Genomic DNA, 56720 nt, shown 5'->3' with positions numbered 1-56720 from the left:
CGGAAGTCGTCGACGATCTTCGCGATGTCGTCGGCGGTTGCCTCGCGCGGCGTTGCGTAGTCACCGAAGGCGATCGCGCTGGGGCCGACGGTCTCCCAGCTCCGAGGGTCCTCGGCCGGCAAGGATTTTCCACCGCGCCAGGGAGCAGCGGTCGATGCCTTGCGCCCCGCGTGAGCCAGCTGGATGCCCGGGATCGTTCCGAAGGAGGAGATTTCGGCGACGATCGTGGCCAATGCGTCGGCCTGGGTGTCGTTCCAGATCCCGAGGTCAGACGGACTGATGCGGCCCTCCGGACTGACCGCAGTGGCTTCGGTGATGATGAGACCGGCTCCGCCGATCGCACGGCTCACCAGGTGCGTGCGGTGCCAGTCGCGCGCGACGCCGACATCGTCGCCCGCCTCGTCGGCCGAGTACTGGCACATCGGGGCCATCCATACCCGGTTCGGGAAGGTGACGTTGCGCAGGGTCAGGGGCTCGAACAGCGCACTCACAAGTGGTTCCTCCGGTTCTGGCGGCAGCGCCGACGTTCCGTCGGCGATCTTCACGCTGTGCTGCAACGACGCGGCAATGCAGCTTCATTCCCGGTCCCTATTAGTGTGTAGTTCATGACAGCTTCCGTCTCCGCCGAACCGGTGACCACGACTGCCGACGAGCGAGAGAACGTGCACGCCGCCGCGCGCCGAGCGCGCACCGCATCACGCGCGCTGGCTCTGCTGACGACCGCAGAGAAGGACGATCTGCTGCATGCCGCGGCAGACGCCGTCGTCGCTGCGGCGGAGTCGGTACTCGCCGCGAATGCAGTCGACATCGAGACTGCTCGCGCTGCCGGTACCGACGAGGGCCTGCTGGACCGTCTGCGGCTGACCGAGTCGCGCATCGACGGCATTGCGGCGGGGCTTCGGCAGGTGGCCGGGTTGCCCGATCCGATCGGCGAGGTCGTCCGCGGTTCGACGCTCCCCAACGGGCTCGAGATTCGTCAGCTACGGGTTCCACTCGGCGTGGTGGGCATGGTCTACGAGGCACGCCCCAACGTCACCGTCGACGCGTTCGGACTTGCGTTCAAGTCCGGCAATGCGGTTCTGCTGCGAGGGTCCTCGTCTGCCGCACAATCCAATGCTGCCCTCGTCGATGCCCTGCAGGCGGCGTTGCGCAGCCGTGGCCTGCCCGAATCCGCAGTGCAGCTGCTCGGTAGTAAAGACCGTGCGACGGTCACCCACCTGATCCAGGCGCGCGGTCTGGTGGATGTGGTGATCCCCCGGGGCGGCGCGGGATTGATCGCTGCCGTCGTTCGCGATGCCACGGTCCCGACCATCGAGACCGGCGTCGGGAACTGTCACGTGTACATCCACTCCTCGGCCGATCCGGGCTCGGCCGAGAAGATCGTGCTCAACGCCAAGACCCGTCGCGTCAGTGTCTGCAACGCCGCCGAAACCGTGTTGGTCGACGCGGCGATCGCCGAGACCATGGTTCCGCGTCTGCTGCAGGCCTTTCGGACCCACAGTGTGACGGTCCACGGTGACCTGCCTGGGCTGGTTCCGGCTCACGACGGGGACTGGTCGCAGGAGTACCTCTCGCTCGATATCGCTCTGAAGGTCGTGGGCGGTCTCGACGAGGCAATCGAGCACATCGACCGGTACGGAACCGGGCACACCGAGGCGATCGTCGCGTCCGATATCGGTGCCGCGCGCGCGTTCACCCAACGGGTCGACGCGGCCGCCGTGATGGTCAATGCCTCCACCGCGTTCACCGACGGCGAGCAGTTCGGCTTCGGCGCCGAGATCGGCATCTCCACCCAGAAGCTGCACGCCCGCGGACCCATGGGGTTGCCCGAACTGACCTCGACCAAGTGGACCGTCTGGGGCGACGGGCACGTACGAGATGCGTGACGCCCATCCCGAACCGGCCAGACCAGATCATCAGGAGTTGTGACGTGGATCGTGCCCTACCGACGACACCCCCGCTGTTCGCCAGTGTGAACGACGTCCTCGAGCGTCTGGCAGCGACCGGCTATCTGGCCGACAAGGCCACGGCCACCTCGGTCTTTCTCGCCGACCGCCTCGGTAAGCCGCTACTCATCGAGGGACCGGCGGGCGTGGGCAAGACCGAACTCGCGCGAGCCGTGGCTCAGACGACGGGTGCCGAGCTGGTGCGGCTGCAGTGCTACGAGGGCGTCGACGAGGCCCGCGCGTTGTACGAGTGGAATCACGCCAAACAGATTCTGCGCATCCAGTCGGGAACCAGTGCCGATTGGGATTCGACCAAGCTGGACGTCTTCTCCGAGGAGTTCCTGCTGGCACGGCCCCTGCTGCAGGCCATTCGGCGTACCGACCCCACCGTGCTGCTCATCGACGAGACCGACAAGGCCGACGTCGAGATCGAGGGTTTGCTGCTCGAGGTACTCAGCGATTTCGCGATCACCATCCCCGAGCTCGGCACGATCACCGCGGAGCGCACCCCGTTCGTGGTGCTGACCTCCAACGCCACTCGCGAACTCTCGGAGGCCCTCAAGCGTCGGTGCCTCTTCCTGCATCTCGATTTCCCCGATGCGGACCTCGAGCGCCGGATTCTCGCCAGCCGGGTTCCCGAACTACCCGAAGCAATTGCCGAGCAGATGATCAAGACCGTCCGCGTGCTTCGGGCTATGCAGCTCAAGAAGCTGCCCTCTGTCGCAGAGACCATCGACTGGGGGCGCACGCTGTTGGCGCTGGGCATGGACACCCTCGACGACGACGCGGTCCGGTCGACGCTGGGAGTGGTACTCAAGCATCAGTCCGATCAGGTGCGCGCGGCCGCCGAACTGCGGCTGAACTGACATGCTGGCCCCGCACGGAGTTCCCGGCCACCTCGTCGGTTTCGTCGACGCGCTGCGTCGTCGCGGAATTTCGGTGGGGCCCTCGGAGACCGTCGATGCCGGTCGCGTCCTGTCGGCCCTGGATCTACTCGACCGAGAAGCAGTGCGGGAGGGACTGGCCTGCTCGTTGTTGCGTCGACCGACGCACCGAGGGGTGTTCGATGCCTTGTTCGATCTGTGGTTTCCGGTGGCGTCGGGTACGAGGGACTCGGGGCAGATCGACACTGCGCTGCCGCGCACCGAGTCCGGAGACGTCGACATCGATGCGCTGCGGGAGTTGTTGGTCGATCTGCTCTCGGACGATTCGGCCGAGGCCGCGGAGTTGACCCAGATGCTGGCGGCGCAGATGGTCGAGGAACTCGGCCAGTACAAGTCCTCCAACGGGCCGTCGTTCTCGGCATATCAGGCCCTGCGCGACGTTGCGCCCGACACGTTGCTACGCAAGATCCTCGACGGATTACTCGGCCGCGCCGACGACGCGCCGGACCGTCCTACCGACGACTACGAATCCGAAGTCGCCAAACGCACCGCAGCGCAACGCATCGCAGATCTACGCAAGATGGTCGAGAGCGAGACGAGGCGACGGTCGGCGGAAAAACTGGGCCGCGAACGGGTTGCGAGCTACGGGGTGCCCAAGCTCGCCGAGGAGGTGGACTTCCTGCGGGCCTCCGATACGGAGATGGCGGCGCTGCGACGCAACGTCACGCCGCTGGCTCGGCTGCTCGCCTCACGACTTGCAGTGCGTCGCAGCAGAAGCAGGCACGGTTCGATCGATCTACGGCGCACCCTGCGCAAGTCGATGTCCACCGGCGGCATTCCGATAGATCTGGTGGAGCGCAAGCCGCGTCGAGCACGCCCCGAATTGGTTGTGCTGTGCGATGTTTCGGGCTCGGTCGCAGGCTTCAGTAACTTTACCTTGCTGCTGGTACACGCTTTGCGTGAGCAGTTCTCGCGGGTTCGGATCTTCGCTTTCATCGACTCCACCGACGAGGTGACGAGATTCTTCGACTCCGGATCCGACCTCGGTGCCGCGATGAGCCGGATCATCCGGGAGTCCGATCTGGTGACGTACGACGGGCACTCGGACTACGGGCACGCGCTGACGACCTTCGACGAGAAGTACGCCCACGCGGTCACCAGTCGCAGTTCGGTGCTGATTCTCGGTGACGCCCGCACCAATTACCGGGAGCCGAAGCTGCCGGCATTGGCGCACATCGTCTCGGTGGCCAAACACGCGTACTGGCTCAATCCCGAACCGAAATCGCAATGGGGCTCCGGTGACTCGGCAGCAAAGGTGTACGCCGACGTGATCGCCATGCACGAATGCCGATCCGCCCAGCAGCTGGCCACCGTGGTCTCGCGTCTGCTACCGGTGTGAGGGCTGTGACGCCCGGCAGTGCCGCGGCCGTAGAATTACCGCTCGTGCAGCATGAATCCGACCCCGGTGACGACACAGGGAAGCAGTCCGTTCGCCGTTTGGGCGTGATGGGCGGCACCTTCGACCCGATACACCACGGGCACCTGGTCGCTGCCAGCGAAGTGGCGAACAAGTTCGGGCTGGACGAGGTCATCTTCGTTCCCACCGGGACTCCGTGGCAGAAGGAGGGTAGGTCGGTCAGCCCGGCCGAGGACCGCTACCTGATGACGGTCGTCGCGACGGCGTCCAATCCTCGATTCTCCGTCAGCCGCGTGGACGTCGATCGGGAGAAGTCGACGTACACCGTCGACACCCTGCGCGATCTGCGGGCGCAACACCCCAACGCCGAGCTGTTCTTCATCACCGGAGCAGACGCCCTCGAGTCGATCCTGACGTGGCAGAACTGGGAGGAGCTGTTCGAGCTCGCCAAGTTCGTCGGGGTCACCCGTCCCGGGTTCGAGCTGGGCGTCGAACATCTGGCCAACCACCTCCGGTCGTTGCCGGCCGACACCCTCACATTGATGGAAATCCCGGCACTCGCGATATCGTCGACGGACTGCCGACTTCGGGCCGGTGAGAATCGGCCGGTGTGGTACCTCGTGCCGGACGGCGTCGTGCAATACATCTCGAAGAGAAATCTCTACAGACCACGAGGCGCTCAGCGCCTCGACGGATCCGTCACCATGTCGGAGCCGGCACCCCAGAAGAAGCAACCGGAAGGGCCGGTCACCAGCGCAATGACCGCGAACCCGAACCATACGAGTGGGAGTACACCCAAGTGACTGCAACAGCCGAAGCCGCCGAGATGGCGCGTATCGCCGCGCTCGCAGCCGATGACAAACTGGCCGGCGATGTCGTGATTCTCGACGTCTCCGATCAGCTGTACATCACGGATTGCTTCGTGATCGCCTCTGCGCCCAACGAGCGTCAGGTCAACTCGATCGTGGACAACATCGAGGACCGACTTCGTGAGGCCGGACACAAGCCGGTCCGTCGCGAAGGCACCAAGGAAGGTCGTTGGGCGCTGTTGGACTACTCCGACATCGTCGTCCACGTCCAGCACAACGAAGAGCGCAACTTCTATGCCCTCGAGCGGTTGTGGAAGGACTGCCCGACCATCGAGGTCCCCGGTCTCGGCGAGCACCCGGCTCCGGAATCGGAGCAATGATCCGACGGCTCATCCTGCTTCGGCACGGTCAGACGGAATACAACGCCACCGACCGCATGCAGGGTCAGCTCGACACCGACCTGTCCGAGCTCGGCCGTACCCAGGCGAAGACGGCCGCTGCCGAGCTGGCGACGCGAGCTCCTCTTCGAATTGTCTCGTCCGACCTGCGGCGAGCCCTCGACACTGCCGTTGCATTGGGGGACGCCGCCGGCGTCTCGGTGACGCAGGACGAGCGCCTACGCGAAACCCATCTCGGTGAGTGGCAGGGTCTCACTCACACCGATGTCGACGACATCGCACCCGGTGCCCGGCCGGAGTGGCGAGCCGATGCCACGATCGCCCCACCCGGCGGGGAGAGTCGTATCGACGTCGCCCGCCGCAGTGTGCCCCTGGTCCGTGAACTTCTGAGCAGCGTCGACGAATGGGGAGCCGACGGCGACGATCGCCCATTGGTTCTGGTGGCGCACGGGGGCCTGATCGCTGCACTGACCGCGGCGTTGCTCGATCTGCCGACCGACCGTTGGCCGGTGCTCGGCGGACTGGCCAACACCAGCTGGGTGCAGCTCGCCGCACACGGGTCGGGCGTCGATCCGGCCTGGCGTCTGGACGTGTGGAACGCTTCGGCGCGAGTGGCCAGTGACGTCCTCTGACGAGGCGACGGTACGCCCCGCGCTGGTCGTGCTCGCGGACTCCCTGAGCTACTACGGCCCAGAGGGAGGCCTGCCGGTCGACGATCCGCGGCTCTGGCCCAATCTCGTTGCCGCCGAACTCGGTTGGACCGTAGAGCTGGTTGCGCGCATCGGCTGGACCAGTCGTGATGCCTGGTGGGCGTTGACTCAGGATCCGCGCGTGTGGGCAGCGATTCCCCGTGCCGGTGCTGTCGTGCTCGCCATCGGCGGGATGGATTCCCTCCCGTCGCCTCTGCCGACCGCGCTGCGGGAACAGATCCGGTACATCAGACCCCCGGCTCTCCGTCGGGTTGTTCGCGCGGGATATCAAGCGGTGCAACCGGTTCTGTCGCATCTGGGTTGGCCCGTCGCTTTGCCGCCCCGGCTCAGCGTCGACTACTTGGAACAGACACGCGCCGCCCTGGCCTACGTGCGTCCCGAACTGCCCGTCATCGGCACCTATCCGTCCGTGCATCGCTGTGATGCCTACGGCCGGGTGCATGCGGGCCGCGAGCCCGCCGTGCGGGCATTACGCGCGTGGAGTTCGGAGAAGAGCGTCCCGATGGTCGACCTGGCGGATGCGGTACGTCCGAACATCGAATCGGAGAATGCCAACCCCGACGGGATTCACTGGGGGTGGGACGCGCACGTTGCGGTGGCAGCGGCGATGCTCGAGGCACTGCGACCGGTGGTTGCCTCGGCGTCGACGGCAAAACGCGCACCGAAACCGACACCATGACCGTTGCTGTCGTCACCGACTCCTCGTCGTGTCTGCCTGTCGCGCTCGCACTCGAGCGCAACATCTCGGTGGTGCCGTTGCATGTGATGGTGGACGGAATCGACCACCGCGAGGGTGTGGACGAGATCCCCGAGCACGTGTCGTCGGGAACGTCGGTGACCACCGCCGGAGCGTCACCGGGTGAATTGATCGAGGTGTACGCCGCGGCCCTCGAACGCAGTCGAGGGGACGGCGTGGTGGCCCTGCACATCTCCCGAGGACTGTCGAGCACCTGGGAAGCAGCACGCCAGGCGGCCGACGAGGTGGGCCCTTCCGTTCGAGTGGTCGATTCCGGTTCTGCCGGAATGGGATTGGGCTTTGCCGTCCTGTCGGCCGCCGATTCGGCGGACGGCGGAGCGGACCTGGACGCGGTGTACCGCCAGGCCGTCGCAGCGTCGACGACCTCGAAGTGCTTCATCGTCGTCGATCGCCTCGACCATCTGCGACGCGGAGGGCGAATCGGCACCGCAGCTGCCCTGCTCGGCACGGCCCTGGCCATGAAGCCGGTGTTGCACATCAGCGGCGGCGCACTCGTGTTGCGGGAGAAGACGCGGACCTCGTCGAAGGCGCTGAACAAGCTGGTCGACGCGGCAGTCGTCGCCACATCCGAGGTCGGTGACGATTCGGGTGTTGCGCTCGCGGTGCACCACATGCAGTGTCCCGAGCGGGGCGACAACGTAGCGGCAATGCTGACCTCCAGGATTGCCGGCTTCACCAGCATCGACGTGTATCCCTTCGGTGCCGTGCTCGGTGCGCATGTCGGCCCCGGCGCTGTCGGCGTCGTCGTGGCACCGGGCCGCGGATGATGGCGGGTATTGCACCGCTCATCCACAGGTTTCGAGTTGTGCACAGGGCAAACGGTGACCAGCGTTCGCTTGCTCAGCGATCCGGCTGGGAGCACTAGCGTCCTGGTGCATGGGCGGTGACGACGATCGGGCGCACACGGTGGCGCGACTCGAGGCTGTGCGCCGACAACCCGATTCTGTACGCCCGGAACCGATATCCGACCGTGAAGGCACAGTGGAGGCACCCCGTTCCGAGGTGACCGCGCGAGAACCGGATTGGCTTGTGTCGGTTTCGCCGCGACTCGGATCTCCGTGGTCGTCCGTGCTTCCACACCGATGGCGCTCGGCTCGGGTGGACCCGGGAAGACAGGGTGCGATCGCGATGGCGGGTGCCGGAGTGTTCGTCTTGCTAGTCGCCGCTTTCGCGGTGTTTCGGGATGCGCCGACGCCGGCACCTGCTCCGCCGCTGGCTGTGGTTGCTCCCGGAGCCATGGATTCCGACGCTGCGTCGCCACCGGAACCGGTGGTCGAGGACGAGCTGGTGGTGAGCGTCGTCGGTCTGGTGACGCAGCCCGGACTCGTTCGGTTGCAACCGGGTTCGCGTATTGCCGACGCGGTGGCCGCGGCGGGAGGGTCCGTCGAGGGCGGCGATCTGTTGGCGCTCAACATGGCCGCGCGAGTGGCCGACGGTGATCAGATCGTCGTCGGTGTGGTGCCGCCGCAACCTGCCCCGCTGCTCAGTGGTACTTCGTCGACGCAGACCACGACACCGGACAGTGCGGTGTCGTCCGGTTCTGGATATCCCGGGAGTACTGGAGGTACGGGAGCTGCAGCGGCCGGCGGCACCGTGGACCTCAACGCTGCAACCGTTGCGGAGTTGGACGCGTTGCCCGGGGTCGGGCCGGTGACCGCGACATCGATCGTGAGCTGGCGAGAGATCAACGGCCCCTTCATCTCTGTCGATCAGCTCGCCGAGGTGGACGGCATCGGGCCGGGCCGGCTAACGAAGATTCGCGACCTGGTGCACATCGGGTGAGCACCGTTGCCGCATCGGCCGGCATCGCGAATGCCGAAGAGCCGCTGCCCTTCGACGTTCGCCTGGTGCCTGCTGTGGTGGTGTGTTGGTCGATCACCGCGGTCGGCATTCATGGTGGCCCCGCTGCGGCCCTCGCCGCCACTGCATCGACCGTGGCAGCAGTGGTGCTCGGTGCGATGGTGCTGCGGCGGGTGGCGAGACGTCGATCTGCAGCCGCACCCAGCGGGGCGGGAGTGGCCGCGGTGATCGCGCTCGCACTGTGCTTCGGCGGAGCGATCTGTCTTCAGATGTATGCCTTGGCGGACCATCCCGTCGCGGCCGCCGCGGAAAACCGGGCGTGGATCACCGCGTCGGTGCAGTTGGAGGAGGATCCACGCAGACTGTCGTCCGCGGGGCCACCGATGGTGATGGCGAAAGCAGAGATGACTCGCGTGGACGTCGGAGGCGACGCGCTGTATGTAGGCGGACGGGTGTCGATAATCGCGCCGGAGTCGAGCTGGTCGGCGCTGCTGCCGGGGCAGGAGGTCACCGTCCGGGGCCGGCTCGGTGTGCCGATTCGACCGGACATGACCGTGGCGGTGATCCGCGCAACGGGGCCACCCGTCACCGTCGTTGCGCCTGGGACGATCTCCACCGGTGCCGGAAATGTGAGATCGAATCTCACTGCGGTAGCGCAGAATTCGATGCCGCCCGATCGCGCCGGTCTGCTGCCGGGGCTTGTGGTCGGCGATGTCTCGCATCTGGACGAGACTGTGGCCGAAAATTTTCGGGCAGCGGGCCTGACACATCTGACGGCAGTGTCGGGTGCCAACTTCTCCATCGTGATCGGAGCCGTCCTGCTGGTGTTGCGCGGCATCGGAATCGGTCCGCGCACGACGGTCACACTGGCTTTCGTCGTACTCGTGGCGTTCGTGATCGTGGCACGCCCGTCGCCGAGCGTGCTGCGAGCCGCGGTGATGGGATCGATCGGTTTGCTCGCCCTCGTCACCGGCAGGCGGCGGCAGGCCGTCCCGGCGCTGTGCGGCGCAGTGCTCGGACTGCTCGCATGGTGGCCGAGGCTCGCGGTGGACATCGGATTCGTCCTGTCGGTGTTCGCCACCGCCGGGCTCGTGCTTCTCGCACCGGTCTGGGTCGACTGGCTCCGGGCCCACGGCTGGCCCAGGGCTGCTGCGGAGGTGGTGGCCGTCGCTGCAGCGGCGCACACGGTGACAGCACCGGTGGTCGCGGCCATGGCGGGAACGTTCAGTGTGGTCGGTGTCGTCGCGAACGTGTTGGTGGCACCGGTCGTCGCCCCGATCACCGTGGTGGGCATCGTGACAGCGGTGATCGCCACCGTGAGCACTACTGTTGCCGAGCTGACGGCTCAGCTGGCGTCGGCACCGCTGTGGTGGTTGATCACGGTGGCAGAGAGAGCCTCGTCGGTGCCGGGCGCGGGCATCGTCGTCCCCGACGGTGTTCCCGGCGCGATACTCGCAGCGTTCGCAACGGCCGTGCTGCTGGCGGCCTTGCGATTTCGACCGATGCGGTGGTTGGCGACGGCTGGGGTGACAGCGGCACTCGCCATGTGGACGGCGCATGTGCTGTGGTGACTGCCGGTGATGTGGCGAGCGCTGGTGCTGTGGTGGGTCCTCGACAGAAGCGGATGCCCGCAGTGTCGCCGGCACATGGCACGATCACGGGTGTGACTTCGAGTGTGGCTCCTCTGCATCTGGTTCTCGGCGACGAGGAACTTCTGATGGATCGCGCCGTGGCCGCGATCGTGGCGCAGGTACGGGCGAATGCTGCGACCGCGGGGGAGGATCTGCCGGTCACGCGGTTGCGCACCGGCGACGCCAGCGCCCCGGAACTGGCCGAACTGCTCAGCCCGTCGCTGTTCGCAGAGGATCGCGTCGTCGTCCTCGAGGCTGCGGCCGAGGCGGGCAAGGATGCCGTCGCCTTGGTACTCGATGCCGCCACCGATCCGCCCGAGGGCGCCGTGGTGGTGGTCATGCATTCCGGCGGCGGTCGAGCCAAGGCGATGGTCGGTGCTCTGCAGAAGTGCGGAGCGCAGCTGCACGAGTGCGCCAAGCTCACCAAGCCGGCCGAACGCATCGACTTCGTCCGCGGTGAGTTCCGAGCGGCAGACATTCGGGTGAGCGGTGAGGTGATCGAAGCCGTCGTCGAATCGGTCGGAAACGAGCTCCGCGAATTGGCCTCGGCCTGTTCGCAGTTGGTGTCCGACACCGGGGGCAAAGTAGATCTGGCTGCGGTGCGTCGCTACTACTCGGGCAAGGCCGAGGTCTCCGGATTCGACGTTGCCGACAAAGCCGTGATCGGAGACAGAGCGGGTGCGCTCGAGGCGGTCCGCTGGGCGATGCATCGGGGAGTGGCCCACGTGTTGCTCGCCGACGCCTTGGCCGATGCCGTACGCACCATTGCGCTGGTGGGTTCGGCCGGCCGCGGCGACCCGTTCCGCATGGCGGGCGAGTTGGGGATGCCGCCGTGGAAAATAAAGAAGGCGCAGGGCCAGGCTCGCGGCTGGAACGGCCGATCCATCGCACAGGCGCTGAACATAGTGGCTCAACTGAACGCCGACGTCAAAGGTCAGGCAGCGGATGCGGACTACGCGGTGGAGAAGGCGGTCTCCGAGGTCGCTGGGCTGGGCCGGTAACACCCACGGCCGATCACAGCCCTGATCCACCACGAAGACCGGCCCACGACAAAGCCCGGCCCAAAACAAAGCCCGCTGCATCCGAATCGGATGCAGCGGGCTTTGTCAGCTCAGATGGGTATCAGAGCTTGTTGACTGCGAGAGCCAGTGCCGACTTCTTGTTGGCAGCCTGGTTCTTGTGGATGACGCCCTTGCTGGCGGCCTTGTCGAGCTTGCGGCCTGCGTCGATGAGAATCTCGGAAGCCTTGTCCTTGTCGCCCGCAGCCTGCGCCTCGCGGAACGAGCGGATGACGGTACGAAGGGAGGACTTCACCGACTGGTTGCGCATACGTGCACGCTCGTTGGTGAGAATCCGCTTCTTCTGGGACTTGATATTGGCCACGCGTAAAATCCTTCTTGTCTTCGTCGGTATTCCGGTCAGGGCGATCCATGCTGGAATGCCCGAAGTCTGCTGCAGGGCGTCGAAGCCCTGCGCCGAAGATCGAGAATACCAGCACGGCGGGGCAGAACCCAATTGGGTAGCCCTGTGACGATGCGTTTCAAGAAATTAACGCTTCCACCGTGCCTAACTCCAGTCTCTGTAGCAACATGACCAGGATGAGTCCGCGATCGGCAACGCATGCCGCCACCAAGGCCAAAGCGACCAGAACCAAGTCAGCGGATCGTGTCGAACCCGAGGTAGACGGGGTTTTCGGGGGTTACACCGACGTCGGAAAATACAGTCTCGCTTTCGACGAGATGTTCGACTCGGACGGTCGAACGAGGACCCCCTACAAGGGTATTCACACAGCCCTCGCCCCGGCGAACGCGTCCGATCTGGACGCGAGATCCGATGCGCTCGGGCGTGCGTTCGTCGATCAGGGCATCACGTTCTCCCTGTCCGGCCAGGAGCGGCCGTTCCCACTCGACCAGGTTCCCCGCGTCATCGCTGCAGGGGAGTGGTCACGGCTCGAGCGCGGCATCAAACAGCGCGTCAAAGCGCTCGAGATGTTCCTCGCCGACATCTACGGCGATCAGGAAATTCTCCGCGACGGCGTCGTGCCGAAGCGTTTGATCACCTCCTGTGAGCACTTCCACCGCGAGGCCGTCGGCATCACACCGCCGAACGGCGTGAGAATCCACGTCGCCGGAATCGATCTGGTGCGCGACGCGCAGGGCACGTTCCGTGTGCTCGAGGACAACCTGCGTTCCCCCTCGGGTGTGTCGTACGTCATGGAGAACCGTCGCACCATGGCTCGGGTGTTCCCGGACCTGTTCGCCAGTCACCGCGTGCGTGCCGTCGGCGATTATGCCTCGCATCTGTTGCGCGCCTTGCGCTCCGCCGCCGCGCTCAACGAGGCCGACCCCACCGTCGTGGTGCTGACCCCCGGTGTGGCCAACTCCGCGTACTTCGAGCACTCGTTGCTCGCGCGGTTGATGGGCGTCGAACTGGTCGAAGGACGCGATCTGTTCTGCCGGGACAACATCGTCTACATGCGGACCACCGAGGGTGAGCGCCAGGTCGACGTCATCTATCGCCGCATCGACGACGACTACCTCGACCCCATGCAGTTCCGGCCGGATTCGGTCCTGGGCGTGGCAGGTCTCGTCAACGCCGCCCGCGCAGGCAACGTGGTGATCTCCAGCGCCGTCGGAAACGGCGTCGGCGACGACAAGCTGGTGTACACCTACGTGCCCACGATCATCGACTACTACATGGGCGAGAAGCCGCTGCTGGCCAACGTCGACACGTTCCGGTGCTGGCTGGACGACGAGTGCGAGGAAGTGCTCGACCGTATCGACGAGCTGGTCATCAAGCCGGTGGAAGGCTCGGGCGGCTACGGCATCGTGTTCGGCCCCGACGCCTCGCCGAAGGAACTCGCCACCATCAGCAAGAAGGTCCGCGCAGATCCGCGTGGCTGGATCGCACAGCCCGTCGTGCAGCTCTCGACCGTGCCGACCAAGATCGGCGATCGGTTGGTACCTCGGCACGTGGACCTGCGGCCGTTCGCGGTCAACGACGGAGACGACGTCTGGGTGTTGCCCGGCGGCTTGACCCGCGTTGCGCTGCCCGAGGGTTCTTTGGTGGTCAACTCGAGCCAGGGCGGCGGCAGCAAGGACACCTGGGTTCTCGCCACTCGAACCTCTCAGGAGGAGCAGGAGCTAGCGGGCGAGGAGATCGTCAGCGTTCCGCCGGAGTCGCCCATGGTCGAACAGGGCCCGGAGCTGACGATGGACCAGCAGCAGCAGCAGCAGCAGCAGCAAGTAGTGAACTCGGACTCGAACGGCGGTGGACAGTAAATGCTCGCGCGCAACGCAGAGTCGCTCTACTGGATCGGGCGGTATGTCGAGAGGGCCGACGACACGGCCCGCATTCTCGACGTCACTGTCCACCAGCTTCTCGAAGATGCCACGGTCGATCCCGACCACATCTCGCGAGTGTTGTTGCGAGTACTCGGGTTCAAGCACGAGCCGGACGTCTCGCTCGACGTGTGGTCACTCACCGAGTTGGTGGCCTTCAGCCGTGACGGGCTCGGCTCCATCGTGGACTCGCTCTCCAGTGCACGCGAAAACGCTCGCGGCGCTCGCGAAGTGACGTCCAGTGAGATGTGGGAGTGCCTCAACACCACGTACAACGGGCTGAACGAGCGAATCAGAGCATCCAAGCGCACCGGCCCGGCCGAGTTCTTCAGCTACATCGAGGAACGTGCCGCGATGTTCGCCGGCCTGGCGGATTCCACCCTCAGTCACGACGACGGGTATCGGTTCCTGTTGCTCGGCCGCTCGGTGGAGCGAATCGACATGATCGTTCGCCTGTTGCTCTCGCGCGCGGGCGATCGACCGTCGTCGCCGGCGTGGGTCACCGTGCTGCGATCGGCAGGTGCTCACGACACCTACCTGCGTACCTACCGCGGTGCGCTCGACGCCCAGCGCGTTCTGGAATTCATGTTGTTGGACAGGCTCTTTCCGCGTTCGGTGTTCTACGCACTCAACGAGGCGGAACGTTCGCTCGACCAGCTCGACCATCAACCCAACAGTCGGGTCGGTGCGCGCGCCGAAGCGCAGCGGCTACTGGGTCGCGCTCGCAGCGAACTCGAATTCCTGCGTCCCGGTGAGATTCTCGACGATCTGCAGGAACGTCTGCTGGCACTGCAGGAAACCTGCCGCGAACTGGGAGAGGCCATCTCCAAGCAGTACTTCCACGCCGCACCCTGGGTGGCGTGGACGGATGCCGGATCCGGTACATACGAAGACCAATTGGAAGGTGAACTGTGAGCTGGCGTATGCGTGTCGTACACACCACGGGCTATCAGTACGACGCGCCGGTGACCTCCTCCTACAACGAGGCTCGGCTGACGCCGCGAAGTGACAACCGGCAGAACGTCATTCTGAACCGAGTCGAGACCAACCCGGTGACACGGTCCTACCGATACACCGACTACTGGGGAACGGCGGTGACGGCGTTCGACCTGCACGCACCGCACACCGAGCTCGAAGTCTCCGGGTCGTCGGTGGTCGAGACCGATCCCTTCGTGTATCCGGACGAGAACGCGTCGTGGGAGGAACTGGCCAGCGAGCAGGTGACCGACCGCTTCAACGAGGTGCTGGACAACACGATCTACGTGCCCAAGAACCGTCAGCTCGCCGCGGTGGCGAAGAAACTGTCGAAGGGACTACCGCCGCAGGAATCGGTGGTCGAGATCTCCGATTGGGTCAATCAGGAGATGTCGTACGTGCCGGGAACCACCGGGGTGCACACCTCGGCCGTCGAAGCATGGTCGGAGAAGAAGGGCGTCTGTCAGGACTACGCCCACCTGACCTTGTTGATGCTGCGCAGCGTCGGAATTCCGAGCCGGTACGTCTCGGGCTACCTGCACCCGAAGAAGCAGGCGGCGATCGGTGCCACCGTCGAGGGCCAGAGTCACGCGTGGATCGAGGCGTGGACCGGTGCCTGGTGGGGCTACGACCCGACCAACGCCATCGCCGTCAACGAGCAGCACGTCTCGGTGGGACTGGGTCGTGATTACGCCGACGTGCCGCCCCTCAAGGGCATCTTCTCCGGCGGTGGCTCGACGGCTCTCGACGTCGTCGTGGAGATCACCCGCCTGGCCTGACATCGTGCGCGTTGTGCGTAGCTGTGGGTACGCACAACGCGCACGACGTCAGTTCCAGCCGAAGTCTCGACGCAATCGCGCTGCGACGGAGTCGAATTGAGGCTTGCTCAGAATCGCACCCTCGCGGCGGATGCCGGCTTCTGGTACGTCGAGGACGCGGTCCAAACGAATCCAGCTCGGTCGACCTTCGGCGTCCCAGGAACCGGATCCTATGGATTGCCAGTCACGGTCGCCGTCACGGCTGCTCTGACTCGACAACATCAGACCGAGTAGATCGTTGCCCTCTCGTCCAATCACCAACACCGGCCGATCCTTGCCCTGACTGGCGTCTTCTTCGTAGGTCACCCAGGTCCAGACGATCTCGCCCGGATCGGCCTTGCCGTCCAGATCGGGGGAGTACTCGATGGTGCGGGCGCGCTGGGCCCTCGGCCTGGTCTGGGAGGCCACCGGACGGCCGGGACGCGGGGCCTCCACGGACGTGTTCGTGGTCTTTCCCCCGACCGCGTCCATACCCTTCTGCAGGGCACCGGACTTCTGCAGTTGGCGAAACAGCCGCGGGCCCTCACGCAGTGCGATCTTGCCCAGTTCCTTGCCGAATCTGCTCCAATTGCCAGCCATGCGGCGAGTGTAGCGATTACGACGTCGCTGCTCACGGACCGGACCGAGGCACCATGGACGCCGGAGTCGGACAGCCGGGGACGGCGCATCGTTCCCGGCGTGGGACGATGGACACACCCGTTCGCTCATTTTCGAACACGCCAGCCGAAGGATACGAGTGCCCAGCTTCGCCGACACGACGTTCACCGATCCGTCCAGGATCAGGAACTTCTGCATCATTGCCCACATCGACCACGGTAAGTCGACGTTGGCAGACCGCGTGTTGCAGCTGACAGGCGTCGTCGACGACCGGTCGATGCGCGCGCAGTACCTGGACCGGATGGATATCGAGCGTGAGCGCGGCATCACCATCAAGGCGCAGAACGTACGGCTGCCGTGGGTGGTCGACGGTGAAGAGTTCGTGCTGCACCTCATCGACACTCCCGGCCACGTCGACTTCACCTACGAGGTCTCCCGCGCCCTGGAAGCCTGCGAAGGGGCCGTGCTGCTCGTCGACGCCGCGCAGGGCATCGAGGCGCAGACGCTGGCCAACCTGTACCTGGCTCTCGACAAAGAGCTCACCATCATTCCGGTGCTCAACAAGATCGACCTGCCCGCCGCCGACCCGGATCGCTACGCGGCCGAGATCGCGCACATCATCGGCTGCGAGGCCGACGACGTGCTGCGCGTATCGGGTAAGACCGGCGTCGGTGTCGAAGAGCTTCTGAACGAGGTCGTCAAGCTGGTGCCGGCTCCGGTGGGCAATCCCGACGGCCCGGCCCGCGCGATGATCTTCGACTCGGTGTACGACACCTACCGCGGCGTCGTCACTTACGTCCGAGTGGTCGACGGCGCACTCAACCCGCGCGAGAAGGTCACGATGATGTCGACCGGCTCGACGCACGAGTTGCTCGAGGTGGGCATCGTCTCGCCCGATCCCAAGGCCACCAAGGGGCTCGGCGTGGGCGAGGTCGGCTACCTCATCACCGGCGTCAAGGATGTTCGTCAGTCGAAGGTCGGCGATACCGTCACCACGTTCCGCAAGGGCGCGACCGAGCCGCTGACCGGGTATCGCGAGCCCCGGCCGATGGTGTACTCGGGCCTGTATCCACTCGATGGCTCGGACTATCCGGACCTGCGTGACGCCCTCGAGAAACTGCAACTGAACGACGCGGCTCTGACGTACGAGCCGGAAACGTCAGTGGCTCTCGGCTTCGGCTTCCGCTGCGGCTTCCTCGGGCTGCTCCACATGGAGATCACCCGCGAACGGCTGGAGCGCGAATTCAACCTGGACCTGATCTCGACCTCGCCGAACGTGGTGTACCGCGTGGAGATGGAAGACGGTGCCGAGCACATCGTCACCAACCCGTCGTACTGGCCCGACGGCAAGGCACGCGAGGTGTTCGAGCCGATGGTCAAGTGCACCATCATCTCGCCCAGCGAGTTCATCGGTTCCATCATGGAACTGTGCCAGGGACGCCGCGGCGAGCTCGGCGGTATGGACTACCTGTCCGAGACCCGCGTCGAGCTGCGTTACACGATTCCGATGGCCGAAATCATCTTCGACTTCTTCGACATCCTGAAATCCCGTACTCGTGGCTACGCCAGCCTCGATTACGAGGAGATCGGCGAGCAGAGCGGTGCGCTGGTCAAGGTCGACATCCTGCTGCAGGGTGAGGCCGTCGATGCGTTCAGCGCGATCGTGCACAAGGACGCCGCGGCGGCGTATGGAAACAAGATGACGACCAAGCTCAAGGAACTGATCCCGCGTCAGCAGTTCGAGGTGCCGATTCAGGCTGCCATCGGATCTCGCATCATCGCTCGCGAGAACATCCGCGCGATCCGTAAGGACGTGTTGGCGAAGTGCTACGGCGGCGACATCAGCCGTAAGCGCAAACTGCTCGAGAAGCAGAAGGAAGGCAAGAAGCGGATGAAGACCATCGGACGGGTCGAGGTTCCGCAGGAAGCCTTCGTGGCGGCACTGTCCTCGGAGTCTTCCTCGGACAAGCCGAAGAAGTAACCTCACACCCTTTTACCGACCGCGCGCCCCCGCTCACGTCAGAGCAGGGGCGCGCAGTCGTCGACAGGGTTGCTCAGTGCCCACCGAACTTTGGTGCGGACGGCGGGCGAGTAGATTTCGAACCTGTGACTACGCCGATCCTGAAGCAGCTGCGTGTTCCCGTTGTCGGTGCGCCCATGGCTGGTGGACCCAGCACTCCCGAACTTGCCCGTGCGGTCTCGGAGGCCGGTGGTCTGGGGATGATTGCGGGAGCGTTGTTGACACCCGATGCCTTTGCCGCGCAAGTGGATTCGATGCGTGGCCAGGTGTTCGGCGTCAATCTGTTTCTACCCGAGGAGTCGTCGGGCGCGGACGTGGACGCCTATGCCGAGCATCTGGGACCCTGGTTCGAGCGATTCGGCGCGGAGCCCGGCGTGCTGGAACGTCGTGACGACTTCTACCCGGAGAAATTCGCCTGGCTGCTGGCCCATCCGGTGCCCGTGGTGTCGAGTACGTTCGCCACGTTCGATGCGGACGAGGTCGCGCAACTGCACGCGGTGGGGACCGAGGTGTGGGCCACCGTCGCCACCGCGTCCGACGCGTCCGTGGCCACCGCGTACGGTGTCGACGCGCTCGTGGTGCAGGGCCCCGAAGCGGGTGGCCACCGGGGAACGTTCGACGGATCGGCACCGGAGGAGCCTCTGGTGGAATTACTGACCGCGGTGCGTGCGATCTCCGAATTACCTCGCATCGCCGCGGGTGGGCTGATGGACGGCCATGACATCGCCCCACTGTTGGATTCGGGTGCAGCGCATGCCGCGCAGCTCGGGACGGCTTTGCTGAACACTCCGGAGGCCGGCACCAAACCAGTGCACCGCGAGCAGCTGACGGTGGCACCGAACACCGCAGTGACGAGGGCATTCTCCGGCCGTCCTGCGCGAGGTCTCGTCAACGAGTTCATGCACGCGAATTCCGACGCCGCTCCGCTCGCGTATCCCGATCTGCACTACCTGACCGCGCCGATGCGCGCGAAGGCCGCCGCGGCCGGCGACCCGTCGGGACTGTCGATGTGGGCCGGCACCGGTCATCGTCGTACGCAGGCGAGGCCCGCGGCCGAGCTGATCGCCGAATGGGCGAGGCAACTCGGCCGCTGAGACCTACCCGATCAAGGGTTGGTGTGGGCGGGCTGGAAGTGTCCGGTCGCCTGAGCTTCCTCGGCCCGAATGACGTGCACCACTGCGTTGATCAGGGCGAGGTGGGTGAACGCTTGCGGGAAGTTGCCGAGGTGGCGGCCGGTGCGGTGGTCGATCTCCTCGGCGTAGAGCTTGAGCGGGCTCGCGTAGCCGAGCAGGCGTTCGCACAGGTGCTTGGCGCGGGGGAGTTCGCCGATTTCCACCAGCGCGGACACGAGCCAGAACGAGCAGATCGTGAACGTCCCTTCCTCACCGGCCAAACCGTCGTCGGTGGTGTCGGTTCGATAGCGCAGAACCAACCCGTCCTCGGTCAACTCGTCCGCGATGGCGAGCACTGTTGCACGGATGCGCTCGTCGTCCGCCGGCAAGAACCGCAGCAGGGGTGCCAGCAGCAGTGACGCGTCGAGCGACGGGTCACCGTAACGCTGGGTGAGCACCCCCCGTGAGTCGGTGCCGTTCTCGAGGATGTCCGCCTTGATCTCGTCGGCGATCTCGTTCCACTTGCGCGAGTAGTCCTTCTCGCCGTGGATGTCGGCGAGCTTCGCGCCGCGATCGAGCGCCACCCAACACATGAGCTTGGAGGACGTGAAGTGCTGTGGCTCGCCCCGAACCTCCCAGATTCCGCGGTCGGGTTTGCGCCAGTTCGCGATCGCCTCTTCCACCTGACGTTTGAGCAGAGGCCACAGAAACTCCGGGACGTGCTCACGCGACTTCACGTGCAGATACACCGAGTCGAGCATGGTGCCCCAGATGTCGTGCTGCTCCTGGTCGTAGGCACCGTTGCCGATGCGGACCGGACGGGCACCGTCGTACCCGGACAGGTGCGGTAGCTCGCTTTCGTCGAGAGTCTTCTCGCCGCCGATGCCGTACATGACCTGCAGCGGGTTGACCTCGCCGTTCGCGGTCGTGGCCACGTCGGACATGAAGGCGAAGAAGTCGTTGGCCTCGCGGTCGAGGCCGAGTGTGTAGAGACCCCACAGTGCGAACGTCGAATCACGCACCCAGGTGTAGCGGTAATCCCAGTTGCGCTCGCCACCGGGGGTTTCCGGCAGAGACGTGGTCGAGGCAGCGAGCAGGGCTCCTGTGGGTGCGTAGGTCAACCCCTTGAGTGTGAGCGCGCTGCGCTGGAGGTAGCCGCGCCACGGGTGGTCGGGGAACCGTCCGATCGTGATCCACTGACGCCAGCACTCCGAGGTCTCCCACATCTTGCTGGACGCTTCCTCGAACGTCTGGGGTGCAGGAAGGTCGGACCACGAGAGCGCAACGAAGACGTTGTCGCCCTCCGTCATCCGAGTTCGGGCTCGTGCTTCGCGCCCCTCGATGCCGATCCGGAGATTGGTGGTCAATTTCAGCGTGGGCTGATCGCCGTCCGCGCTCGCCTCGCAGGTGGCGGTCGTCTCCTCGTACACCTTGCCGGTGTACTCCCAGTTGGCGGGCGCTCGGTGGTAGTCGAAGGCGGGCTCGCAGCTCATCTCCAGTTCCACTGTGCCGCTGACACATTTGATGGTGCGGAGGAGGATGTGCTCGGCATCCCAGTCGCTGGGTGCGCGCTTGTGCGTGCGCGAACGTTGATCGGTGTTGTGCCACGGACCCATCACCAATGCGTCGCGCACGATGAGCCACCCGGTCTCGGTCTGCCACGTGGTCTCGACGATCAGACCGCCGGGCAGATATCGCCTCGCCGCGGGCACCGACTGACCGTAGGGGCCGACGCGAAAGTGGCCGGCACTGCGGTCGAGGATCGCGCCGAAGATGCTGGGGGAGTCCGGCCGGGGCACACACATCCATTCGACGGAACCGTTGCGCGCGATCAGACAGGTCGTTTCGCAGTCCGAGAGGAACGCGTAGTCGTCGATCGGTGGAAAGGCGCTGCGATAGGACGTCAGGCTGGACACCGGTGCGTCGGTACTGCCGAGTGCGCCCTGAACTTCGATGCCGCCCAATCCTGGATGGCCCGATCCCATCGCGGGAGCGTCGGCCACGGGAGGCACGGGCGAAACATCTTCGAATGCCGTCATGGCGTAATCATCGACTTCTCGACGGCAGTCGTCCACTGCAGGTCGTCGATCGGCGTGGCGTGGCCGTCGAACGCACTGGTTTAAGCTGCGAGGGTGGAACCGGTTGCGCGATGGTGGGACGGCGTCGAACTGTGGGTGACGGGCTTGCCCTTCGTACCGCAGGCGATCGTCGTGTTGCTGGTTCTCGTGCCCACGGCGTTCCTGCTGGCACGGGTGTTCGATCGCCTGCTGGCGGTGGTCCTACGCCTGCTCGGTCGTGATGCTCGCGCTGCTCGCGAGGCAGAGTCGACGGCCGGTGCCCCCACCACGACGAAGGATGGACAGTAATGCCACGGTCTCGGGTCACACTGGCGCTGATCGCGCTGCTGGTGCTGGTTGTCATCGCCTGGTTGCTCACTCGGTAGCGGCGCGCCCGGCGGTCGTGTTCTCCGAGATTAGAGTACGTCCGTAACCTCTGCTAGATTCCTGACCGTGTCTTCTGCCGCCGAGTACCGCGTCCGCCATCAGTTGGCGTTGATCGCTGTCGGCATGCTGGCAGTTGCCGATATCGACTGTTGTTGATTCCTTCCCAGGTCGAATCGGTTCTGTCGATCCGCTGCATCGTGCGTCCGTTCGGCGCGTGGTGAGCCGCGATCTTCCTGCTGCGCCCACGGTGTTCTCGCACCGATGTGCCGTTGAGCCCGCGTCGACTCGGGAGTGATCACGTCTGCCCGGTTCGTTCTCGACACACCATTTCCGAAAGGCCATCTTTCGATGAGTCATAGCTCTCGTTACCTGCTGACAACGTTCGCCGCCGTGGGAGCGCTCGTTCTCGCGGCCTGCAACGGTGGTTCGAGTGACGTCGTCGGCGGGGAGCCGGACACCGCCAGCGGCCCAGCTCTGACCCTCGTGGGCTACGCGGTTCCCAAGAACGGTTGGGACGCAATCGGTCCGGCTTTCGCCGCAACCGAGGACGGTGACGGAACGGCGATCAACGCCGACTACGGCCCATCGGGCAACCAGTCGCGCAAGGTGGCGGACGGAGCCCCCGCAGACATCGTCAACTTCTCGGTGGAGCCCGACATCACCCGTCTGGTACAGGCAGGCAAGGTCGACGAGGACTGGAACCGGAACGCCTACGCCGGAGTGCCGTTCGGCTCCGTCGTGACCATCGTGGTGCGCGAGGGCAACCCCAAGAACATCCGTACCTGGGACGACTTGATCGAGCCCGGCGTTCAGGTCATCAGTCCGAGTCCACTCAGTTCGGGTTCGGCCAAGTGGAACTTGCTCGCCCCCTACGCGGCGAAGAGCAACGGCGGTGAGGACCAGCAGGCCGGCCTCGACTTCGTTCGCACCCTCGTTGCCGATCACTTCCCGGTCCAGCCCGAATCCGGGCGCGCCGCAACCGAAGCGTTCCTGCAGGGCCAGGGTGACGCGTTGCTCAGCTACGAGAACGAAGCGCTTCTGATCGAGGAGCAGGGACAGCAGGTCGAGCACGTCGACGTTCCCGTCACGTTCCGCATCGACAATCCCGTGGCAGTGATCAACGACAGTGCCAACCTCGACCGCGCCAATGCTCTCAACGACTTCATCTACACCGACGAGGGCCAGAAGATATGGGCGGAGGCCGGGTTCCGGCCCACCAACCCCGATATCGCCTCGGAATACTCCGACACGTTCTTCACCCCCGAAAAGTTGTACACGATCGATGATCTCGGTGGCTGGACTCAGGTGGATGCAGATCTCTTCGGCGACAACGGCGCGATCGCGACGATCTATCAGGAAAGTACTCGGTAGACATCGATGTCATCTTCGACCACCGACACCGCGACTGCGGGCGTGACTGTCACGCCCGGTCCGAGACCTCGATTCAAGGCCGGAAGAGAAGGCCGCAAGTTCAGGGGCCCGGGGTCGGTGGGCCCGATCGGGCTCGGGGTCGCCGTCCTGTGGCTCAGTATCATCGTGCTGCTTCCGTTGGCAGCGTTGACGGTTCAGTCTTTCGACGACGGCCTTGCCGGTTTCTGGGGCGCGATTTCCGAACCCCGCGCAGTGGCCACGTTCAAGGTCACGCTCATCGTCTCTGTCGCAGCCGCGGTGATCAATCTGTTTCTGGGAACACTCATTGCGTGGGTACTGGTGCGGGACGAGTTCCCCGGCAAGAGATTCGTCAATGCACTGATCGACCTACCCTTCGCGCTGCCCACCATCGTCGCCAGTTTGGTGCTGCTGTCCCTCTACGGCCCGGCGAGTCCGATCGGCTTGGTGTTCAACGCGACCAAGCCCGCAGTGATCGTTGCGTTGCTGTTCGTCACGTTGCCGTTCGTGGTGCGCGCGGTGCAACCGGTGCTGATCGAACTCGACAAGGACGTCGAAGAAGCAGCAGCCTCGCTCGGCGCGAACAACTGGACCATCTTCCGGCGCATCGTTCTGCCCGTGCTGCTTCCCGCAGTGCTGTCGGGCGGCGGCCTGGCGTTCGCTCGCGCCATCGGCGAGTTCGGCTCCGTGGTGCTCATCGGTGGCAATATTCCCGACGACACACAGGTTGCGTCGCAGTACATTCGCGAGCTGATCGAATACGACCGGCCGGTCGACGCCGCGGCGATCTCGGTCGTGCTGTTGGCCATCGCCTTCGCGGTGCTGTTCGTACTGCGCATCATCGGAAACCGACTGGCCAAGCGTGAGGAGCAGATCTCGTGAAGATCAGTCTTCCGGTCAAGCTGTCCTTGCGGACCATTGCGCTGGTCTATCTCGCTGTGCTCGTGCTCTTTCCGCTCGCCGCCATCCTGTACCGAACGTTCGAGGACGGCGTCGTGTCGTTCTTCGAGCAGGTCACCACTCCTGCAGCACAATCGGCGTTGCAACTGTCGCTGTTGATCGTCGCCATCGTGGTGCCGATCAATGTGATCTTCGGCGTGGTGACCGCGCTTGCGTTGGTGCGAGGGCGATTTCGGGGCAAAGGCGTACTGGAAGCCATCGTCGACCTACCGTTCGCGGTATCGCCCATCATCACCGGAGTCGCGCTGATTCTGCTCTGGGGTGCCAACGGGTGGTTCGGCGGCGTCGAAAGTCTCGGCTTCAGAGTGATCTTCGCGCTCCCAGGCATGGTCATAGCCACTATTTTCGTGACGCTGCCCTTCGTGGTACGCGAAGTCGAACCCGTCCTGTACGAGATCGGCGAAGAGCAGGAAGAAGCGGCGTCGACCCTGGGTGCAAGCTCCTGGCAGACGTTCTGGCGCATCACCCTGCCGGCCATCCGATGGGGTCTGACCTACGGCGTCGTACTCACCGTCGCGCGTTCGCTCGGCGAGTTCGGTGCCGTGATCATGGTCTCGACCAACCTGCCAGGCATCTCGCAAACACTGACGTTGCTGGTCAATTCACGGTACGAGGACTTCAATCAACAGGGCGCGTACGCCGCGTCCACGCTGCTCATGGCGATCGCCGTCATCGTGCTGTTGCTGATGACGGTTCTCGACAAGAAGAGGACGAAGTAATGACCGAAAAATCCTCCGAGATCGAGATATCCGTCGTCGGTGCCAACAAGCACTACGGCGACTTCGCTGCTCTCGACGACGTCAGCATCGACATCCCCAAAGGATCGTTGACGGCATTGCTCGGCCCCAGCGGCTCGGGCAAGTCCACTCTGCTGCGCTCCATCGCCGGCCTCGAGCAGCTCGACTCGGGTCGGGTGGTGCTCGCGGGTCAGGACGTGACGTGGGTCAGCCCGCAGCGACGCGAAATTGGGTTCGTCTTTCAACACTATGCGGCGTTCAAGCACCTCACCGTGCGAGACAACGTCGCGTTCGGTCTGCAGATTCGCAAGCGTCCCAAGGCCGAGATCGCGAAGAAGGTCGACGAGCTGCTCGAGATCGTCGGGTTGGCCGGCTTTCAGAATCGCTATCCAGCCCAGCTCTCCGGCGGACAGCGTCAGCGCATGGCGTTGGCTCGCGCACTCGCGGTCGACCCGCAGGTGCTTCTACTGGACGAACCTTTCGGGGCGCTCGACGCCAAGGTGCGCGCTGATCTGCGGACGTGGCTGCGTCGCCTGCACGACGAGGTGCACGTCACCACCGTGCTGGTGACCCACGATCAGGAAGAAGCGCTCGACGTCGCCGATCGAATCGCCGTGCTGAACAAGGGCCGCATCGAGCAGGTCGGCACCCCGGAAGATCTCTACGACCGGCCCGCCAACAACTTCGTCATGTCGTTCCTCGGCCAAGTGGCCAAGCTCAACGGGCTTCTGGTGCGTCCGCACGACATTCGCGTCGGGCGCGACCCGTCGTTGGCGCAGGCACAGGCCAGCGGTACCGCTGAATCCGCCGGTGTGACGCGGGCCGTCGTCGAACGCGTCGTGCATCTCGGCTTCGAGGTCAAGGTCGAACTGCAGAACGCAGCCACCGGTGAGCTGTTCGCCGCTCAGATCACCCGAGGCGACAGTGAGGCACTCGGACTCCGCGAGGGCGAGACCGTCTACGTGCGCGCGACTCGAGTGCCGACCATCGCCGACGCCACCGACGCGCCGCGTGCCGCAGCCGAGTCGTAACGCTGCGATACCAGCTCGGCCAGAGCGGGATGAGCCCCGATCACGTCGGCGTACGTTGCGTCCGGCTCGGAGGACAACGACGCTTCGATGCGGTCGGTGAGCAGTCCCGGAGCCAGGAACCACGGTGCCACGACGATTCGACCGGCACCGGCCGCGCGTAGTTCCGCGACGGCGTCGACGGGGGACGGGGAGACCGAGGTGGCGAAGCAGGTGACCGCGGCGGCCCAGCTCGTCCCGGCGAGCAGCTTGCGGGCGACCAGCTGGGTACGTCGATTCGCCGGTGCCGAGGAGGAACCGACCGCAGCCAGGGCGATGCCGACGGTCGGATCATCCACTTCTGCACCGGTTTCGAGAATTCGATCGCGGACTGCCTCGATCAGGAGGCCGTCGTCGCCCAGCACGTCGGTCTGCACGATCGACACGTGTCGATGTCGGGACTGCCCCGCGGCCAGCAGCTCGGGTAGGTCGACCTTGGCGTGAAATGCTTTGCCCAGCAACAAGGGAACGGCGACGATGCGGGTGTGGCCGGAGTGCACCATGGCGTCGACGACGTGGTCGACGCCGGGCTCGCTGAGGTCGAGAAACGCGACGCGCACGTCCAGATCCGGTCGCCGTCGACGCAGAACGTCGACGGCGCGGTGAATCGTGGCGCTCGAACGAGGGTCGCGGCTGCCGTGGGCGACCGCGATCAGTGCGCTCACGCCGGAACTGCCGACCCCAGCTCGACTGCAGCCAGAGCGTTGCCCACGAGGCCGGCCGCCAGCGTGTTTCCGCCGGCCGGATCGATCAACAAGAAGCTACCGGTGTGCCGGTTGACGGCGTAGTCGTCCGCCACGATCGGTTCGGCGACGCGCACCGAGATTCGCCCGATCTCGTTGAGCTCCAACGACTCCGGACCTTCGTGCGCAGTGAGATCCTGCTCGTCGAATCGCTCGACCAGAGTCCCGACGATGGCCTGCGTGGTGCGAGTTCCGTGCTTGAGCAGCAGACGAGCGCCCGGACGAAGCGGCTTCTCCGCGAGCCAACACACCGTGGCCTCGAACTCTGCGATGGGCTCGGGAGCATCCTGCGGGGAGGCGATGGTGTCGCCGCGAGAGACATCGACGTCGTCGGCCAGGACGAGAGTGACACTGCGGCCTGCATGTGCGGTACGCAGCTCGCCGTCCGCGGTGTCGATGCGCTCGATGGTCGTTCTGGTGCCCGAAGGCAGGATGACGACTTCGTCGCCGACGTCGACGGAGCCCGCCGCAACCTGACCGGCATAGCCGCGGTAATCGGGGAATTCTGCTGTGCGAGGGCGGATGACGTATTGGACGGGAAAGCGCAGACCGACGCGGTGCGGTTCGGCGTCGACAGGCACCGACTCGAGGTGTTCGATGAGAGTCGGGCCGTCGTAGTACGGGGTCTTGTCGGACTTGACTGCCACGTTGTCGCCGTGCAGTGCGGACACCGGAATCTCGATGACGTCCTCGCTGGACCACCCGAGCGAGGAGGTCAACGAGTTGAACTCCGCCGAGATCTCGGCGAACACGGTTGCGGGGTCCTCGACCAGATCGATCTTGTTGACGGCGAGCACCAGGCGTGGAACGCCGAGTAGTGCCAGAACGGCTGCGTGCCTACGGGTTTGGGTGATCACGCCCTTGCGGGCATCGACGAGCAGGATGACCAACTGAGCCGTCGACGCGCCCGAGACCGTGTTGCGGGTGTACTGCACATGGCCGGGGGTGTCGGCCAGGACGAAGGAGCGATTCGGCGTCGCGAAGTAACGGTAGGCAACGTCGATGGTGATGCCCTGTTCGCGTTCGGCACGCAGGCCGTCGACGAGCAACGACAAGTCGGGGGTGGACAATCCTTTGTCCACCGAAGCCCGCGTGACGGCATCGATCTGGTCTGCGAGAACGGATTTGGTGTCGTACAACAGCCGCCCGACGAGAGTGGACTTGCCGTCGTCGACGCTGCCCGCGGTGGCGAGGCGAAGGAGCTGAGTTCCTGTGCTGCTCATCAGAAGTATCCTTCTCGTTTGCGATCTTCCATGGCAGCCTCGGAGACGCGGTCGTCGCCGCGGGTGGCTCCGCGTTCGGTCAACCTGGACGCGGCGACCTCGGCGAGGATCGCCTGGTTGTCGGCGGCCTCGGACAGGACGGCACCGGTGGTGGAACCGTCGCCGACCGTGCGGTAGCGCACCGAGAGTGTCTGCAACTCTTCGTTCTCGGCCGGTCCGCCCCACACTCCGGGCGTCATCCACATGCCGTCGCGCTGGTAGACGGGGCGCTGGTGCGCGTAGTAGATACTCGCCAGTTCCACGTCGTCGCGGGCGATGTACCGCCAGATGTCCAGCTCGGTGAAGTTGCTGAGTGGGAACACCCGAACCTGCTCGCCGGGGGAGTGCTTGCCGTTGTACAGGTTCCACAGCTCGGGGCGTTGCTTCTTGGGCTCCCACTGGCCGAATGCGTTGCGTAGCGAGAAAATTCGCTCCTTGGCACGCGCGCGTTCCTCGTCGCGTCGGGCACCTCCGAAGACGGCGTCGAACCGGTTCTCGGAGATCGAGTCGAGGAGGGGCACGGTCTGCAGCGGGTTGCGAATACCGTCGGGACGCTCGGTGAGGCGCCCGTCGGCGAGGTACTCCTCGACGCTGGCCACATGCAACCGCAGGTTGTACTTGGCGACCACGTGATCGCGGAAGTCCAGCACCTCCTGCAGGTTGTGGCCGGTGTCGACGTGCAGTAGCGCGAACGGCAGGGGGGCTGGCCAGAAGGCCTTGATCGCCAGGTGCAGCAGAACGGTCGAGTCCTTGCCGCCCGAGAACAGGATGACCGGGCGCTCGAACTCGCCGGCCACCTCGCGGAAGATGTGAATGGCTTCGGATTCGAGCGCGTCGAGGGTGTCGAACCGATCCGCGTCGAGATGGGTTCGACCGACGGTGGCCGAGGTGAGGTCGAGTGTCATGAGGCGTGCAACCCACATTCGGTCTTGGCCTTGCCGGCCCAACGACCGCTACGCGGATCGGCACCGGGGGCAGGTTTGACGGTGCACGGTGCGCACCCGATGGATGGATAGCCCTCGTCGACGAGGGGATTGACCAGAATCGAATGTTCGTCGATGTAGGCCTGCATCTGCTCGTCCGACCAGGGTGCGATCGGGTTGATCTTCACCAGGCCGAAGGCGTCGTCGAAGGAGATGAGAGGGGCGTTGGCCCGGGTGGGGGCCTCGACCCGGCGGATGCCGGTGACCCACGCACTGTAGTTCGCCAACTCCTTCTTCAGAGGGGCGACCTTGCGCATCGCGCAGCACCGGTTCGGTTCGCGGGCGAACAGATCTTTGCCCTCGATCGAATCCTGTTCTGCAACAGTTTTTTCGGCGCGTGCGTTGACGACTCGAACTCCGTAGACCGACTCGACGGCGTCGCGCGTTCCGATGGTCTCGGCGAAGTGGTAGCCGGTGTCGAGGAACAACACGTCCACTCCGGGATGAACCTGGGCGGCGAGGTGCACAAGTACCCCGTCCTGCATGTTCGAGGCGACGATGAAGTCGTCTCCGAAGTTCTCCTCGGTCCACTGCAACAGCTCCAGTGGGCTCGCACCGTCGAGTTCGCGGGCACCGCGCTCGGCGATGCCCTTCAATTCCTCGACGGTCAAATTCAGCCTGGTACTCATCGCAAATCCGCCTCGTCTGCTCGCACGGCCCATTGAGCGAACCGTTCGCCGTCCTCGCGGTGCTTGTCGAAATTGCGCACCACTCTGTCGATGTAATCTCCCAGCTCGGAGCTGTTCACCTTGTGCTGGCGTAGCTTTCGGCCGAATGCACTGTCGAATCCGAGGCTGCCTCCGAGGTGAACCTGGAAACCCTCGATCTGATTCCCGGCCCCGTCGTCGACCAGAAGGCCCTTGAACCCGATGTCGGCGATCTGCGACCGCGCGCACGAGTTGGGGCAGCCGTTGATGTTGATCGTGATCGGAACGTCGAGTCGACTGTTGATGTCGGACAGGCGCTCTTCGAGCTCCGGTACGAGAACCTGTGACCGCTTACGGGTTTCGGCGAACGAGAGCTTGCAGAACTCGATACCGCTGCACGCCATCAGGTTCTTGCGCCAGTGCGATGGCCGCGCCGGTAGGCCCAACGCATCGAGGTCGGAGATCAGCTGCTCGAGCGTCTCGTCCGGAACGTCGAGGACGATCAACTTCTGGTACGGCGTGAACCGAACCCGATCCGACCCGGCCTTCTCGGCAGCGTCGGCGACGGCAGCGAGGATGGTGCCGGAGACGCGGCCGGCGATAGGTGCCACACCGACGGCATTGAGGCCGTTCTTGAGTTTCTGGATCCCGACGTGGTCGCGAGGCCGTGTGGGCTTCTCGGGAGCCGGGCCGTCGATGAGCTTGCGGTGCAGGTATTCGTCTTCGAGGACCTGGCGGAACTTCTCGATGCCCCAGTCCTTGATGAGGAACTTCAGGCGCGCCTTGGTGCGAAGCCGGCGGTAGCCGTAGTCGCGGAAGATCGAGACGACGCCCTCCCACACGTCGGGAACGTCCGCGAGCGGAATCCAGACGCCGACGCGTTGCGCGAGCATCGGGTTGGTGGACAGCCCGCCGCCGACCCACAGGTCCAGACCCGGTCCGTGTTCGGGATGTACGACGCCGACGAAGGCGCAGTCGTTGACCTCGTGCACCACGTCTTGCAGACCGGAGATCGCGGTCTTGAATTTGCGCGGCAGGTTCGAGTACTCCGGCTTGCCGATGTAGCGCTCGACGATCTCGTCGATGGCAGACGTGGGGTCCAGGATTTCGTCAACGGCCTCGCCCGCGAGCGGGGAACCGAGCACGACGCGCGGGCAGTCGCCGCACGCCTCGGTGGTCTTCAACCCGACCGCCTCGATTCGACGCCAGATCTCGGGGACGTTCTCGACCTCGATCCAGTGGAACTGGACGTTCTCGCGATCGGAGAGGTCTGCGGTGTCGCGACCGAACTCCTTCGAGATCTGGGCCAGGGTGCGCAACTGCTCCAGATTCAATGCACCGGCATCGCACCGGATGCGCATCATGAAGTACTTGGCCTCGAGCAGGTCGATGTTGTCGTCACCGGTGAAGGTGCCGTCGTAGCCCTGCTCACGCTGGGTGTACAGACCCCACCAGCGGAAGCGGCCACGCAGGTCGCCCTTGTCGATGCTGTCGAAACCCTGCTTCGAGTAGATGTTCTCGATGCGGGCGCGCACGTTGAGCGGGTTGTCGTCCTTCTTGGACTGCTCGTTGGCGTTCAGCGGTTCCCGGTAGCCCAGAGCCCACTGTCCTTCGGCTCGACGCTTGGTCGGCCGTGGCGTGCGCTCCCGTCGTGCGGGGGAGGCAGCGTCGGTGGTCGCGTCGCTGGTCGACGACATGCAATGCTCCTGCATCTTCTGTGCTGGCCGGCCCCGTTCGTTGCGCGTAGATGCGCTCACGAGGTGGTGCGGAACCGGTGGATCGAATGGACGTGCTCGAAGGAGGGCTGAGTCAGCAGCCGGTCGTGTGTCGACACGACGCGCTGCAGACGCGGCCGAGATCGACGTGGCGGCGCGCCACGAGTCGAATTCCTGAGTCGGTCACGCGAGCCATTGTGCCACGTCACCGGGGCGACGGACGACCGCGGCGGCTATTTACCCGGATTTTGCGGTGAATAGGCTGGCAGGACGAGTGGGATCGGACGGTCCTGGACTCTGGGAGACTAGAGATCGTGAATACCGTCGTACCCGTCCAGTCCACCCTCGAGCTGCCGGCCGAGGCATTCGCCGGGGTGGGCGATCGCGCGTTCGGGATCTACGTGCACGTTCCGTTCTGTGCCACCCGGTGCGGTTACTGCGACTTCAACACCTACACGGCGGGCGAGCTGGGGACATCGGCGTCTCCACAGTCGTGGTTGGAGGGGCTCCGTCGAGAGCTCGACATCGCTGCGGGTCTGATCGAGGCCGGGACCGGTCGTGTTCCATCAGCAGACACGGTGTTCGTCGGCGGCGGCACGCCGTCGCTTCTCGGCGGCGACGGGTTGGCCGACGTACTCGGCGCGGTTCGGTCCAGCTTCGGTCTCACCGACGGCGGCGAGGTGACGACCGAATCGAACCCGGAATCGACGTCACCGGAGTTCTTCGACCGCCTCCGCGAATCAGGCTTCACGCGGGTCTCGCTCGGTATGCAGTCCGCGGCGCCCCACGTGCTGGCCGTTCTCGATCGCACTCACACGCCGGGTCGCGCGGTCGCCGCCGCCAAGGAGGCTCGTGCCGCCGGTTTCGAGCACGTCAATCTCGACCTCATCTACGGCACCCCTGGGGAACGAGACAGCGACCTCGATCAATCGCTCGCCGCCGTGCTCGAGGCGGGCGTCGACCACGTGTCGGCGTACGCGCTGATCGTCGAGGACGGCACGGCCATGGCCCGCAAGGTCCGCCGCGGCGAGTTGCCCGCTCCCGACGACGATGTGCTCGCGAGCCGCTACGAACGGATCGATTCGGCCATGAACTCGGCCGGGTTGTCCTGGTACGAGGTGTCGAACTGGGCGACCGACGCGGACGCCCAGTGCCGCCACAACATCGGCTACTGGGACGGCGGCGACTGGTGGGGAGCAGGGCCGGGCGCACACAGTCATATCGGGGGCACCCGGTTCTGGAACGTCAAACACCCTGCCGCGTACGCCGACCGTCTGGCCGCCGGAGTGCTGCCCGTCTTGGGCAGCGAGCTGCTCAGCACCGAGGATCGACACCTCGAAGAATTGATGTTGACCGTTCGACTTCGTACGGGAGTACCGCTGACTCTGCTGAGCCCGGCCGAGCGCGTCGCTGCCGATCAGGCCGTTGCGGACGGATTGTTGGACCGGCACGGCGACCGGTTGGTTCTCACCGACCGCGGCCGGTTGCTCGCCGACGCGGTGGTCCGCAGCATCGCAGCCGCCTGATCGAAATGTTTCAAGCACCCAGCGCGTCGTAGTCGAACACCCTGGCGTGCAACACCGTTCGGCTCCGCAGGGCCGCACGCACTGCGCGGTGCAAGCCGTCCTCGAGGTAGATGACGCCACGGAACTGCACCGCGTGGGGGAACAGATCTCCGTAGAAGGTGGAGTCCTCGGACAGCAATCGGTCGAGTTCGAGCACCTTCGTGGTGGTGACGATCTCGTCCAGACGAAGTTGACGCGGCGGAATCCTCGACCAGTCCCTGATGGACAGACCGTGCTCGGGATACGGCTTGCCGTCTCGCACACCTTTGAAGATCATCGCGAGCCTCGAGCCGCTGGACCGAATCGAAAGAACGTTTCCACGCGGACCACACTAAGGCCTTGCACGAGCATGCGTTCCTTGGCTACTAGACTCGAGCGACGATTGGAAACGAGAACGGAGGTGGGCACCGATGTCGAGCACCGACGACAGGCGGTTCGAGGTTCTACGAGCGATCGTGGCGGACTACGTGTCCACCCAGGAACCCGTCGGATCACGCGCATTGGTCGAGCGGCACAACCTCGGCGTGTCGAGTGCCACCGTGCGCAACGACATGGCCGTGCTCGAGGCCGAGGGGTACATCGCTCAGCCCCACACCAGCTCCGGCCGGGTGCCGACCGACAAGGGTTATCGCCAGTTCGTCGATCGGATCGCGGACGTCAAGCCGCTGTCGGCGGCGGAGAGACGCGCCATCCTGGAGTTTCTCGAGAACGGCGTCGACCTCGACGACGTCCTGCGCCGCGGCGTCCGCCTCTTGGCCCAGTTGACCCGCCAGGTAGCCGTGGTGCAGTACCCCACGCTGTCGGCGTCGTCGGTTCGTCATCTCGAGGTGGTGGCACTGACGCCGGCGCGGCTGTTGCTGGTACTGATCACCGATTCGGGGCGAGTGGATCAGCGCATCGTCGAACTCGGTGACGTCCTCGACGACGAGAACCTGTCGCAGTTGCGTCGCTTGCTCGGCAGCGCGCTGGAGGGCAAGCGGCTCGCTGCTGCATCGGCTGCCGTGGCCGAACTCGCCGAGAATGCTCCGGCCGGCTTGCGGGACGCCATGATCCGGTCGGCCACGGTCCTGGTGGAGTCGCTGGTGGAGCACCCCGAGGAACGTCTGGTGCTCGGCGGCACGGCGAACCTGACCCGCAATGCCGCGGACTTCGCCGGCGACGCAGGGTTTCCCGGATCGCTCAGAGCGGTACTCGAGGCGCTGGAAGAACAAGTGGTGGTACTCAAGCTCCTTGCCGTGACGCAGGACACGCGCACCGTCACGGTGCGGATCGGTGAAGAAACGCAGGTCGAGGAGATGCGCGGAACGTCGGTGATTTCCACCGGCTACGGCTCTGCTGGCATGGTCCTCGGAGGGATGGGTGTTCTGGGGCCGACACGAATGGACTACCCAGGAACAATCGCATCGGTCGCCGCGGTTGCCAGGTACATCGGCGAGGTCCTGGCCGAACGCTGAGACGAGCGAGAGACGATCGAACACCGGTAGCGGCGCTCAGGCCCGCTGCCCGCACAGCATCAACGAACGAGATTCATCTTCTAGGACGAAAGAGACGACGTGGCACGGGATTATTACGGGAGTTTGGGCGTCGGCCAGCAGGCGACGGACCAGGAGATCAAGCGCGCCTACCGCAAATTGGCGCGAGAGCTGCACCCGGACGTCAACCCGGACGAGGCCGCGCAGGCCAGGTTCAAGGAAATCTCCACCGCCTACGAGGTGCTCTCGGACCCGGAGAAGCGACGCATCGTCGATTTGGGTGGTGACCCTCTGCAGCAGGGCGGCGGAGGCGGCGGTGGTGGATTCGGTGGAGCCGGATTCGGCGGTGGCCTGGGAGATGTGTTCGAGGCGTTCTTCGGCGGGGGCGCGGGCGGATCCCAGCGCGGGCCCAAGGGTCGCGTGCAGCCGGGAGCCGACTCGCTGCTGCGGACCAAGCTGACCCTCGACGAGTGCGCGACGGGCGTGACCAAGCACATCACCGTCGACACGGCTATTCTCTGCGACCTGTGCACGGGCTCGGGCACCAACGGCGACTCCAAGCCGGTTCGCTGTGAAACCTGCGGCGGTGCCGGTGAAGTGCAGTCGGTGCAGCGCTCGTTCCTCGGCCAGGTCATGACCAGCCGCCCGTGCCCCACGTGCCGCGGGGCAGGCGAGACCATCCCCGACCCCTGCCGCAAGTGTGGCGGCGACGGGCGCGTGCGTTCGCGTCGCGACATCTCGGTCAAGGTGCCCGTCGGCGTGAGCAACGGCATGCGAATCCGTCTTGCCTCGCAGGGCGAGGTCGGTCCCGGCGGCGGACCCGCAGGAGACCTCTACGTGGAGATCGTCGAGCAGCAGCACGAGGTGTTCGTGCGCGACGGTGACGACCTGCACTGCACCGTCCGCGTCCCGATGGTCGACGCGGCTCTGGGCACCTCGGTCAACATCGACGCGATCATCGACGGCCCCACCGAGATCTCGATCGAACAAGGCACACAACCGAATTCGACGACGGTGCTGCGTGGTCACGGTATGCCCAAGCTCCGGTCCGGCATTCGCGGCGATCTGCACGCGCACCTCGAAGTCATCGTGCCGACCAAGCTCGACAGCAAGCAGACCCATCTGCTCGAACAGCTCAAGTCGATGCGAGACCGAGATGGGGCCGAGGTCGTCACCACCGGTTCGGCACACAGCGGCGGATTGTTCTCGCGGTTGCGGGAAGCGTTCAGCGGTCGCTGATCGATGGCCCCCACGGTCTTCTACCTCTCGCCCCTGCCGAAGGTCGGCGAGCTCGCCGTGCTCGACGGCAAGGAGGGACACCACGCCGCGACGGTGCGACGCATCCGCGTCGGCGAGCGGGTGCTGCTCGGTGACGGAGCGGGCGGATTGGCCGACACGGTCGTCGCCGCAGCGGAGAAGAACCGACTGGAACTGACCGTGCACTCGCGCAGTGAGATGCCGCGTCCCGCTCCGGTGGTGACGCTCGTGCAGGCTCTGCCGAAGGCGGACCGGTCGGAGCTGGCGGTCGAGCTGGCCACCGAGGCCGGCATCGATGCCGTCGTGCCGTGGCAGTCCGCGCGGTGCGTGGCGCGCTGGGAGGGACCCAAGGCCGCCAAGGGGGTCGCAAAGTGGCGCAGTACTGCGGCGGAAGCTGCCAAGCAGTCGCGTCGGGCATACATCCCCGAGGTCTCCGAGCTGCACGATTCGGCTCAGGTCTACGCATTCGTGCGCGGCGTCGTGGAGCGCGGCGGAATTGTCGCCGTGCTGCACGAGGCAGCGACGTCGGCGTTCCGGGACCTGCCGTTCGACTCGGTGTCCGAGGTCGTGATCGTCGTCGGACCCGAAGGCGGCCTCGACGACCGTGAAGTTGCTGCTCTGACCGACGCCGGGGCAACCCCGGTGGTGCTGGGGCCGACGGTGCTGCGGACGTCGACTGCGGGAGCGGTCGCCCTCGGTGCGCTCGGGGTGCTGACCTCCCGCTGGACACAACTGCCCCCGGATTTCGAGAACGCATGAGCGCACGTATCAAGATTGCCTACGGCGACCACGCCGAGCAGTACGGCCATCTCTACCTACCGCCCGAGCCCGTCGACGCGGCCACGCCGGTCGTCGTGGTGATACACGGCGGATTCTGGAGCGGGCAGTACGGATCGAACCTGGCCACTCAGTTCGCCCGAGCAGTCGCGGGGGCCGGAGCCGTGGCGTGGAACATCGAGTACCGACGAGTCGGCGCCGGTGGGCACTGGCCGGAGATGCAGTCCGACGTTCGCGCAGCTCTCGACGTCGTGGCCGGCGAGCTACAACACCACGCCCCCGTCGGTGTCGACGACGTACGCGTCATCGGCCACTCGGCCGGCGGTCACTTGGCCGTGTGGCTCGGCGGCGAGACCGGTACGAAGGTCCGCCCGTCGCGCATCGTCTCCCAGGCCGGCGTTCTCGATCTCGAGCCGCGCGGTGCTTCGGGGCGGACCAATCCTGCGATGGAGGCGTTGTTGCAGGCTCGGTACGAGGACGAGCCCGCTCTCTACCGATCGGCGTCGCCCGCTGCCCGTGCGCCCATCGGTATCCCGACGATCGCGCTGCACGGGTCCGAGGACGTTCAGGTTCCCGTGGCGCAGAGCGAGCGGTATGTCGAGGCCGCACGTGCGGCCGGAGACGATGCGACGCTGACGATCGTGCCGGGCGAGGACCACTTCGCGTTCCTGAATCCCGATTCGCGGTGTTGGTCACTCTCGCTCGACGCAGTGCTGGACGGCAGCGGCAAGTAACAGGAATGCGCATCGCGGATGCGGCGTTAAACTTCACTCGAACACCGATCCACTTCTTCAGCGTCGAAACAAGAGAGCAGGCCATAGCCACCACGTGAGTGAACACAGCGAATTTCCCGCCGAGCGTGACGTTCGGTCCACCTTGGAGCTCGCCCCCGAAGCAGTGATGCCGCTGCTGGGACAGTCCGACGAGAACCTGCGGGCGCTCGAGCAGATGCTGACGGCAGACATCCACGTACGAGGAAACGCCGTGACGCTCACCGGAAAAGTGGCCGACGTGGCGCTGGCCGAACGAGTGATCTCCGAGTTGGCTGCGCTGGCCAAGCGCGCCCAGCCGCTGACTCCCGATGCTGTCCGTCGCTCGATCGCCATGCTCACCGAGGGTGTGTCGGATTCGCCGGCCGAGGTGCTGAGTCTGGACATTCTGTCGCGCCGGGGCAAGACCATCCGGCCCAAGACCTTGAACCAGAAGCGGTACGTCGACGCGATCGACGCCAACACGATCGTGTTCGGCATCGGTCCCGCCGGCACCGGCAAGACGTACTTGGCGATGGCGAAAGCCGTGCAGGCGCTGCAGACAAAGCAGGTCAGTCGCATCATCCTCACGCGCCCGGCCGTGGAAGCCGGGGAGCGTCTCGGGTTCCTGCCCGGAACGTTGCACGAGAAGATCGACCCGTACCTGCGGCCGTTGCACGATGCGCTGCACGACATGATGGACGACGAGGCAATCCCCAAGCTGATGCAAGCAGGCGTCATCGAGGTCGCCCCACTCGCGTACATGCGTGGTCGAACGCTCAACGACGCATTCATCATTCTCGACGAGGCGCAGAACACCACCGCCGAACAGATGAAGATGTTTCTCACGCGTTTGGGGTTCGGCTCGAAGATCGTCGTCACCGGCGATGTCACCCAGGTCGACCTTCCGGGTGGTGCGAAATCGGGATTGCGTGCAGCATCCGAGATTCTGACCGACCTCGACGACATCCACTTCGCTCAGCTCACCAGCAGCGATGTGGTGCGGCATCGCTTGGTCTCGGAGATCGTCGACGCGTACGAGCGCTTCGAGTCGTCCTCGCAGAGTGTAATTCCGGGCCGCGAGCAACGCCGCACCGGCGGACCGCGTTCGGCGCGAAGATGATTCAGTTGCAGGCAACGAGAGCGTGGGTAGTGACCGCATGAGTATCGAAGTGTCCAACGAGTCGGGGATGGACATCTCCGAACCCGAGCTGGTGTCGGTCGCACGATTCGCGATCGCCGGCATGGACGTACATCCAGCAGCGGAACTGTCGATGGTGCTGGTGGATTCGTCGACGATGGCGGATCTGCACATGAGGTGGATGGATCTGCCCGGCCCCACCGACGTGATGTCGTTCCCGATGGACGAACTCGAGCCCGGCGGCCGTCCCGACGCGCCCGATCCCGGACCGGCGATGCTCGGCGACATCGTGCTGTGCCCGTCGTTCGCTGCGGATCAGGCTGCCGCTGCGGGCCATTCGCTCGAGCACGAGCTCGCGTTGCTGACCGTGCACGGTGTGTTGCACCTGCTCGGATACGACCACGCCGAGCCGGACGAAGAGAAGGAAATGTTCGAGCTGCAGAACCGTCTGCTCGCAGAATGGTACGAGGACGCGCGGCGCTCGGAGCAGGCAGCCCAACAGGCTGCTCGCGATTCCCGGCTCCTCGGCAAGGCCGGTTTCGTCGACGGGTCCGATCGATGACACGCGCGGTCGAGCAGCCGGAAGCATGGGGTCGTAGCGCGTGAGCAGTGCTGTTGCGCTCATCGTGTTCGCTGTCCTTCTGGTTCCCCTCGGAGGCCTGTTCGCTGCAGTCGATTCTGCGCTGAACACGGTCTCGCGGGCGCGGATCGACGACATGGTCAAGGACGAGAGGCCGGGTGCCGCCGGCCTCGTCGTCGTGGTCGCCGACCGCCCTCGCTACGTCAACTTGATGGTGCTGCTGCGCATTCTGTGCGAAATCGGCGGCACCGTATTGCTCGCGGGCGGGTTGACTCAGCTGATCGATTCCACGACCGCGCTGGTGATCACCGCGGTCGTGATGGTGCTGGTCAGCTACGTCGTGATCGGCGTCGGCCCTCGAACCCTCGGCCGACAGAACGCGTATTCGATCGCTCTGGCGGCTGCGTTGCCGCTGCGTGCGCTCGGGTGGCTACTCGGACCGATCAGCCGGTTGCTCATTCTCATCGGCAACGCGATCACCCCCGGTAAGGGATTTCGCAACGGCCCCTTCGCCTCCGAGATCGAACTCCGAGAGCTCGTGGACATGGCCCGAGAACGCGGCGTCGTGGCCGACGACGAACGTCGCATGATCCAGTCGGTATTCGAACTCGGTGATACGTCGGCACGTGAGGTCATGGTCCCGCGGCCCGAGATGGTGTGGATCGAATCCGACAAGTCGGCCGGTCAGGCCACCTCGCTGGCCGTCCGCAGCGGACACTCACGCATCCCGGTCATCGGCGAGAACGTCGACGACATCGTCGGCGTCGTGTACCTCAAAGACCTTGTGCAGCAGACCTATTACTCCACCGACGGTGGCCGCGGGGTGCAGGTGTCCGAACTGATGCGGCCGGCTGTGTTCGTTCCCGACTCGAAGGCGCTCGACAGTCTGCTGGCCGAGATGCAGCGAGACCGCAACCACATGGCACTGCTCGTCGACGAATACGGGGGCATCGCAGGTTTGGTGACCATCGAGGACGTCATCGAGGAGATCGTCGGTGAGATCGCCGACGAATACGACTCGGACGAAGTGGCACCCATCGAAGAGCTCGAGGACGGACGCTATCGCGTGTCCTCCCGAGTGCCGCTGGAAGATCTCGGTGAAATCTTCGGCATCGAGATCGAATCCGAGGAGGTCGACACGGTAGGCGGCTTGCTCGGACACGAGCTGGGCCGAGTGCCGTTGCCCGGAGCCCAGGTACAGACCCATGGACTGCTGCTGCGCGGTGAAGGTGGGGCCGACCCCAAGGGGCGCGTGCGCATCACCACCGTGCTGGTCGAGAAGATCGAACCCGACGAAGAATCCATCGAGGACGACGACTCGTCGGACGTCACTCACCAACACTGAAAACTGGAGGTGCTCTCTTGTCCGAGCAGAACAACGGTGAGTTCCGATCCGGATTCGTCTGTTTCGTAGGCCGACCCAACACCGGCAAGTCCACGCTGACCAATGCGTTGGTGGGGTCGAAGATTGCCATCACGTCCTCGCGTCCGCAGACGACCCGGCACACCATTCGCGGCATCGTGCACCGCGAGCACGCCCAACTGATCCTCGTGGACACCCCCGGATTGCACCGTCCCAGAACGCTTCTGGGGCAGAGACTCAACGATCTGGTGCAGGACACGTGCTCCGAGGTCGACGTCATCGGCCTGTGCATCCCGGCCGACGAGAAGATCGGACCGGGGGACCGATGGATTCTCGAGCAGGTGCGCCACATTGCCCCCAAGACCACGTTGATCGGCATCGTGACCAAGATCGACAAGGTCAAGAAGGAACGCGTCGTACAGCAGTTGATGGCGCTCTCGAAGCTCCTCGGCGACTCGAGTCACGTGATTCCGGTGTCGGCCGAATCCGGTGAGCAGGTGGAGAAGCTGGTCGATCTGCTGGCATCGGAACTGCCGCCGGGGCCTGCGTTCTACCCCGACGGTGAGCTGACCGACGAGCCGGAGGAAATCCTCATGGCCGAGCTCATCCGTGAGGCAGCACTCGAAGGCGTCCGGGACGAGCTACCCCATTCTCTGGCCGTCGTCATCGAAGAAGTCGTGCCACGCGAGGGCCACGACAACATGCTCGACGTGCATGCGATTCTCTACGTCGAGCGATCGAGCCAGAAGGCCATCATCATCGGCAAGGGCGGTTCTCGGCTCAAAGAGGTCGGTACGGCATCGCGCCTGCAGATCGAGAAGTTGCTCGGCACCAGGATCTACCTGGACCTGCACGTCAAGATCGCCAAGGACTGGCAGACCGACCCCAAGCAGATGGGCAAGCTCGGCTTCTGACCCGGCTGCGCATCGGATGCTCCACTCGCGGAATCGACGCGTCGGATTTCACCGAAACGGCCTGGGAGTGGGGCAGGAATCGCACGCCCTCTCGTCGTGCGCGGCTGGCTCTACCGGTCGTTCCGCAGGCTCCAATCCTTGGCCTACCGGTCGTTCCGCAGGCTCCACTCCTGTCTCGTAGCAGGCTACGAAGTTTCGCTCACGTCGGTCCACCACGAGTCGGGGCGTTTGCGGTGCCACTGCAGCACGTTCTCGAGTTGAGCGGCCACCGAAACGAGCAGTGGCTCCGACGAGTCGTGACCCATCAATTGCAGACCGATGGGAAGACCACCATGGGTGAACCCCGCGGGCACGTTCACGCTCGGCCAACCCAGAACGTTCCACGGCCACGTGTAGGGGCAGTGCTCGGTGATGATCCGGTCGGTGTCGGCATTCGAGATGCCGTCGATCGCGTCGACCCGCGGCGGGGGAGTGGCCGTCGTCGGGGCGAGCACGATGTCGTACTCGTCGAAGAACCGTCCGATACGACGACCGATACGTGGCTCGGCTGCGCGGGCTGCGCGCAACGGAGCGCCGGCGAGAGCGCGTCCGCTCTTGGCGTTGGCCCGCGTGCGCGGATCGGCGAGAGCTGGATCGGGAAGGCGATCGAGCCACGCGGCAACGCCCGCCAGCGAGCGGGGCAAGAAGTTCAGGCCCAACAGCATTCCGTAGGCGGGATCGTCCACGACCACTCGGTGTCCGAGCAATTGCAAAACCGCGGCCATTCGGTACGCGGCCGAGGCGATCTCCGGGTCCAGTGTGGCCAGCGTCGGGATGAACGGCTTGCGCAGGCTCAGCGCGATGCGCAGCGAGCCGGGGTTACGTCCGACAGCGTCCGAGACGGTCAACGGAGCCGGGCGGTGCAGATCGCCGTCGTGGCCACCGGAGACCACGTCGAGCAGAAGTGCGGCGTCGGCGACCGTGCGCGCGAGCGGACCGATGACCGTGATGCCGTTGAATGCTTCGGCATCCGGCCACGTGGAGATTCGTCCCCGTTGCGGTTTGATGCCCACGAGGTTCGTCCACGACGCCGGTATTCGAACCGAGCCCGCACCGTCGGAACCCAGTGCGGCCGAGATCAATTCGGCGGCCACCGCGGCAGAGCTACCACCGGAGGAGCCGCCGGGAGTGCAGTCTCGATTCCAGGGGTTCCTGGTGTGACCGAACGACCCGCCGGTGAACGGCCATTGCCCCAGCTCGGGGCTGTTGGTCTTGCCCACGATGACGGCTCCGGCCGCACGCAGCCTGCGCACCACCTCCGAGTCCGCGGAGGCAGGCGGAAAGGTTCCGGCGCACCCGAAGGCGGTCGGTTCCCCGGTGATATCCACATCGTCCTTGACGGCGATCGGAACTCCGAGCAGCGGAGCGGTCTCACCTGTCGCGCGCAGGCGATCGGCCTCTGCGGCCTCGGCGAGTGCGGCGTCACGGCGGACGATGCGGAAGGCGTTGAGGGTGGGTTGGCTCTTCTCGATCCGATCGAGTGATTCGGTGACCGCCTGTACCGAGGTGATGTGGCCCGACGCGAGTGCGGCGGCCTGGTTGACGAGACTCGACCGCTGGAAATCCACGTTGGCACAGTATCGACTTCTCCTGCGCGCGGGAAGCGGCCACCGGTGCGGTGGCCGTGGGAGACTGGAGACCGTGAGGCCATACCGTGACAACGCAGTCGTCCTGCGCCAGCACAAGCTGGGTGAGGCCGACCGTATCGTCACGTTGTTGACCAGGGAGAACGGGATCGTCCGGGCCGTCGCCAAAGGGGTCCGCCGCACCAAGTCCAAGTTCGGCGCGCGACTCGAGCCGTTTGCGCACATCGACGTGTTGCTCTACCCGGGACGCAACCTCGACATCGTTACCCAGGTGCACACGGTCGATGCGTTCGGCGGCGACATCGTCGCCGACTACGGCCGCTACACCACCGGGTGTGCCGTTCTCGAAACCGCCGAGCGGCTGGCAGGCGAGGAACACGCACCGGCGCAGCGACTGCATCAGTTGACCGTCGGTGCCCTGCGAGCCCTGGCGCAGCATGTCCGGCCTCCCGAACTGGTGCTCGACGCGTACCTGCTGCGCGCGATGGGGTTTGCCGGATGGGCTCCCGCACTGACCGACTGCGCGCGGTGCGCTGCCGCTGGGCCGCATCGAGCTTTCCATGTCGCTGCTGGTGGAGCCGTCTGTGTGCATTGCCGACCGCCGGGCTCGGCGACGCCGTCGACCGGGGTTCTGGATCTGATGGTTGCGCTCGAGCGGGGGGAGTGGGACTACACGGTGACCACCTCCGATGCCGTCCGCAAGCAGGCCAGCGGCTTGGTGGCGGCGCATCTGCAATGGCACCTGGAACGACAGTTGCGCACCCTTCCGCTCATCGAACGCTCGCACCCGCATCAGGTGCCGCTGGCGCAACCTGACTCCGTGTTCGCCGATACCGTCGGGCAGGATGGGGACCGTGATTCGACGACGAGAGCCGCAACACCGGCCTGACGAACAGTCGGCAGTGCGCCCTCCCGACCCGCATCCGTCCGGCGCTCGGCCGCCCATCCTGCAGCCGGAACTGATTCCTCGCCATGTGGCGCTGGTGATGGACGGCAACGGCCGGTGGGCACAGGATCGCGGCCTGCCCCGCACCGCGGGACACGAGCAGGGTGAAGCGGTGCTCATGGACACCGTGTGCGGGTGTATCGAAATCGGGGTGCAGTGGTTGTCCGTGTACGCCTTCTCGACCGAGAACTGGAAGCGCAGTCCCGACGAGGTCAAGTTCCTGATGGGATTCAACCGTGACGTCATTCGTCGTCGACGCGACGAGATGAACGAGATGGGCGTTCGGGTTCGCTGGGCAGGCCGTCGACCGCGGTTGTGGGGCAGTGTGATCAAGGAACTCGAAGTTGCCGAGGAACTGACGAAGCGCAACACCGTGATGACGCTGACGATGTGCGTCAACTACGGTGGCCGGGCCGAGATTGCCGATGCCACAAGAGAAATCGCTCGCCAGGTGGCAGCAGGGAAACTGAACCCCGAGAAGATCACCGAGGCCACCGTCGCCAAGTACCTCGACGAGTCGGATATGCCCGACGTGGATCTGTTCCTGCGTCCGTCGGGGGAGCAGCGGACGTCGAACTTTCTGCTGTGGCAATCCGCGTACGCGGAGTTCGTGTTCCAGAAGAAGCTGTTCCCGGATTTCGACCGCCGGGATCTCTGGGAAGCGTGCATCGAATTCGCTTCCCGCGACCGACGATTCGGCGGAGTGAAGTATGAGTGACGACGTACCCGGCCTGACCTTGCAGGCGCGCGCCCAATTGGCGCTCGCACAGTTCGCCACGGTGACGGTAGGTGAGGAGGGGTCTCTCGGTTTCGACTACGCCGGTGCTCTGTGCTCTCTTCGAGCGGTGCAACTCTCACCCGAACTCGAGGTGCTCTCGTTGACCGCGGTTCTGGCGTGGGACAGGCCTGTGAAGGCGGCTCTGCACAAGAAGGTCTCGGACCGCAACGCCGATTCACAGTTCGGTGCGATCTCGGTCAATACTCACGACAAGCTCGCAGATGTGTTGCTGCGCTATACGTTTCCTGCCAACGGGTTGGACGACGAGGCCATGTTGACCATGCTCATTCTGGTGCTCGCGGGAGTCGAGAAAGCACGTGAGGGACTGCTGCCCTGATCCGTCGTCTAAGGTTAGCCTTTACTTACTGACGTAGAGGTGGTTGCCATGACGGTACGTTTGTCCAGAATGATGACGGCAGTGGCGGCGGTGATCGTCCTGGGTATCTCCGCGGCGGCCTGTTCGACCGCGGATACCGCCGACTCGGAAAACCGGTCGGCGGACGGTGCCTTCCCGGTTGTCATCGAACACATCTACGGCAGCACGACCGTTCCCGAGAAGCCGACCCGCATAGTCACACTCGGAGTTTCCGATGCGGACGCCGTCATTGCCCTCGGTACGGTGCCGGTCGGGAACACGGGATACACGTTCTACGAGACCGGACTCGGTCCGTGGACCGACGAGTTGGTGGGCGACGCACCGCTGACACTGCTGGGATCGGAGTCCGAACCGAATTTCGAGCTGATCGCCTCCCTGGCACCGGATTTGATCACGGGCCTGAACGCAGGCTTCGACGAGGACACCTACGCGAAGCTCAGCGACATTGCACCGACTGTCGCCCGACCGGCGGGATCGGCGGCCTACGCTGTCGATCGTGAGGTGGCCACCGACACCATCTCGCGTGCGATGGGCGAAGGTGAGCGCGGCAAGGAGCTGAACGCACAGACCACCGCTGCCCTCGAACAGGTACGAGCCGCGCATCCGGAGTTCGCGGGTAGGACTGCCGCAGTTGTGCTTCCGTACGACGGTCAGTTCGGCGCATATCTTCCCGGTGATGCGCGCGGCACGTTCGTCACGTCGTTGGGCTTCGGGATTCCGGAACCCATTCTGGCCGAGGACGACGGAACTAATTTCTTCGTTCCGGTCTCGGCCGAGAACATTTCCGAGCTCGACGCCGACGTGGTGCTCTATCTCGGCACCGGCGAGGACATCGACGTGGTGGCCGAGAACCCGATCTTCGCGACCCTGAGGGCCGCCCGCAATGACGCCATCGTCCCGTTGTCGACCGATCAGCGTGGGGCGATCACCTACAACTCGGTGCTGTCCATTCCGTTCGCCATCGACTCGGTGGTGCCTCGCCTGGCAAGTGCAGTGGCGTGAAGCCTGTTCAGCGGCCGGTTTTGCTGCACTGATTGCAGGAACCGAAGATTTCGATCGTGTGGCTCACGTCGGTGAAGCCGTTGGACTCGGCGACACTCTGCGACCACTTTTCGACAGTCGGTCCTTCGACCTCCACGGTGAATCCGCAATCTCGGCACACCAGGTGGTGGTGATGGCCCGAGGAACAACGCCGATAGACCGATTCACCGTTGTCGGTGCGAAGCACATCCACGGTGCCCGCGTCGGCCAGTGTCTGAAGTGTTCGATAGACGGTGGTCAAACCGATTCCCTCACCGCGTTTGCGCAGTTCGTCGTGCAGATCCTGCGCGGATTTGAATTCCTCGATGGTGTCGAGCAAATCCGAGATCGCACTGCGTTGCTTGGTGGCTCGCACTCCGACGACGACGGGTCGTCTCGGTGCGGCGGTTTCGGTGGACTTCTCGGTCACGGGTTGCGGCCTTCCTCGGCGTGGGCCACGGCGTCGACGACGATGTGGGAGAGATGATCGTCGACCAGTCGGTACAGGACCTCGCGGCCGTTGCGTTCGCCACGCACCACTCCCGCTGCCTTGAGTACCCGCAGGTGTTGACTGATCAGCGGCTGCGTGACTCCGAGAGCGACCACGAGTTCGTGGACGCATCGCTCGGACTCGCGCAACTGCAGCACTATCGCGATTCGCACTGGTGCGGCGAGGGCACGGAGGATGTCGCCGGCCGCAGTCAAGGTTTCCTTGGGCGGAACAGGTGCCGGAGGAGTGGCGGCAAACGGGTCTTCCTCGTGCATCGGATGCTCGGGGTCCTGCCGATCCGTCGAATCGGCCCTGTTCGTCGAGTCGACCTTGCTCGTCGAGTCTGCGGCTACGGCCTGCTCGGTAGACACGGTTGCGGCTCCTTCGGTCGCCGATTCTTTCTCGGCGAACTCTCCCTGCACGATCGACGTCATGGCACCAGGCTAGTGCAGTCATCGTTATTGCAAATCGTATTCATTGTGATATGCACAGGTGCGCATGTCAAATGCGACCTCGGTCGGTGTTCGGCTTCACGTCTCGAGCCAGATAGTCTGATCAGGGCGAAAACCGCCCGCGTCACCCCTCACGTGATGTGACCGACTCACGATGTAACCGAAGATGGAGAGCTCCGCCAGTGGCACCCAAGTCCAAAGTCGAAACCGTCGCCAACCTCGCCAAGCGCAGAGGCCTCGTCTACCCGTGCGGCGAGATCTACGGCGGTACCAGGTCGGCCTGGGACTACGGTCCGCTCGGCGTCGAGCTCAAGGAGAACATCAAGAAGCAGTGGTGGCGCAACATGGTCACCAGCCGTGACGACACGGTGGGTCTCGACTCCTCGGTGATCCTGCCGCGTGAGGTGTGGGAAGCGTCCGGCCACGTCGAGACGTTCTCCGACCCGCTCGTCGAATCACTGCACACGCACAAGCGCTACCGCGCCGATCACCTCATCGAGGCCTACGAGGAGAAGCACGGCCACCCGCCGGAGAACGGCCTGGCCGATATCCGCGACCCCGAGACCGGTGAGCCCGGTTCGTGGACCGAGCCGCGCGCATTCTCCGGCCTGCTCAAGACCTTCCTCGGCCCGGTCGACAACGAAGAGGGACTGCATTACCTGCGCCCCGAAACCGCCCAGGGCATCTTCGTCAACTTCGCCAACGTGCTGACCACGTCGCGCAAGAAGCCGCCGTTCGGTATCGGCCAGATCGGCAAGAGCTTTCGTAACGAGATCACTCCCGGAAACTTCATCTTCCGCACGCGCGAGTTCGAGCAGATGGAGATGGAATTCTTCGTCAAGCCGGGCGAGGACGACGAGTGGCATCAGTACTGGATCGACTACCGCATGAAGTGGTACACCGACCTCGGCATCGATCCGGAGAACCTGCGGCTCTACGAGCACGCCAAGGAAAAGCTCTCGCACTACTCCAAGCGCACCGTGGACATCGAGTACCGCTTCGGTTTCCAGGGCAGCGCCTGGGGTGAGCTCGAAGGTGTCGCGAACCGCACCGACTACGACCTCACGGTGCACTCGAAGGCGTCGGGCCAGGATCTGAGCTACTACGAGCAGGCCACCGACACCCGTTACACCCCGTATGTCATCGAGCCCGCCGCCGGCCTCACTCGGTCGCTCATGGCGTTCCTCGTCGATGCCTACAGCGAGGACGAGGCACCTAACGCCAAGGGCGGCGTCGACAAGCGTGTCGTGCTCAAGCTCGACCGTCGCCTGGCCCCGGTGAAGGTCGCGGTGCTTCCACTCTCGCGGAACGCGGACCTGACGCCCAAGGCGAAAGACCTTGCGCAGCAACTGCGTCAGTACTGGAACGTCGAATTCGACGACGCCGGAGCCATCGGTCGTCGCTACCGCCGTCAGGACGAGATCGGCACCCCGTTCTGCATCACCGTCGACTTCGACACTCTCGACGACCATGCCGTCACCATTCGTGAGCGCGACACGATGGCGCAGGAGCGCGTGGCGCTCGATCAGGTCGAGGGCTACATCGCGTCTCGTCTGATCGGCGCGTAGAGCCTCACACACCGAACAGGGCCCGATCTCTTGTCGAGATCGGGCCCTGTCGTGCGTCTGTCGAGAACTAGAAGCGGCCACCGCCTCCGCCGAATCCGCCGCCGCCTCCACCGCCACCGAAGCCCCCGCCGCCGCCGAAGCCCCCGCCGAAGCCGCCTCCGCCGCCGCGAAGCACGCTGCTGATGAGGATTCCGCCGAGTACGGCGCCGGCCACATTCCCACCGCTGCCGCCTCCGCGGGGGCCGTGACGGTTCTCCCAGTTCTGCACATCGGCCTGGGCGATCTGCGATGCGCGCGCAGCCAATTGGCTGGCAGCATGCGCATGCTTGAGAGCCTCGTCGGGGTTCTCCGGCTCGAGCTGCCGCGCCGCACCGAGGTGCCGTTCGGCTTCGGACAAACGCGTTCGAGCATCGGCACCCACACCGCCGCGTCGCGTCGAGATGTAGTCCGCCGCAGCGGTGATCTGCGCCTGAGCAGCTGCGATATCGCGATCGAGACGCGCCCGCAGCTGGTCCTCGGCGGACTTCTCGGCCGAGGCCTCGTCGACTATCTTCTCGAGTTCGGAATCTGCTGCCGCGAGAGCGGTGTAACTACCGAGCGGATCGGACGACTGCGCGGTCTCCGCGTTCTGCAACGCAGCCCGTGCCGCGGCCATGGCCTCCTGCAGTTCGGTGCCGCCGTGGTCGGCCAGCCCCTTAGCCTGTTCGATGTCGCGTCGGACGTCGGCAATGGCGTCGGGCAGGGTCGCGATGGCGTGCCTGATGTCGTCACGGGCATGGTCGACGCCATCGAGCAGTGCCGTGGCCTGATCGACAGCTCGTTCTGCGGTGCGAATCGCGGTCACTGCCGGACCCTGCTTCCCTGGCGGCAATGCTGCGGCCTTGCGGCCGGCTTCGATGTTCTCCTCGGCCAGCGCAACTCGATCCTCGGCCATCGCGACGTTGTCGGCAATCGACTTCAGTGCGGTGTCGGAGAAATCCGAATGCAGTTCTGTGAGTAGAGCTTCGGACTGCGGAAGTCGCACCCTCACACCGATGACCGCCTGGGTGAGTTCGTCGAGGTGTGAGCCGGCGTTCATGACGAGGTCGCGGAATCCGTCGAATTCCTCGACCCGAGAGTCGAGCTCGCGATCCGCCCGGCCGCACGAGGAGATGATCTCGACGAGCATCGCGCGTCGCTGGTCCGGGGTTTCGGGGATGGCATCGTCGAGGCGTTGACGAATCTCGAAGGCGGACGCCAGCGCTTTCTTCGCGTTGTCGTAGGCGGCGATGAAGGGTGCGGCTGCTGAATCGCCGAATTCGCCTCGGGCGAGGGTAAGTTCCTCTTCGCTGGCGCGTACCGCGTTGTCGGTCTCGATCAGGATTTCCTTGGCGCGGGTGTCGAGAACATCGATCGGGAATCGGGCCAATGCGGCCGGGTCGTTCGGGTCGATCTTGGCCACGGCCTCGACCTCGGCGGCGACGCGGGCCTTCTTACGGCGCGAGGAGTAGACGACGGCACCGCCGCCCGCCACGGCTAGTGCCCCGACGCCGATCAGCAGTGGTGCCGACGAACCACCGCCGCCGCTCGATGCGTATGCGTCACCGAGTGCACCGGCCGCAGCAATGGCCGCGCCGGACCAATCTTCTTCGCGCAGTGCGGGTTCGACGTCGTTGACACGGATATCGTCTTGCTCCGACGTGGTGATCTGCGACAGCCCTGTGTTCACAGCGAGGTAGTACGAACGGTCCACGGTCGCCACCGCGAGGAGAACATCGCGCTCGCCGAGATCGCTTCTCCCGTACGTCTGATCGGCCCAGTTCGCCGCCGACATGTTGTCGAAGTCCGCGACATAGGTGACCCACAGCCTGAGCTGGCTGCTGCCGTAGAGGTCGTCGATCGAGGTTTGCACCTCGGCCAGCGCATCCGGGTCGAGAGCCTGGACGTTGTCGGTGATCTGCGTGGCGAGGCGCGAGGGAGCCTCGGCGGACGCCACCCCCGGCGCGAGCAGAACCGCGGCGAACAGGGTCAGAGCACCCGTAGCGGCGAGACGACGAAAACGATGGACCGACCTGGGGACTGTGGCGCTGCTGTGCCGCCGGTGCTGGACTGCCATGGCCTGAAATCTACCGGCTGGGCGGTGCCGAGATCGAGCAGGTCGATGTGGATACATGACAGTTGTCACCTCGCAATCGTGACGCTCGAACGAAGTCGACGCTGCTCGATCGCAGCAGAGTGAATCCCATGACCACAACAACGGCAGTCGAACTACGAGACGTCACCAAGACCTACGGCTCGGTCCGGGCGGTCGACGGGCTCAGCCTGTCCATCGAACCGGGCGAGGTCGTCGCATTTCTCGGACCCAACGGAGCGGGAAAGACGACCACCATCGACATGATGCTCGGCCTGGCAACACCCACCACCGGGTCGGTGTCGGTGTTCGGGGGCACGCCCGCCGACGCGATCGCCCAGGGGCGGATCTCGGCCGTCATGCAGACCGGCGGTTTGCTGCGTGATCTGACCGTACGCGAAACCGTCGAGCTGACCTCGGCGTTGTTCGCGCACACCCGCTCGGTGAAGGAGGTGCTGACGCGGGCCGGCATCGTCGATATCGGAGACCGTCGAGTGGCCAAATGCTCCGGTGGCCAGCAACAACGACTGCGCTTCGCACTCGCACTGCTGCCCGATCCGGATCTGTTGGTGCTCGACGAACCGACCACCGGCATGGACGTGGAAGGGCGTCGCGACTTCTGGAACGCCATTCGGCAGGACGCCAGCACCGGCCGAACGGTGCTCTTCGCCACGCATTATCTCGACGAAGCCGATGCCTACGCCGACCGCATAGTGCTGATTCGGCACGGCAAGATCGTCGCCGACGGCAGCGCCGCCGAGGTGAAGAACCTGGCCGCAGGACGCACCGTCACCGCAACGTTGCCCGGGGTCGACCAGGCCGTGTTGCTGGCTCTGCCCGGGGTGGACCGCGTCGAGACTCGCGGCGATCGGGTGATCGTGCACGGGCGTGACTCCGACTGCGTGGCCCGGTTCCTGCTCAACGACGCACATGCGACGGATCTGGAAATCGTCTCTCGCAACCTCGAGGACGCCTTCCTCGCCTTGACCACCGATTCCGAAGCCGACACCGAACTCGCCGGGAGCATCCGATGACCACGATCTCGTCCACTCGCACGCCTGCCAGAGCCGTTGCCTGGGGCGGATTTTCGCCCACCTTTCTCGGCCTCGAAATACGCCGACTGTTCAGGAACAAGCGCACTCTGATCTTCACGTTGGTGATGCCGCCGGTGTTCTTCGTCATTTTCGGTACGCAGTCGGATTACCGGACCAATTATCCCTTCGCGCACGGCAACGTCACCGGCTACATCGCCATCAGCATGGCCGTCTACGGAGCAATGCTCGCCACCACCAGTGGGGGAGCGATGGTCTCGGTCGAGCGGGCGCAAGGGTGGAGTCGACAGTTGCGGCTGACCCCGCTGAAACCGGTCGCCTACATCGTCACCAAGGTCCTCGTGGCCATGACGATGGGTGCAGCCTCGATCGTCGTGGTGTTCGTCGTCGCAAAGTTCTTCGGGGCGGACATGCCGATCTGGGTGTGGATCGTCAGCGGTCTGATCGGCTGGATCGGCTCGGCGGTGTTCGCCGCGTTCGGATTGTTCATGGGCTACCTGCTGCCGTCGGAGAACGTCATGCAGATTCTCGGACCCGTGCTGGCGTTCCTGGCGTTGGCGGGCGGACTCTTCGTTCCCCTCGGTGACAGCGGCTGGTTCCCGATGTTGGCCCAGTTCACCCCGCTCTACGGTCTGGCCACCGTGTCCCGGGCCGCGTTCGCCGGGACCGAAACCGGAACGTTGCTGATCGCCGTGATCAACCTGGTGGTGTGGGCCGCGGTGTTCATCGCCGGAGCCTCCCTGTTGTTCCGGAGAGACACCAAGCGTGCTTGAGACCGAAACCCCTGATCGTGTCGCCCACGGAGATACCGTGGGCGACATGACCACGTTCACCGCCGACCTGCCGGAGGGGCGGGTCTGGCGATACGGCTGGATGTTCGGGGCCATCTGGCTGATCTACCTGATCTATCCGTTGAACGACATCCTGTCCCTCGAATCCATGGCTGCGCGGGTTTTCGGAATCGTCGTGATCATCGGCTTCGGTGTCGTGTTCACCGCCACCTTCTGGCGTTTTCGTAACGGCCACCGGCGTGGGAACCCGCTGCCGGTGTGGCAGGCCTGGATTGCGCTCGGGGTGATGGTGGCCTTGACGGTCGCGATGAGCGCACTGGTCGGCACCACTGGTTTCGGTGCGACCGTCTACATCGCAGTACTGGCCATGATGACCCTGCCGGTCCGGCAGGCGTGGGCGTTGGTCGTGGTGATGGTCGCACTCGTCGAAGCGGTGCCACGCTTCGTGTCATCCTGGGAGCCCGACAACTTCTTCGCGTTTCAGCTGCTGATCAGCGCGGCCGCGGCGTGGGGCATCACCCAGGTATTCCAGCGCAATCACGAATTGGCCGTGGCGAGGCAACAATTGGCGGATCTGGCAATAGTGGCCGAACGCGAGCGCATGAGCCGGGACGTGCACGACATCCTCGGACATTCCCTGACCGTCATCACCGTCAAGAGCGAACTGGCCGGCCGGCTCATCGAGATCGATCCCGCCCGCGCCGCCGTGGAGATCGCCGAACTGGAAACCCTTGCCCGCCAGGCACTCGCCGATGTGCGAAGTACCGTCGGCGGCATGCGGCAGATCGACATCGGCACCGAATTGCTCAGTGCGCGTACGGCTCTGACCGCGGCCGGGATAAAGGCCGATCTGCCCAGTGATGCCGACCTCGTTCCGCTACGGCATCGAGAACTGTTCGGGTGGGTGATGAGGGAGGCGGTGACCAACGTGGTTCGGCACTCCAGCGCACAGCGCTGCCACGTGACGCTGACGCCGTCGAGCATCTCCGTCGTCGACGACGGTTGCGGACCGGCCGACGACACCGGCGGAGGCAACGGGCTGCGTGGGTTGGCCGAGCGGGTCGATGCTGCCGGTGGTTCACTGACTCTCGCCCGGGTTCCGACCGGCGGCTTCGAGCTGGAGGTCTCGGCACCGTGAGTATCAGACTGTTGCTGGCCGACGACCAGGCGTTGGTGCGCGGCGCGCTCGCAGCACTACTGGGTCTCGAGCACGATCTGGAGGTCGTCGCCGAGGTGGGACGCGGGGACGAAGTGGTCGCTGCCGTGCTGGAACATCGACCAGACGTCGTTCTGCTCGATGTCGAGATGCCCGGCAAGAACGGAATCGACGTGGCCGCCGAGTTGGCACTGGTCGCTCCCGAATCGAGGGTACTGATTGTCACCACGTTCGGCAGACCGGGTTACCTGCGCCGCGCGATCGATGCGGGTGCGTCGGGTTTCGTGGTCAAGGACACTCCAGCCAAGCAGCTGGCCGACGCTGTTCGGCGGGTGCACCTGGGGCTCCGGGTAGTTGACCCGACGCTGGCGACCGAGACTCTGACGGACGGCATCTCCCCGCTCACGGCTCGTGAGCAGGAAGTTCTCCGTGCCGCAGCGCAGGGAGGGACGGCCGGCTCCATCGCTGCCACGGTGCACCTGTCGGAGGGGACGGTGCGCAATCATCTGTCGTCCGCGATCGGCAAGACCGGCACCAGCACCAGGGCCGAAGCGGTTCGTGTCGCCGAGGACCGAGGATGGCTCTGACGTCCCGAGGCGCGCCGTACCCGCCCAAGAAGCGCGGGCCTGGCAAACTCGAGGGGTGAATTCAACTCTCGACCGAGATTCGTACGGCGACCCGTACGACGATCGGTATGCCTCGGACCCAGGTCCCGAGCGCCTGGGCTTCTTCGGAACACTGGGACGCTGGACCGGCCGACTGGTCGCGGGAGTGGTCCTGATGGCAATGGTGCTGGTCGCCGGAACTGCTGTAAGGGTGTGGCAGGTGGCGCGCATCGACGACTATTCCAAGGCCGACGCCATCGTCGTACTGGGCGCTGCGCAGTACAGCGGGACACCCTCGACGGTGTTCGAGGCTCGACTGTCCCAGGCCGCATCGCTGTACGAGCAGGGCATCGCCCCCGAGATCGTGACCGTCGGCGGTAAGCAGGAAGGCGACCTGTTCACCGAGGCCGCGTCGGGCCGAAACTATCTGATCGAGCAGGGAGTACCTGCCGACGCCATCGTGGCCGTCGAGACCGGGTCGGACACGCTGGAAAGCATCGAGGCCGTCAGCAACACCGTGCGCGCGCAGGGTAAGTCTTCGGTGGTGTTGGTCAGCGATCCGTGGCATTCGCTGCGTACCCGAACCATGGCGCGCGACGCCGGACTCGACGCATGGACGTCACCGACCCGTACCGGCCCGGCCGTCTACACCCGAGAATCTCAGGCACACGGAATCGCCAGGGAGACCGGCGCACTTCTGTGGTACCAGGTGACTCACTTCACCGCAGACTTCTCCTACACGGCAGGCCAGTGACATGACGGGCATCTACTCGGCGCACGACGCCGAACGGTTCGTCGTCGAGCCTCCCAAGACCGCCGGACTGCGATCCGGTGCAGACAACGCCTCGCATCGAAGTGCCTTCGCGCGCGATCGGGCGCGGGTGTTGCACTGCGCTGCCCTGCGCAGGCTCGCCGACAAGACTCAGGTGACCGGGCCGCGGGACGGGGACACCCCGCGTACGCGATTGACGCACTCGCTCGAAGTTGCGCAGATCGGCCGCAGTATCGCCGAAGGTCTCGGCAGTGACCCCGATCTGGTCGACCTCGCGGGACTGGCCCACGACATCGGGCATCCGCCCTACGGCCACAACGGTGAACGGGCACTCGACGAAGTGGCCCAGGACTGTGGTGGGTTCGAGGGCAACGCAGAGAACCTGCGCATTCTCACCGGCCTGGAGCCGAAGATCCTCGACGCCGACGGCAACAGCGCGGGATTGAACCTCACCCGTGCATCTCTCGACGCCGCCACCAAGTACCCCTGGACCCGGCCGGCACCGGGCGCGAAATTCGGTGCCTACGACGACGACTCCGCGATTCTGGACTGGGTACGTGAGGGTGCACCGGACAAGCACAAGTGCCTCGAAGCGCAGACCATGGATTGGTCCGACGACGTCGCCTACTCCGTGCACGACGTCGAGGACGGCGTGATCGACGCCAGGATCGACCTGCGCGCGCTGTCCGACCCGATCGAGCAACGCGCCCTGGCCGAACTCGGTGTCTCGGAATTTCGCGGACTCGACGTCGACGAATTGATCGAAGCGGCAAGCCGTTTGTCGAGGATGCCCGTCGTGATCGCGGTGGGACGCTACGACGGAACACTCGCCGCGTCCGTCGCACTCAAGCACATGACGAGCGAACTCGTGGGGCGCTTCGCGACCGCCGCCATCGAGGGCACTCACGAGAAGTACGGGACGGCGCCTCTCAGCCGGTACGACGCCGATCTCGTGGTGCCGTCGATCGTCGGCTCGGAAGTTGCACTCCTCAAAACGATGGCACTGCGGTACGTGATGTCCGACGCCGGTCACAAGATCCGCCAGGAACGCCAACGTGATCGCATCCACCGCGTCGCCGAGTGGTTGCTGCGCTCGGCACCGGGCGAACTCGATCCCATCCTGGTGCCGGCCTGGCAACGCGCGAACAGCGACGCCGAACGGACCCGAGTGGTGGTGGATCAGATCGCGTCGTACACCGAAAGTCGACTCGAACTGGTGGACAAGCGGTCACTCGGGGCTCAGGCCAGCTGGGGTTGATCGCGCTGCCGAGGGTGTCTGATTCAGCGCTAGACTCCAGTCGTGGCCGGCCGAATTCCTGAACGTGACATCGCCGCCATTCGCGAACGCACACGGATCGAAGACATAGTCGGCGACTACGTCTCCCTCAAGCGCGCGGGCGGCGACTCCATGAAGGGGTTGTGCCCCTTCCACGACGAGAAGTCTCCGTCGTTCCATGTTCGGCCCAATCACGGTCATTACCACTGCTTCGGCTGCGGCGAAGGTGGTGATGCCTACTCCTTCCTCCAGAAGATCGAGCACATCTCGTTCGTCGAGGCCGTCGAGCAACTCGCCGACCGACTGAATTATTCGATCTCCTACGAGGGCGGAGGGCCGTCGGTACAACGTGACCGCGGTACCCGCGCACGACTGATCGCCGCCAACGCGGCAGCGCAGGAGTTCTACGCCGGTAGGCTCAGCGGCCCCGACGCCCAGACTGCACGGGACTACCTCACCGAACGCAACTTCGACGGCCACGCCGCGCTGGCCTACGGCTGCGGATACGCACCCGACGGCTGGGACACCCTCACCAAACATCTGCTGGGGAGGGGCTTCGAGGCCAAGGAGATCGTCGACGCGGGACTGGCGACACCCGGCAAGCGGGGGACGCCCATCGACCGTTTCCGACGCCGGTTGGTGTGGCCCATTCGCAGTCAGAGCGGCGACGTCATCGGGTTCGGCGCGCGCAAACTGTTCGACGACGACACGATGCCGGGGAAG

57 protein-coding genes (2 of these 57 running past the window's edge) are annotated in these 56720 nt (G+C 65.1%); 43 read left to right on the top strand and 14 right to left on the bottom strand.

Translation table 11 applies throughout. From position 1 onward, the window contains the following. Positions 1-491 carry the start of an NADH:flavin oxidoreductase/NADH oxidase gene (locus ACIGGF_RS01630; protein WP_397519691.1) on the bottom strand. 622 nt of this gene lie to the left of the window's left edge, so only the first 491 of its 1113 coding nucleotides appear in the window; it begins with the start codon at positions 489-491; the stop codon falls past the left edge of the window. A 114-nt stretch (positions 492-605) separates the two neighbouring features. On the opposite strand from ACIGGF_RS01630, the gene ACIGGF_RS01625 reads away from it, so the two are divergent. The 11 genes from ACIGGF_RS01625 to holA all read left to right on the top strand — a co-directional run bounded on the left by ACIGGF_RS01625 (position 606) and on the right by holA (position 11353). Next, on the top strand, positions 606-1886 hold the full coding sequence (locus ACIGGF_RS01625; RefSeq protein WP_397519690.1) for a glutamate-5-semialdehyde dehydrogenase: 1281 nt from the start codon (positions 606-608) through the stop codon (positions 1884-1886). Positions 1887-1930: 44 nt separating this feature from the next. Continuing rightward, the gene (locus ACIGGF_RS01620; protein WP_397519689.1) at positions 1931-2812 is read left to right on the top strand and encodes an AAA family ATPase; all 882 of its coding nucleotides are present in this window, start codon (positions 1931-1933) and stop codon (positions 2810-2812) included. Position 2813: 1 nt separating this feature from the next. Then, positions 2814-4229: a VWA domain-containing protein gene (locus ACIGGF_RS01615; protein ID WP_397519688.1), complete on the top strand. Its 1416-nt coding sequence runs from the start codon at positions 2814-2816 to the stop codon at positions 4227-4229. 107 nt (positions 4230-4336) lie between these two features. After that, on the top strand, positions 4337-5050 hold the full coding sequence (nadD, locus tag ACIGGF_RS01610; protein WP_397519846.1) for a nicotinate-nucleotide adenylyltransferase: 714 nt from the start codon (positions 4337-4339) through the stop codon (positions 5048-5050). Beyond that, positions 5047-5436, top strand: coding sequence for a ribosome silencing factor (gene rsfS, locus ACIGGF_RS01605; RefSeq protein ID WP_397519687.1), 390 nt, complete (start codon positions 5047-5049; stop codon positions 5434-5436). Before nadD ends, rsfS begins: the two co-directional genes overlap by 4 nt. Beyond that, complete coding sequence (locus ACIGGF_RS01600) at positions 5433-6086, top strand: histidine phosphatase family protein (protein ID WP_397519686.1); 654 nt, start codon at positions 5433-5435, stop codon at positions 6084-6086. The genes rsfS and ACIGGF_RS01600 overlap by 4 nt, the downstream gene beginning before the upstream one ends. Then, a complete protein-coding gene (gene octT / locus ACIGGF_RS01595; protein WP_397519685.1) occupies positions 6073-6843 on the top strand; it encodes a diglucosylglycerate octanoyltransferase in 771 nt (256 codons plus the stop codon). Before ACIGGF_RS01600 ends, octT begins: the two co-directional genes overlap by 14 nt. Further along, positions 6840-7688, top strand: coding sequence for a DegV family protein (locus ACIGGF_RS01590; RefSeq protein WP_397519684.1), 849 nt, complete (start codon positions 6840-6842; stop codon positions 7686-7688). Before octT ends, ACIGGF_RS01590 begins: the two co-directional genes overlap by 4 nt. A 361-nt stretch (positions 7689-8049) precedes the next feature. Next, on the top strand, positions 8050-8703 hold the full coding sequence (locus ACIGGF_RS01585; RefSeq protein WP_397519683.1) for a helix-hairpin-helix domain-containing protein: 654 nt from the start codon (positions 8050-8052) through the stop codon (positions 8701-8703). Continuing rightward, entirely contained in the window at positions 8700-10292 is a 1593-nt protein-coding gene (locus ACIGGF_RS01580) for a ComEC/Rec2 family competence protein (protein ID WP_397519682.1), read from the top strand. The genes ACIGGF_RS01585 and ACIGGF_RS01580 overlap by 4 nt, the downstream gene beginning before the upstream one ends. A 146-nt stretch (positions 10293-10438) precedes the next feature. Continuing rightward, the gene (gene holA, locus ACIGGF_RS01575) at positions 10439-11353 is read left to right on the top strand and encodes a DNA polymerase III subunit delta (protein WP_397519845.1); all 915 of its coding nucleotides are present in this window, start codon (positions 10439-10441) and stop codon (positions 11351-11353) included. 121 nt (positions 11354-11474) lie between these two features. Here the strand turns inward: holA and rpsT are convergent, their stop codons facing one another. Further along, positions 11475-11735, bottom strand: coding sequence for a 30S ribosomal protein S20 (rpsT, locus tag ACIGGF_RS01570; RefSeq protein WP_397519681.1), 261 nt, complete (start codon positions 11733-11735; stop codon positions 11475-11477). 356 nt (positions 11736-12091) lie between these two features. Between rpsT and ACIGGF_RS01565 the strand changes: the two genes are divergently transcribed. From ACIGGF_RS01565 to ACIGGF_RS01555, 3 genes are read left to right on the top strand one after another with little or no spacing between them, the layout of a single operon-like run. Beyond that, positions 12092-13633, top strand: a complete 1542-nt coding sequence (locus ACIGGF_RS01565) for a circularly permuted type 2 ATP-grasp protein (RefSeq protein WP_397519844.1) — start codon at positions 12092-12094, stop codon at positions 13631-13633. Further along, positions 13634-14608: an alpha-E domain-containing protein gene (locus ACIGGF_RS01560; RefSeq protein ID WP_269604109.1), complete on the top strand. Its 975-nt coding sequence runs from the start codon at positions 13634-13636 to the stop codon at positions 14606-14608. It abuts the gene before it with no gap. Positions 14609-14616: 8 nt separating this feature from the next. Beyond that, on the top strand, positions 14617-15447 hold the full coding sequence (locus ACIGGF_RS01555; protein ID WP_397519843.1) for a transglutaminase domain-containing protein: 831 nt from the start codon (positions 14617-14619) through the stop codon (positions 15445-15447). 48 nt (positions 15448-15495) lie between these two features. Here ACIGGF_RS01555 and ACIGGF_RS01550 read toward each other — a convergent pair whose 3' ends face one another. Further along, positions 15496-16065 (bottom strand): type II toxin-antitoxin system PemK/MazF family toxin, encoded by a 570-nt coding sequence (locus ACIGGF_RS01550; protein WP_397519680.1) that lies wholly within the window; start codon positions 16063-16065, stop codon positions 15496-15498. Positions 16066-16216: 151 nt separating this feature from the next. Between ACIGGF_RS01550 and lepA the strand changes: the two genes are divergently transcribed. Next, on the top strand, positions 16217-18064 hold the full coding sequence (gene lepA / locus ACIGGF_RS01545; RefSeq protein ID WP_397519842.1) for a translation elongation factor 4: 1848 nt from the start codon (positions 16217-16219) through the stop codon (positions 18062-18064). 125 nt (positions 18065-18189) lie between these two features. Next, positions 18190-19197, top strand: coding sequence for a nitronate monooxygenase (locus ACIGGF_RS01540; RefSeq protein WP_397519679.1), 1008 nt, complete (start codon positions 18190-18192; stop codon positions 19195-19197). An 11-nt stretch (positions 19198-19208) separates the two neighbouring features. Here the strand turns inward: ACIGGF_RS01540 and ACIGGF_RS01535 are convergent, their stop codons facing one another. Beyond that, positions 19209-21254 (bottom strand): glycoside hydrolase family 15 protein, encoded by a 2046-nt coding sequence (locus tag ACIGGF_RS01535; protein ID WP_397519678.1) that lies wholly within the window; start codon positions 21252-21254, stop codon positions 19209-19211. A 93-nt stretch (positions 21255-21347) separates the two neighbouring features. Here ACIGGF_RS01535 and ACIGGF_RS01530 point away from each other — a divergent pair, with 93 nt between their 5' ends. The 6 genes from ACIGGF_RS01530 to ACIGGF_RS01505 all read left to right on the top strand — a co-directional run bounded on the left by ACIGGF_RS01530 (position 21348) and on the right by ACIGGF_RS01505 (position 25776). Continuing rightward, the gene (locus tag ACIGGF_RS01530; protein WP_397519677.1) at positions 21348-21581 is read left to right on the top strand and encodes a hypothetical protein; all 234 of its coding nucleotides are present in this window, start codon (positions 21348-21350) and stop codon (positions 21579-21581) included. Positions 21582-21725: 144 nt separating this feature from the next. Beyond that, entirely contained in the window at positions 21726-21815 is a 90-nt protein-coding gene (locus tag ACIGGF_RS01525; RefSeq protein ID WP_310180897.1) for an Ms4533A family Cys-rich leader peptide, read from the top strand. Positions 21816-22007: 192 nt separating this feature from the next. After that, positions 22008-23030, top strand: a complete 1023-nt coding sequence (locus ACIGGF_RS01520; RefSeq protein WP_397519676.1) for a sulfate ABC transporter substrate-binding protein — start codon at positions 22008-22010, stop codon at positions 23028-23030. Positions 23031-23036: 6 nt separating this feature from the next. Beyond that, positions 23037-23930, top strand: coding sequence for a sulfate ABC transporter permease subunit CysT (cysT, locus tag ACIGGF_RS01515; RefSeq protein ID WP_397519675.1), 894 nt, complete (start codon positions 23037-23039; stop codon positions 23928-23930). Further along, positions 23927-24727, top strand: a complete 801-nt coding sequence (gene cysW / locus ACIGGF_RS01510; RefSeq protein WP_397519674.1) for a sulfate ABC transporter permease subunit CysW — start codon at positions 23927-23929, stop codon at positions 24725-24727. Before cysT ends, cysW begins: the two co-directional genes overlap by 4 nt. Further along, the gene (locus ACIGGF_RS01505; protein WP_397519673.1) at positions 24727-25776 is read left to right on the top strand and encodes a sulfate/molybdate ABC transporter ATP-binding protein; all 1050 of its coding nucleotides are present in this window, start codon (positions 24727-24729) and stop codon (positions 25774-25776) included. Before cysW ends, ACIGGF_RS01505 begins: the two co-directional genes overlap by 1 nt. Here the strand turns inward: ACIGGF_RS01505 and ACIGGF_RS01500 are convergent. Genes ACIGGF_RS01500 through ACIGGF_RS01480 form a run of 5 tightly spaced genes read right to left on the bottom strand, consistent with a single transcriptional unit; the run spans position 25704 to position 31144 of the window. Then, positions 25704-26477 carry a sirohydrochlorin chelatase gene (locus tag ACIGGF_RS01500; RefSeq protein ID WP_397519672.1) on the bottom strand — a complete coding sequence of 258 codons (774 nt, stop codon included), beginning with the start codon at positions 26475-26477 and terminating at the stop codon, positions 25704-25706. The genes ACIGGF_RS01505 and ACIGGF_RS01500 overlap by 73 nt on opposite strands. Further along, the gene (locus tag ACIGGF_RS01495) at positions 26474-27778 is read right to left on the bottom strand and encodes a sulfate adenylyltransferase subunit 1 (RefSeq protein ID WP_397519671.1); all 1305 of its coding nucleotides are present in this window, start codon (positions 27776-27778) and stop codon (positions 26474-26476) included. Before ACIGGF_RS01495 ends, ACIGGF_RS01500 begins: the two co-directional genes overlap by 4 nt. Then, positions 27778-28722: a sulfate adenylyltransferase subunit CysD gene (gene cysD, locus ACIGGF_RS01490; RefSeq protein WP_397519670.1), complete on the bottom strand. Its 945-nt coding sequence runs from the start codon at positions 28720-28722 to the stop codon at positions 27778-27780. Before cysD ends, ACIGGF_RS01495 begins: the two co-directional genes overlap by 1 nt. Beyond that, the gene (locus ACIGGF_RS01485) at positions 28719-29429 is read right to left on the bottom strand and encodes a phosphoadenylyl-sulfate reductase (protein ID WP_397519669.1); all 711 of its coding nucleotides are present in this window, start codon (positions 29427-29429) and stop codon (positions 28719-28721) included. The genes cysD and ACIGGF_RS01485 overlap by 4 nt, the downstream gene beginning before the upstream one ends. Further along, on the bottom strand, positions 29426-31144 hold the full coding sequence (locus tag ACIGGF_RS01480; protein WP_397519668.1) for a nitrite/sulfite reductase: 1719 nt from the start codon (positions 31142-31144) through the stop codon (positions 29426-29428). Before ACIGGF_RS01480 ends, ACIGGF_RS01485 begins: the two co-directional genes overlap by 4 nt. Before the next feature lie 332 nt (positions 31145-31476). Between ACIGGF_RS01480 and hemW the strand changes: the two genes are divergently transcribed. Beyond that, positions 31477-32688, top strand: coding sequence for a radical SAM family heme chaperone HemW (gene hemW / locus ACIGGF_RS01475; RefSeq protein WP_397519667.1), 1212 nt, complete (start codon positions 31477-31479; stop codon positions 32686-32688). A gap of 10 nt (positions 32689-32698) precedes the next feature. Here hemW and ACIGGF_RS01470 read toward each other — a convergent pair whose 3' ends face one another. Next, complete coding sequence (locus ACIGGF_RS01470; RefSeq protein WP_027497503.1) at positions 32699-33004, bottom strand: type II toxin-antitoxin system VapB family antitoxin; 306 nt, start codon at positions 33002-33004, stop codon at positions 32699-32701. A 133-nt stretch (positions 33005-33137) separates the two neighbouring features. On the opposite strand from ACIGGF_RS01470, the gene hrcA reads away from it, so the two are divergent. The 8 genes from hrcA to era all read left to right on the top strand — a co-directional run bounded on the left by hrcA (position 33138) and on the right by era (position 40980). Next, entirely contained in the window at positions 33138-34181 is a 1044-nt protein-coding gene (gene hrcA / locus ACIGGF_RS01465; protein WP_397519666.1) for a heat-inducible transcriptional repressor HrcA, read from the top strand. Positions 34182-34280: 99 nt separating this feature from the next. Further along, positions 34281-35438 (top strand): molecular chaperone DnaJ, encoded by a 1158-nt coding sequence (dnaJ, locus tag ACIGGF_RS01460; protein WP_397519665.1) that lies wholly within the window; start codon positions 34281-34283, stop codon positions 35436-35438. A 3-nt stretch (positions 35439-35441) separates the two neighbouring features. Then, on the top strand, positions 35442-36215 hold the full coding sequence (locus tag ACIGGF_RS01455) for a 16S rRNA (uracil(1498)-N(3))-methyltransferase (RefSeq protein ID WP_397519664.1): 774 nt from the start codon (positions 35442-35444) through the stop codon (positions 36213-36215). Then, entirely contained in the window at positions 36212-36967 is a 756-nt protein-coding gene (locus tag ACIGGF_RS01450) for an alpha/beta hydrolase family protein (protein WP_397519663.1), read from the top strand. The genes ACIGGF_RS01455 and ACIGGF_RS01450 overlap by 4 nt, the downstream gene beginning before the upstream one ends. A gap of 94 nt (positions 36968-37061) precedes the next feature. Next, on the top strand, positions 37062-38105 hold the full coding sequence (locus tag ACIGGF_RS01445; protein WP_397519662.1) for a PhoH family protein: 1044 nt from the start codon (positions 37062-37064) through the stop codon (positions 38103-38105). A gap of 37 nt (positions 38106-38142) precedes the next feature. Beyond that, entirely contained in the window at positions 38143-38685 is a 543-nt protein-coding gene (ybeY, locus tag ACIGGF_RS01440; RefSeq protein WP_397519661.1) for an rRNA maturation RNase YbeY, read from the top strand. 40 nt (positions 38686-38725) lie between these two features. Continuing rightward, a complete protein-coding gene (locus ACIGGF_RS01435) occupies positions 38726-40048 on the top strand; it encodes a hemolysin family protein (RefSeq protein ID WP_397519660.1) in 1323 nt (440 codons plus the stop codon). Positions 40049-40065: 17 nt separating this feature from the next. Further along, positions 40066-40980: a GTPase Era gene (era, locus tag ACIGGF_RS01430; protein WP_397519659.1), complete on the top strand. Its 915-nt coding sequence runs from the start codon at positions 40066-40068 to the stop codon at positions 40978-40980. A gap of 185 nt (positions 40981-41165) precedes the next feature. Here era and ACIGGF_RS01425 read toward each other — a convergent pair whose 3' ends face one another. Beyond that, positions 41166-42587 (bottom strand): amidase, encoded by a 1422-nt coding sequence (locus ACIGGF_RS01425; RefSeq protein ID WP_397519658.1) that lies wholly within the window; start codon positions 42585-42587, stop codon positions 41166-41168. A 73-nt stretch (positions 42588-42660) separates the two neighbouring features. Here ACIGGF_RS01425 and recO point away from each other — a divergent pair, with 73 nt between their 5' ends. From recO to ACIGGF_RS01405, 4 genes are read left to right on the top strand one after another with little or no spacing between them, the layout of a single operon-like run. Beyond that, positions 42661-43494: a DNA repair protein RecO gene (gene recO, locus ACIGGF_RS01420; RefSeq protein WP_397519657.1), complete on the top strand. Its 834-nt coding sequence runs from the start codon at positions 42661-42663 to the stop codon at positions 43492-43494. Then, positions 43451-44269 carry an isoprenyl transferase gene (locus ACIGGF_RS01415; protein ID WP_397519656.1) on the top strand — a complete coding sequence of 273 codons (819 nt, stop codon included), beginning with the start codon at positions 43451-43453 and terminating at the stop codon, positions 44267-44269. The genes recO and ACIGGF_RS01415 overlap by 44 nt, the downstream gene beginning before the upstream one ends. Beyond that, the gene (locus ACIGGF_RS01410) at positions 44262-44666 is read left to right on the top strand and encodes a hypothetical protein (RefSeq protein ID WP_397519655.1); all 405 of its coding nucleotides are present in this window, start codon (positions 44262-44264) and stop codon (positions 44664-44666) included. Before ACIGGF_RS01415 ends, ACIGGF_RS01410 begins: the two co-directional genes overlap by 8 nt. Positions 44667-44714: 48 nt before the next feature. Next, the gene (locus tag ACIGGF_RS01405) at positions 44715-45707 is read left to right on the top strand and encodes an iron-siderophore ABC transporter substrate-binding protein (RefSeq protein WP_397519654.1); all 993 of its coding nucleotides are present in this window, start codon (positions 44715-44717) and stop codon (positions 45705-45707) included. Positions 45708-45714: 7 nt separating this feature from the next. Here the strand turns inward: ACIGGF_RS01405 and ACIGGF_RS01400 are convergent, their stop codons facing one another. Both ACIGGF_RS01400 and ACIGGF_RS01395 read right to left on the bottom strand, forming a co-directional pair. Next, positions 45715-46155 carry a Fur family transcriptional regulator gene (locus ACIGGF_RS01400; protein ID WP_397519653.1) on the bottom strand — a complete coding sequence of 147 codons (441 nt, stop codon included), beginning with the start codon at positions 46153-46155 and terminating at the stop codon, positions 45715-45717. After that, positions 46152-46490, bottom strand: coding sequence for an ArsR/SmtB family transcription factor (locus tag ACIGGF_RS01395; protein ID WP_397519841.1), 339 nt, complete (start codon positions 46488-46490; stop codon positions 46152-46154). Before ACIGGF_RS01395 ends, ACIGGF_RS01400 begins: the two co-directional genes overlap by 4 nt. A gap of 359 nt (positions 46491-46849) precedes the next feature. On the opposite strand from ACIGGF_RS01395, the gene ACIGGF_RS01390 reads away from it, so the two are divergent. Beyond that, the gene (locus ACIGGF_RS01390) at positions 46850-48235 is read left to right on the top strand and encodes a glycine--tRNA ligase (RefSeq protein ID WP_397519652.1); all 1386 of its coding nucleotides are present in this window, start codon (positions 46850-46852) and stop codon (positions 48233-48235) included. A 67-nt stretch (positions 48236-48302) separates the two neighbouring features. On the opposite strand, the gene ACIGGF_RS01385 is transcribed toward ACIGGF_RS01390, so the two are convergent. Further along, positions 48303-50330, bottom strand: coding sequence for a TPM domain-containing protein (locus ACIGGF_RS01385; protein ID WP_397519651.1), 2028 nt, complete (start codon positions 50328-50330; stop codon positions 48303-48305). A 128-nt stretch (positions 50331-50458) separates the two neighbouring features. Here ACIGGF_RS01385 and ACIGGF_RS01380 point away from each other — a divergent pair, with 128 nt between their 5' ends. The 7 genes in view from ACIGGF_RS01380 to dnaG are tightly spaced (at most 55 nt apart) and all read left to right on the top strand, a layout consistent with a single transcriptional unit that may run on beyond the window. After that, complete coding sequence (locus ACIGGF_RS01380) at positions 50459-51379, top strand: ABC transporter ATP-binding protein (RefSeq protein ID WP_397519650.1); 921 nt, start codon at positions 50459-50461, stop codon at positions 51377-51379. Continuing rightward, entirely contained in the window at positions 51376-52170 is a 795-nt protein-coding gene (locus tag ACIGGF_RS01375) for an ABC transporter permease (protein WP_397519649.1), read from the top strand. The genes ACIGGF_RS01380 and ACIGGF_RS01375 overlap by 4 nt, the downstream gene beginning before the upstream one ends. 46 nt (positions 52171-52216) lie before the next feature. Further along, entirely contained in the window at positions 52217-53326 is a 1110-nt protein-coding gene (locus ACIGGF_RS01370) for a sensor histidine kinase (protein ID WP_397519648.1), read from the top strand. Then, entirely contained in the window at positions 53323-53931 is a 609-nt protein-coding gene (locus ACIGGF_RS01365) for a response regulator (protein WP_397519647.1), read from the top strand. Before ACIGGF_RS01370 ends, ACIGGF_RS01365 begins: the two co-directional genes overlap by 4 nt. Positions 53932-53986: 55 nt before the next feature. Next, a complete protein-coding gene (locus ACIGGF_RS01360) occupies positions 53987-54703 on the top strand; it encodes a YdcF family protein (RefSeq protein ID WP_397519646.1) in 717 nt (238 codons plus the stop codon). A 1-nt stretch (position 54704) separates the two neighbouring features. Further along, positions 54705-55979 carry a deoxyguanosinetriphosphate triphosphohydrolase gene (locus ACIGGF_RS01355; RefSeq protein ID WP_397519645.1) on the top strand — a complete coding sequence of 425 codons (1275 nt, stop codon included), beginning with the start codon at positions 54705-54707 and terminating at the stop codon, positions 55977-55979. Between the two features lie 42 nt (positions 55980-56021). Continuing rightward, positions 56022-56720: the start of a DNA primase gene (gene dnaG, locus ACIGGF_RS01350; protein WP_397519644.1), read on the top strand. Its footprint extends 1218 nt past the window's final position; only the first 699 of its 1917 coding nucleotides appear in the window; it begins with the start codon at positions 56022-56024; its stop codon lies off the right edge, out of view.

Source organism: Rhodococcus sp. NPDC078407 (assembly GCF_044542515.1).
Lineage (GTDB): Bacteria > Actinomycetota > Actinomycetes > Mycobacteriales > Mycobacteriaceae > Rhodococcoides.
The sequence above is the reverse complement of the archived record's forward strand: the minus strand, read 5'-3'. Positions and strand labels throughout refer to the sequence as shown.

What these genes read in the sequence shown, in the direction of transcription:
- ACIGGF_RS01585 (WP_397519683.1), top strand. Translation starts at nt 8,050, where the DNA reads ATGGCGGGTGCCGGAGTGTTCGTCTTGCTAGTCGCCGCTTTCGCGGTG.
- ACIGGF_RS01410 (WP_397519655.1), top strand. Translation starts at nt 44,262, where the DNA reads ATGAGTGACGACGTACCCGGCCTGACCTTGCAGGCGCGCGCCCAATTG.
- ACIGGF_RS01600 (WP_397519686.1), top strand. Translation starts at nt 5,433, where the DNA reads ATGATCCGACGGCTCATCCTGCTTCGGCACGGTCAGACGGAATACAAC.
- ACIGGF_RS01555 (WP_397519843.1), top strand. Translation starts at nt 14,617, where the DNA reads ATGCGTGTCGTACACACCACGGGCTATCAGTACGACGCGCCGGTGACC.
- ACIGGF_RS01370 (WP_397519648.1), top strand. Translation starts at nt 52,217, where the DNA reads ATGACCACGTTCACCGCCGACCTGCCGGAGGGGCGGGTCTGGCGATAC.
- ACIGGF_RS01495 (WP_397519671.1), bottom strand. Translation starts at nt 27,778, where the DNA reads ATGAGCAGCACAGGAACTCAGCTCCTTCGCCTCGCCACCGCGGGCAGC.
- ACIGGF_RS01480 (WP_397519668.1), bottom strand. Translation starts at nt 31,144, where the DNA reads ATGTCGTCGACCAGCGACGCGACCACCGACGCTGCCTCCCCCGCACGA.
- hrcA (WP_397519666.1), top strand. Translation starts at nt 33,138, where the DNA reads ATGTCGAGCACCGACGACAGGCGGTTCGAGGTTCTACGAGCGATCGTG.
- ACIGGF_RS01455 (WP_397519664.1), top strand. Translation starts at nt 35,442, where the DNA reads ATGGCCCCCACGGTCTTCTACCTCTCGCCCCTGCCGAAGGTCGGCGAG.
- ACIGGF_RS01550 (WP_397519680.1), bottom strand. Translation starts at nt 16,065, where the DNA reads ATGGCTGGCAATTGGAGCAGATTCGGCAAGGAACTGGGCAAGATCGCA.
- holA (WP_397519845.1), top strand. Translation starts at nt 10,439, where the DNA reads ATGGATCGCGCCGTGGCCGCGATCGTGGCGCAGGTACGGGCGAATGCT.
- ACIGGF_RS01380 (WP_397519650.1), top strand. Translation starts at nt 50,459, where the DNA reads ATGACCACAACAACGGCAGTCGAACTACGAGACGTCACCAAGACCTAC.
- ACIGGF_RS01385 (WP_397519651.1), bottom strand. Translation starts at nt 50,330, where the DNA reads ATGGCAGTCCAGCACCGGCGGCACAGCAGCGCCACAGTCCCCAGGTCG.
- ACIGGF_RS01615 (WP_397519688.1), top strand. Translation starts at nt 2,814, where the DNA reads ATGCTGGCCCCGCACGGAGTTCCCGGCCACCTCGTCGGTTTCGTCGAC.
- ACIGGF_RS01590 (WP_397519684.1), top strand. Translation starts at nt 6,840, where the DNA reads ATGACCGTTGCTGTCGTCACCGACTCCTCGTCGTGTCTGCCTGTCGCG.
- ACIGGF_RS01535 (WP_397519678.1), bottom strand. Translation starts at nt 21,254, where the DNA reads ATGACGGCATTCGAAGATGTTTCGCCCGTGCCTCCCGTGGCCGACGCT.
- ACIGGF_RS01355 (WP_397519645.1), top strand. Translation starts at nt 54,705, where the DNA reads ATGACGGGCATCTACTCGGCGCACGACGCCGAACGGTTCGTCGTCGAG.
- cysT (WP_397519675.1), top strand. Translation starts at nt 23,037, where the DNA reads ATGTCATCTTCGACCACCGACACCGCGACTGCGGGCGTGACTGTCACG.
- ACIGGF_RS01395 (WP_397519841.1), bottom strand. Translation starts at nt 46,490, where the DNA reads ATGCACGAGGAAGACCCGTTTGCCGCCACTCCTCCGGCACCTGTTCCG.
- ACIGGF_RS01625 (WP_397519690.1), top strand. Translation starts at nt 606, where the DNA reads ATGACAGCTTCCGTCTCCGCCGAACCGGTGACCACGACTGCCGACGAG.
- ACIGGF_RS01565 (WP_397519844.1), top strand. Translation starts at nt 12,092, where the DNA reads ATGTTCGACTCGGACGGTCGAACGAGGACCCCCTACAAGGGTATTCAC.
- nadD (WP_397519846.1), top strand. Translation starts at nt 4,337, where the DNA reads ATGGGCGGCACCTTCGACCCGATACACCACGGGCACCTGGTCGCTGCC.
- ACIGGF_RS01470 (WP_027497503.1), bottom strand. Translation starts at nt 33,004, where the DNA reads ATGATCTTCAAAGGTGTGCGAGACGGCAAGCCGTATCCCGAGCACGGT.
- ACIGGF_RS01405 (WP_397519654.1), top strand. Translation starts at nt 44,715, where the DNA reads ATGACGGTACGTTTGTCCAGAATGATGACGGCAGTGGCGGCGGTGATC.
- ACIGGF_RS01560 (WP_269604109.1), top strand. Translation starts at nt 13,634, where the DNA reads ATGCTCGCGCGCAACGCAGAGTCGCTCTACTGGATCGGGCGGTATGTC.
- ACIGGF_RS01505 (WP_397519673.1), top strand. Translation starts at nt 24,727, where the DNA reads ATGACCGAAAAATCCTCCGAGATCGAGATATCCGTCGTCGGTGCCAAC.
- ACIGGF_RS01415 (WP_397519656.1), top strand. Translation starts at nt 43,451, where the DNA reads ATGGGGACCGTGATTCGACGACGAGAGCCGCAACACCGGCCTGACGAA.
- ybeY (WP_397519661.1), top strand. Translation starts at nt 38,143, where the DNA reads ATGAGTATCGAAGTGTCCAACGAGTCGGGGATGGACATCTCCGAACCC.
- ACIGGF_RS01485 (WP_397519669.1), bottom strand. Translation starts at nt 29,429, where the DNA reads ATGAGTACCAGGCTGAATTTGACCGTCGAGGAATTGAAGGGCATCGCC.
- cysD (WP_397519670.1), bottom strand. Translation starts at nt 28,722, where the DNA reads ATGACACTCGACCTCACCTCGGCCACCGTCGGTCGAACCCATCTCGAC.
- ACIGGF_RS01520 (WP_397519676.1), top strand. Translation starts at nt 22,008, where the DNA reads ATGAGTCATAGCTCTCGTTACCTGCTGACAACGTTCGCCGCCGTGGGA.
- ACIGGF_RS01450 (WP_397519663.1), top strand. Translation starts at nt 36,212, where the DNA reads ATGAGCGCACGTATCAAGATTGCCTACGGCGACCACGCCGAGCAGTAC.
- ACIGGF_RS01375 (WP_397519649.1), top strand. Translation starts at nt 51,376, where the DNA reads ATGACCACGATCTCGTCCACTCGCACGCCTGCCAGAGCCGTTGCCTGG.